This window comes from Gilliamella sp. B2828 (assembly GCF_026537125.1).
GTDB lineage: Bacteria > Pseudomonadota > Gammaproteobacteria > Enterobacterales > Orbaceae > Gilliamella.
The window spans coordinates 1-57,671 of record NZ_JAFNMU010000005.1; the positions used below are offsets into that span (position 1 = coordinate 1).

General features: G+C 34.6%; 54 protein-coding genes and 1 riboswitch (1 of these 55 running past the window's edge). Of the genes, 36 read left to right on the top strand and 18 right to left on the bottom strand.

What is annotated here, in order from left to right; translation table 11 throughout:
- The 4 genes from J3U19_RS05610 to J3U19_RS05625 all read left to right on the top strand — a co-directional run.
- Nucleotides 1–311 (top strand): hypothetical protein (locus J3U19_RS05610; protein WP_267345667.1); only part of this gene is annotated, 311 nt, incomplete at its 5' end.
- Between the two features lie 7 nt (nt 312–318).
- Nucleotides 319–1,302 carry a hypothetical protein gene (locus J3U19_RS05615; RefSeq protein WP_267340675.1) on the top strand — a complete coding sequence of 328 codons (984 nt, stop codon included), beginning with the start codon at nt 319–321 and terminating at the stop codon, nt 1,300–1,302.
- The gene (locus tag J3U19_RS05620) at nt 1,302–2,459 is read left to right on the top strand and encodes a hypothetical protein (protein WP_267345668.1); all 1,158 of its coding nucleotides are present in this window, start codon (nt 1,302–1,304) and stop codon (nt 2,457–2,459) included. The genes J3U19_RS05615 and J3U19_RS05620 overlap by 1 nt, the downstream gene beginning before the upstream one ends.
- Before the next feature lie 593 nt (nt 2,460–3,052).
- Nucleotides 3,053–3,259, top strand: coding sequence for a hypothetical protein (locus J3U19_RS05625; RefSeq protein WP_267340677.1), 207 nt, complete (start codon nt 3,053–3,055; stop codon nt 3,257–3,259).
- A 388-nt stretch (nt 3,260–3,647) separates the two neighbouring features.
- On the opposite strand, the gene J3U19_RS05630 is transcribed toward J3U19_RS05625, so the two are convergent.
- The gene (locus J3U19_RS05630) at nt 3,648–3,800 is read right to left on the bottom strand and encodes a hypothetical protein (protein WP_267345669.1); all 153 of its coding nucleotides are present in this window, start codon (nt 3,798–3,800) and stop codon (nt 3,648–3,650) included.
- A 304-nt stretch (nt 3,801–4,104) separates the two neighbouring features.
- A riboswitch (TPP riboswitch) is annotated at nt 4,105–4,210 on the top strand.
- 40 nt (nt 4,211–4,250) lie between these two features.
- Here J3U19_RS05630 and thiB point away from each other — a divergent pair.
- The 5 genes from thiB to dinB all read left to right on the top strand — a co-directional run bounded on the left by thiB (nt 4,251) and on the right by dinB (nt 10,545).
- Nucleotides 4,251–5,258, top strand: coding sequence for a thiamine ABC transporter substrate binding subunit (thiB, locus tag J3U19_RS05635; RefSeq protein WP_267340679.1), 1,008 nt, complete (start codon nt 4,251–4,253; stop codon nt 5,256–5,258).
- Nucleotides 5,258–6,862, top strand: coding sequence for a thiamine/thiamine pyrophosphate ABC transporter permease (gene thiP / locus J3U19_RS05640; protein WP_267340680.1), 1,605 nt, complete (start codon nt 5,258–5,260; stop codon nt 6,860–6,862). Before thiB ends, thiP begins: the two co-directional genes overlap by 1 nt.
- Nucleotides 6,849–7,559, top strand: a complete 711-nt coding sequence (thiQ, locus tag J3U19_RS05645; RefSeq protein ID WP_267340682.1) for a thiamine ABC transporter ATP-binding protein ThiQ — start codon at nt 6,849–6,851, stop codon at nt 7,557–7,559. The genes thiP and thiQ overlap by 14 nt, the downstream gene beginning before the upstream one ends.
- Nucleotides 7,560–7,691: 132 nt before the next feature.
- The gene (gene cptA / locus J3U19_RS05650) at nt 7,692–9,404 is read left to right on the top strand and encodes a phosphoethanolamine transferase CptA (RefSeq protein ID WP_416380272.1); all 1,713 of its coding nucleotides are present in this window, start codon (nt 7,692–7,694) and stop codon (nt 9,402–9,404) included.
- 85 nt (nt 9,405–9,489) lie between these two features.
- Entirely contained in the window at nt 9,490–10,545 is a 1,056-nt protein-coding gene (gene dinB, locus J3U19_RS05655) for a DNA polymerase IV (RefSeq protein ID WP_267345671.1), read from the top strand.
- Nucleotides 10,546–10,620: 75 nt separating this feature from the next.
- Here dinB and J3U19_RS05660 read toward each other — a convergent pair whose 3' ends face one another.
- Both J3U19_RS05660 and J3U19_RS05665 read right to left on the bottom strand, forming a co-directional pair.
- A complete protein-coding gene (locus tag J3U19_RS05660) occupies nt 10,621–12,057 on the bottom strand; it encodes a 6-phospho-beta-glucosidase (protein WP_267345672.1) in 1,437 nt (478 codons plus the stop codon).
- Between the two features lie 14 nt (nt 12,058–12,071).
- Nucleotides 12,072–13,964, bottom strand: coding sequence for a glucose PTS transporter subunit IIA (locus J3U19_RS05665; RefSeq protein ID WP_267345673.1), 1,893 nt, complete (start codon nt 13,962–13,964; stop codon nt 12,072–12,074).
- A gap of 175 nt (nt 13,965–14,139) precedes the next feature.
- Here J3U19_RS05665 and J3U19_RS05670 point away from each other — a divergent pair, with 175 nt between their 5' ends.
- Nucleotides 14,140–14,844 (top strand): GntR family transcriptional regulator, encoded by a 705-nt coding sequence (locus J3U19_RS05670; RefSeq protein ID WP_267340687.1) that lies wholly within the window; start codon nt 14,140–14,142, stop codon nt 14,842–14,844.
- Nucleotides 14,845–15,019: 175 nt separating this feature from the next.
- Here the strand turns inward: J3U19_RS05670 and J3U19_RS05675 are convergent, their stop codons facing one another.
- From J3U19_RS05675 to rph, 3 genes are all read right to left on the bottom strand, one after another.
- Nucleotides 15,020–16,132 (bottom strand): SIMPL domain-containing protein, encoded by a 1,113-nt coding sequence (locus J3U19_RS05675; protein ID WP_267345674.1) that lies wholly within the window; start codon nt 16,130–16,132, stop codon nt 15,020–15,022.
- A gap of 156 nt (nt 16,133–16,288) precedes the next feature.
- The gene (gene pyrE, locus J3U19_RS05680) at nt 16,289–16,933 is read right to left on the bottom strand and encodes an orotate phosphoribosyltransferase (protein WP_267340690.1); all 645 of its coding nucleotides are present in this window, start codon (nt 16,931–16,933) and stop codon (nt 16,289–16,291) included.
- Between the two features lie 13 nt (nt 16,934–16,946).
- Nucleotides 16,947–17,663, bottom strand: a complete 717-nt coding sequence (gene rph, locus J3U19_RS05685; RefSeq protein ID WP_267340691.1) for a ribonuclease PH — start codon at nt 17,661–17,663, stop codon at nt 16,947–16,949.
- 156 nt (nt 17,664–17,819) lie between these two features.
- On the opposite strand from rph, the gene J3U19_RS05690 reads away from it, so the two are divergent.
- Complete coding sequence (locus tag J3U19_RS05690) at nt 17,820–18,686, top strand: YicC/YloC family endoribonuclease (protein ID WP_267345675.1); 867 nt, start codon at nt 17,820–17,822, stop codon at nt 18,684–18,686.
- 411 nt (nt 18,687–19,097) lie between these two features.
- On the opposite strand, the gene J3U19_RS05695 is transcribed toward J3U19_RS05690, so the two are convergent.
- Complete coding sequence (locus J3U19_RS05695) at nt 19,098–20,477, bottom strand: MATE family efflux transporter (protein WP_267340693.1); 1,380 nt, start codon at nt 20,475–20,477, stop codon at nt 19,098–19,100.
- Between the two features lie 362 nt (nt 20,478–20,839).
- Between J3U19_RS05695 and yejK the strand changes: the two genes are divergently transcribed.
- Together yejK and nfo are read left to right on the top strand one after the other, a co-directional pair.
- Nucleotides 20,840–21,844, top strand: coding sequence for a nucleoid-associated protein YejK (gene yejK, locus J3U19_RS05700; RefSeq protein ID WP_267345676.1), 1,005 nt, complete (start codon nt 20,840–20,842; stop codon nt 21,842–21,844).
- Nucleotides 21,845–21,877: 33 nt separating this feature from the next.
- Nucleotides 21,878–22,720: a deoxyribonuclease IV gene (nfo, locus tag J3U19_RS05705; protein WP_267345677.1), complete on the top strand. Its 843-nt coding sequence runs from the start codon at nt 21,878–21,880 to the stop codon at nt 22,718–22,720.
- 214 nt (nt 22,721–22,934) lie between these two features.
- Here the strand turns inward: nfo and yccS are convergent, their stop codons facing one another.
- Nucleotides 22,935–25,076 (bottom strand): YccS family putative transporter, encoded by a 2,142-nt coding sequence (yccS, locus tag J3U19_RS05710; RefSeq protein ID WP_267345678.1) that lies wholly within the window; start codon nt 25,074–25,076, stop codon nt 22,935–22,937.
- 513 nt (nt 25,077–25,589) lie between these two features.
- Between yccS and J3U19_RS05715 the strand changes: the two genes are divergently transcribed.
- On the top strand, nt 25,590–25,928 hold the full coding sequence (locus tag J3U19_RS05715; protein WP_267340852.1) for a Grx4 family monothiol glutaredoxin: 339 nt from the start codon (nt 25,590–25,592) through the stop codon (nt 25,926–25,928).
- A gap of 52 nt (nt 25,929–25,980) precedes the next feature.
- Here the strand turns inward: J3U19_RS05715 and rnt are convergent, their stop codons facing one another.
- Both rnt and J3U19_RS05725 read right to left on the bottom strand, forming a co-directional pair.
- Nucleotides 25,981–26,673 carry a ribonuclease T gene (gene rnt, locus J3U19_RS05720; protein WP_267340698.1) on the bottom strand — a complete coding sequence of 231 codons (693 nt, stop codon included), beginning with the start codon at nt 26,671–26,673 and terminating at the stop codon, nt 25,981–25,983.
- 119 nt (nt 26,674–26,792) lie between these two features.
- A complete protein-coding gene (locus J3U19_RS05725) occupies nt 26,793–27,563 on the bottom strand; it encodes a tetratricopeptide repeat protein (protein ID WP_267340700.1) in 771 nt (256 codons plus the stop codon).
- Between the two features lie 229 nt (nt 27,564–27,792).
- Here J3U19_RS05725 and J3U19_RS05730 point away from each other — a divergent pair, with 229 nt between their 5' ends.
- The 7 genes from J3U19_RS05730 (at nt 27,793) to cysZ (ending at nt 34,721) form a co-directional block, all read left to right on the top strand.
- The gene (locus J3U19_RS05730; RefSeq protein WP_267345680.1) at nt 27,793–28,551 is read left to right on the top strand and encodes a Nif3-like dinuclear metal center hexameric protein; all 759 of its coding nucleotides are present in this window, start codon (nt 27,793–27,795) and stop codon (nt 28,549–28,551) included.
- A gap of 97 nt (nt 28,552–28,648) precedes the next feature.
- Nucleotides 28,649–29,527 (top strand): 4-hydroxy-tetrahydrodipicolinate synthase, encoded by an 879-nt coding sequence (dapA, locus tag J3U19_RS05735; RefSeq protein ID WP_267340703.1) that lies wholly within the window; start codon nt 28,649–28,651, stop codon nt 29,525–29,527.
- 39 nt (nt 29,528–29,566) lie between these two features.
- Nucleotides 29,567–30,259 (top strand): outer membrane protein assembly factor BamC, encoded by a 693-nt coding sequence (gene bamC, locus J3U19_RS05740; RefSeq protein WP_267345682.1) that lies wholly within the window; start codon nt 29,567–29,569, stop codon nt 30,257–30,259.
- Nucleotides 30,260–30,564: 305 nt separating this feature from the next.
- Nucleotides 30,565–31,275, top strand: coding sequence for a phosphoribosylaminoimidazolesuccinocarboxamide synthase (purC, locus tag J3U19_RS05745; protein ID WP_267340706.1), 711 nt, complete (start codon nt 30,565–30,567; stop codon nt 31,273–31,275).
- On the top strand, nt 31,275–31,730 hold the full coding sequence (locus J3U19_RS05750; protein WP_267345684.1) for a DUF441 domain-containing protein: 456 nt from the start codon (nt 31,275–31,277) through the stop codon (nt 31,728–31,730). Before purC ends, J3U19_RS05750 begins: the two co-directional genes overlap by 1 nt.
- A gap of 3 nt (nt 31,731–31,733) precedes the next feature.
- Nucleotides 31,734–33,752, top strand: coding sequence for a GNAT family N-acetyltransferase (locus J3U19_RS05755; protein ID WP_267340708.1), 2,019 nt, complete (start codon nt 31,734–31,736; stop codon nt 33,750–33,752).
- A 138-nt stretch (nt 33,753–33,890) separates the two neighbouring features.
- Complete coding sequence (gene cysZ, locus J3U19_RS05760) at nt 33,891–34,721, top strand: sulfate transporter CysZ (RefSeq protein ID WP_267345686.1); 831 nt, start codon at nt 33,891–33,893, stop codon at nt 34,719–34,721.
- Between the two features lie 3 nt (nt 34,722–34,724).
- Here the strand turns inward: cysZ and J3U19_RS05765 are convergent, their stop codons facing one another.
- The 3 genes from J3U19_RS05765 to J3U19_RS05775 are packed head-to-tail and all read right to left on the bottom strand — an operon-like array spanning nt 34,725 to nt 36,455.
- Nucleotides 34,725–34,910 carry a hypothetical protein gene (locus J3U19_RS05765; RefSeq protein WP_267340710.1) on the bottom strand — a complete coding sequence of 62 codons (186 nt, stop codon included), beginning with the start codon at nt 34,908–34,910 and terminating at the stop codon, nt 34,725–34,727.
- 35 nt (nt 34,911–34,945) lie between these two features.
- Nucleotides 34,946–36,085 carry a succinyl-diaminopimelate desuccinylase gene (gene dapE, locus J3U19_RS05770; RefSeq protein ID WP_416380273.1) on the bottom strand — a complete coding sequence of 380 codons (1,140 nt, stop codon included), beginning with the start codon at nt 36,083–36,085 and terminating at the stop codon, nt 34,946–34,948.
- A 13-nt stretch (nt 36,086–36,098) separates the two neighbouring features.
- Nucleotides 36,099–36,455: an ArsC family reductase gene (locus tag J3U19_RS05775; protein WP_267340714.1), complete on the bottom strand. Its 357-nt coding sequence runs from the start codon at nt 36,453–36,455 to the stop codon at nt 36,099–36,101.
- Between the two features lie 363 nt (nt 36,456–36,818).
- Here J3U19_RS05775 and J3U19_RS05780 point away from each other — a divergent pair, with 363 nt between their 5' ends.
- The 6 genes from J3U19_RS05780 to tkt all read left to right on the top strand — a co-directional run bounded on the left by J3U19_RS05780 (nt 36,819) and on the right by tkt (nt 43,756).
- Complete coding sequence (locus J3U19_RS05780; protein ID WP_267340715.1) at nt 36,819–37,061, top strand: FeoA family protein; 243 nt, start codon at nt 36,819–36,821, stop codon at nt 37,059–37,061.
- Complete coding sequence (gene feoB / locus J3U19_RS05785) at nt 37,058–39,385, top strand: Fe(2+) transporter permease subunit FeoB (protein WP_267345690.1); 2,328 nt, start codon at nt 37,058–37,060, stop codon at nt 39,383–39,385. The genes J3U19_RS05780 and feoB overlap by 4 nt, the downstream gene beginning before the upstream one ends.
- A gap of 90 nt (nt 39,386–39,475) precedes the next feature.
- Complete coding sequence (locus J3U19_RS05790) at nt 39,476–39,721, top strand: FeoC-like transcriptional regulator (protein ID WP_267340718.1); 246 nt, start codon at nt 39,476–39,478, stop codon at nt 39,719–39,721.
- 261 nt (nt 39,722–39,982) lie between these two features.
- The gene (gene rpiB / locus J3U19_RS05795; protein ID WP_267340719.1) at nt 39,983–40,441 is read left to right on the top strand and encodes a ribose 5-phosphate isomerase B; all 459 of its coding nucleotides are present in this window, start codon (nt 39,983–39,985) and stop codon (nt 40,439–40,441) included.
- A 199-nt stretch (nt 40,442–40,640) separates the two neighbouring features.
- Nucleotides 40,641–41,591, top strand: a complete 951-nt coding sequence (tal, locus tag J3U19_RS05800; protein WP_267340720.1) for a transaldolase — start codon at nt 40,641–40,643, stop codon at nt 41,589–41,591.
- A 158-nt stretch (nt 41,592–41,749) separates the two neighbouring features.
- Nucleotides 41,750–43,756 carry a transketolase gene (gene tkt, locus J3U19_RS05805; RefSeq protein ID WP_267340721.1) on the top strand — a complete coding sequence of 669 codons (2,007 nt, stop codon included), beginning with the start codon at nt 41,750–41,752 and terminating at the stop codon, nt 43,754–43,756.
- Nucleotides 43,757–43,848: 92 nt separating this feature from the next.
- Here tkt and J3U19_RS05810 read toward each other — a convergent pair whose 3' ends face one another.
- The 5 genes from J3U19_RS05810 to J3U19_RS05830 form a co-directional block, all read right to left on the bottom strand.
- Nucleotides 43,849–45,237, bottom strand: a complete 1,389-nt coding sequence (locus J3U19_RS05810; protein ID WP_267340722.1) for an MATE family efflux transporter — start codon at nt 45,235–45,237, stop codon at nt 43,849–43,851.
- A 7-nt stretch (nt 45,238–45,244) separates the two neighbouring features.
- Nucleotides 45,245–46,567, bottom strand: a complete 1,323-nt coding sequence (rimO, locus tag J3U19_RS05815; RefSeq protein WP_267340724.1) for a 30S ribosomal protein S12 methylthiotransferase RimO — start codon at nt 46,565–46,567, stop codon at nt 45,245–45,247.
- Between the two features lie 194 nt (nt 46,568–46,761).
- On the bottom strand, nt 46,762–47,349 hold the full coding sequence (locus tag J3U19_RS05820) for a hypothetical protein (RefSeq protein ID WP_267340726.1): 588 nt from the start codon (nt 47,347–47,349) through the stop codon (nt 46,762–46,764).
- Nucleotides 47,350–47,931: a hypothetical protein gene (locus J3U19_RS05825; protein WP_267340728.1), complete on the bottom strand. Its 582-nt coding sequence runs from the start codon at nt 47,929–47,931 to the stop codon at nt 47,350–47,352.
- A 478-nt stretch (nt 47,932–48,409) separates the two neighbouring features.
- A complete protein-coding gene (locus J3U19_RS05830) occupies nt 48,410–49,330 on the bottom strand; it encodes a siderophore ABC transporter substrate-binding protein (RefSeq protein WP_267340729.1) in 921 nt (306 codons plus the stop codon).
- 168 nt (nt 49,331–49,498) lie between these two features.
- Here J3U19_RS05830 and J3U19_RS05835 point away from each other — a divergent pair, with 168 nt between their 5' ends.
- From J3U19_RS05835 to J3U19_RS05875, 9 genes are all read left to right on the top strand, one after another.
- A complete protein-coding gene (locus J3U19_RS05835; protein ID WP_267345691.1) occupies nt 49,499–51,472 on the top strand; it encodes a TonB-dependent receptor domain-containing protein in 1,974 nt (657 codons plus the stop codon).
- A 1,594-nt stretch (nt 51,473–53,066) separates the two neighbouring features.
- A complete protein-coding gene (locus tag J3U19_RS05840) occupies nt 53,067–53,834 on the top strand; it encodes a hypothetical protein (RefSeq protein ID WP_267345692.1) in 768 nt (255 codons plus the stop codon).
- Nucleotides 53,827–54,987 carry a hypothetical protein gene (locus J3U19_RS05845; protein ID WP_267345693.1) on the top strand — a complete coding sequence of 387 codons (1,161 nt, stop codon included), beginning with the start codon at nt 53,827–53,829 and terminating at the stop codon, nt 54,985–54,987. Before J3U19_RS05840 ends, J3U19_RS05845 begins: the two co-directional genes overlap by 8 nt.
- Before the next feature lie 11 nt (nt 54,988–54,998).
- Nucleotides 54,999–55,415 carry a hypothetical protein gene (locus J3U19_RS05850; RefSeq protein WP_267345695.1) on the top strand — a complete coding sequence of 139 codons (417 nt, stop codon included), beginning with the start codon at nt 54,999–55,001 and terminating at the stop codon, nt 55,413–55,415.
- A 13-nt stretch (nt 55,416–55,428) separates the two neighbouring features.
- Nucleotides 55,429–56,499, top strand: a complete 1,071-nt coding sequence (locus J3U19_RS05855; protein WP_267345696.1) for a major capsid protein — start codon at nt 55,429–55,431, stop codon at nt 56,497–56,499.
- Between the two features lie 9 nt (nt 56,500–56,508).
- Nucleotides 56,509–56,835, top strand: coding sequence for a hypothetical protein (locus J3U19_RS05860; protein ID WP_267340736.1), 327 nt, complete (start codon nt 56,509–56,511; stop codon nt 56,833–56,835).
- 4 nt (nt 56,836–56,839) lie between these two features.
- Nucleotides 56,840–57,217: a DUF7370 family protein gene (locus J3U19_RS05865; protein ID WP_267345698.1), complete on the top strand. Its 378-nt coding sequence runs from the start codon at nt 56,840–56,842 to the stop codon at nt 57,215–57,217.
- A complete protein-coding gene (locus J3U19_RS05870) occupies nt 57,210–57,554 on the top strand; it encodes a hypothetical protein (protein WP_267345700.1) in 345 nt (114 codons plus the stop codon). Before J3U19_RS05865 ends, J3U19_RS05870 begins: the two co-directional genes overlap by 8 nt.
- Before the next feature lies 1 nt (nt 57,555).
- On the top strand, nt 57,556–57,671 hold the start of the coding sequence (locus J3U19_RS05875; protein WP_267345702.1) for an HK97 gp10 family phage protein. Its footprint extends 253 nt past the window's final position; 116 of the gene's 369 nt are visible here — the first part of the coding sequence; it begins with the start codon at nt 57,556–57,558; its stop codon lies off the right edge, out of view.

Here is a 57,671-nt window from a genome sequence, read left to right on the forward strand (position 1 = left end):
TCAAAATCAGCCGTGAGGGCATTGAGCTGGGCACAGCGGATAATGTGTATATAAAAAGCAATGCTCTGCAAAAAATGGGACCGGCAACGATAAATAGTGACTCGTTAACGTTGCCTGATATGATAGGTGATTATGCGGTGAAATTTATTTGCAATGATGAAACCGGAAAAATCTATGCCAACGAGCCTTATATTGCCACACTACCTGATGGAAAAAAAGTGCAGGGTAAAACGGATGAAAATGGACATACAAAAGCCTTTCATACTGTCAATGAAAACGAAACAATAACCATAGAAATGATAAGCAGGTAAGTTAATTATGCCCAATAACAATGGAAATCAAAAAAATCGCCCTGTATTTACGGCCCAAACAAAAAAAATTGAACGTGGAAACATAGTCTTTCATAACATCAAACTAAAAAATGTGCAAATTCCTTTATTTGTGTTATTTGCTTATGGTGGTACGGGAGCATCAGACTTTAAAAGAGCAGCAGAACATAAACGATCGAGAATATTGAAAAAATATCCAAATGCAGAAGTAAGAATTATTAAAGGTTTTGAACATCCACCACAATTTAAAGCAGAATGGACAAAGTTGTATAATGAACTTACCAACGCTAAAACGGCAGCAAAATACGCATTGTGGCAAGTTCATTATTTCGGTCATGGTAGCCATGAATCTTTAATTTTTAGAAATAATAAAAAAATTTGTTTTGACAAAGAAGATAACATAAAGCGTTTACCTTGGCACCCAAATGAGGGCATTTTTGTTTTACACTCTTGTCGGGGTAGTGCGTATGAAGATACGCTAGATATAACAAAAATAAAGAATCAAATTTGTTTAGCGAAAACCATATCAGAATTACAAGAAACTCGTTGTTTAGGACAAGTGACTTATGCAAATTTTGCGGGCAATGTTGACGAGTTTAGTAATCTTGCAGTTAGTATCATGGGTTATGGACAGATTACAGCATCCAATTCCACATTAGATAATGCTTCTTATAAATATCGACCAAAAAGAGAGATCAATAAAATGATCATGCCATTTACTTCTTGTGCCCTATGGGGATATGCTTTATCCACTGGAGAAACATACAAAAAAACATTGATAAATATGAATGTTTATAAGGAAGAAATGATTAAAAGAGGTGTACTAAATCCCATTTATCCCATATATGAAGAAATAAAAAAACTTGCACCCAAAAATCAAATTTTACCTTGCCGGGTTTTTAACAAAGGCAAATTAGAAGGTCGCATTGTCAAAGTGGATGTCTTTAATCAGAATGATTTGGAATATCTTTAATGAATTATCCTACAAGAACAATTCAATCTTTACTAAAAAAGTTAATCATATGTGTAATTGGTTTTTGTGTTGTGATTAGTCTGATTTATTTAAATACTGATCATTCAAAAAAACGAAACCACAAGCTTAATCAACTGGAAAATCTACCTATGGACTTTACCATTTACCCTTCAACCATTCCTGAAAATCAATTATTACGTATTGACGAAGCTAAAAAGCTGTATGAATCAGCCTTTGACGATCAAGTATTTCATGCGGTAGTTAGTCCGGACAACTTAGTCAAATTTTTAAAACATGCCTGGCAATGGGATAAAAATGCCATGCCGTATTATTATTCTCTCCTTACTTGGCAGAAACATTTTAATGAAGATTACAAAGAAGAAGGGATGATCTCATTTACAGAATTTATGGATAAGTATCGGGATCAGTTAGTGGATAGTGCAGGTAAACCGTTAGTAGAACCAGAGGTGTTTAAAAGTACTAAAATGAGAAGTTATTTGTGGGATAAGTTTGCCGATTTAAAATATCCCTATTTTGCGTATGAAAAGGGCTTGGGAATGGGTTTTTGTTGGTATGATGAACAAGGAATGGCGCGCTCTTGTCCAGATGAGCAATTAGAAAAAAGTATTGAGTATTTAAATTTTGCAATTGAAGGTGGCTATCACTGCTACGAAGATTTAACAGCCCGAATATTATTTCAACAAGGAGACCATTACAAGGATAAAGAATACGAGAAACTGAATAAATTAATCGAATACCGAAAAATATTAAAATTAGACGATTTAAAACAGGCCATAGATTATGCGCAGCTAATGGCGGAACATAGCTCAATTATAGGAATATTACGCGTGACTGAAGCGTATTTATATGGTTTAGGACGGGATCAAGATCCGATGAAAGCCTATGCCTGGTCCCTGTTAAGTGATTATGCAAAACAAAAAATCATCAAGATAGGCAATAATTTAGCATGGCATGCTTATCAACTACCGCCTGTTTGGGAATATAATAAGCAAATTCAACATCGATTAGAACAGCAACTTAGCCCAACCGAAAAACAAGCGGCACTAGACTACTTGGAAGAGCTGAAAACCAAAATAGTAACTTGGGATTATAATGAATGGAGAGATGAAATAGATGATTTTCATCCTCAACCTTAGACGAAATCCTGTATTAATTGCAAATAGGGTTTGCTTATGTGATATAAATGGATCATCAAAAGTCATAGAAGTGTTAGACAAATGGTGGATTGAACCGCAAATGATCCAAACCAATTTATGTATGCGAACCTATCTATTTAGCAACAATGCATTCATTGCCGATAAAAAAATTTTTTAAGAGTCACGGATCAAAAAAAATCAATGGTTAATCGATATATGAGTCTTTAGTCCTAGAAAATTAATCTTGGATAAGTAGGAAAATATGTGGAATAGAAAACAACAGCAGTCGTTCTAATATAATACTGTTCCAACCACAGACAATAAGCTACATACTATGTTAAATAAAAAAGAAAGAATTATTGTGCCAAATATTTTATTCCGGGAATGATGGGCAGTAATTTAAAAGTTAAACATAAAGATAGCAGAGATATAAATTCAGAAAAAGTTTGGCGTTTAGAAAATAGCATGTCAGCTGTTGGGTTGTTGAAGGTTAACAACATCAATGAAAAAAACTGCAACAGATCATATTGGTGCTAAAAATCGTCTTGATCTTTCTGAGTTAAAGGAGATACGAACTCTTATCTCGAGTGCGTATGGCTGATTTATCAAAAAAACAACAAGTGACGCAAAGCTTAGAAAATTCCTCAATCCGTTGCTTAGGCACTTATCTAATTAATTTACCAGTTCAATTTGAAGCAAGTCACGGAGGATGTTGTTATTATCAGAGTGATAATAACAACATTGCTACTCAACGACAATATTTGCTCTCTTTTAAACAAATGATAACCCTGCGTGAGTAAGAGTTGAGAGAAACTAAGCCTGATCATTTGATTGATGGAAGTTATTTGAAAGCAATTATATCCTTTATCCCTTAAAAGATCCTGATAGAGCACCAAGGTGTCATTTTTGAACGTATGGAGGATACGAGTACATCCGATATTTCAATCTTTTAGAAGGGTACCGATGGCAGAGGGTATGTATTTATGTTAGGAATTCATATGACAGATCCAACTTTTAAATCCCCCCTATAGGGTATCAGAATGTATTACAAAATTCCTTTTAATGAAACACAGGCACATACTGAAGAGCAATTGATGTTCATTTGGCGTCAAATCAACAGCTGTATTCGAAAGCGCGATAGCACTTTTGAATCTGGTTAGGTGTGTTTTTTGAAGAGAGCTCCATAATTTATTGAAAGATATCGGATAAAACGATATTGTTTGGTTTAATAATGATATGCAACTGATTGCCCATTTCAAATGGTAAGGCTTTCAAAAATGGATCTTTTGCATCATACCAAAAAGTTACTTCTGGTAATTGATGAATGCAAGGCATATTCATCAATTACCATAGGATCCTTTCCAGAAAAAATTTTCAAATGAATAGAAGAATAAATGATAAATATACAATAATAATATAAAAATAGAAAAACGAGACGGTATAGACTCCTAAATATTTTTTATAAATATCGCTATTTTTCATTTAGCATATCCATTTTTTATACTTAGATGAGGATCTTAGGTTGATAATTATTGATATAATTGAAATTTATTTGAAATCAATGGATTTTCTTACTTAAAAATGATTACAAAAAAACAAACGACTTTCTTTATTTACAATCATTCAACTAACTACTAAACTAACATCGTTCTCAACGGGGTGTCCTAAGGACTGAGAGTATTATTTGCTAATGCAACTCGTCGAACCTGAACTGGGTCATGCCAGCGGAGGGATTTGAGTTATTGTTTCTGCTCAAACCTTTTGTCTTTTATTCGCTTTTTTGGAGGCAAAATGTTTTGTAATAAATTTTTACAGTCATTTTTATTTTCTGTGTTTTTCGTGGCAACTTCAGCCAATGCTAATCTTTATGATAAACCTACTTTGACCATTTATAGTTACAACTCTTTCATTTCTAAGTGGGGACCTGGCGAAGTTATTAAACAGGGTTTTGAAGCTCAATGTGATTGCCAACTTAATATTGTTACTCTGGGGGATGGTGTGTCAATTTTAAATCGCCTTCGCCTAGAGGGTAATAAAACGAGCGCCGATGTTATTTTAGGGTTAGACAACAATCTTTTAGGGCAAGCCAAACAGGCTGATATAGTTACTCCCCACCAAATAACTAAACCTAATAATCTTAACACTGATTGGTGGGATGAGGATTTTATTCCGTATGATTTCGGTTATTTTGCTTTTATTTATAATAAAGAAAAAATAAAAAGTCCTCCTCACTCATTGCATGAATTAGTTGAAAATAAAGCGAATTGGAAGATTATTTATCAAGATCCAAGAACCAGTACGCCTGGATTAGGTTTACTTTTTTGGGTGAAAAGCATTTACGGTAATGATGCGGTATTTGCCTGGCAAAAGATTGCTAAAAATACCGTAACGGTTACCAAAGGTTGGAGTGAGGCATACGGTATGTTTTTAAAAGGTGAAGCTGATTTTGTGCTTAGTTACAGTACTTCTCCTGTTGCACATATCATTAACGATCAAGATTTTCGTTATAATTCTGCTGTTTTTGATGAGGGGCATTATCGTCAAGTTGAAATAGCGGGCATGACTAAATACAGTCAGCAACCGCAATTAGCACGTCGCTTTTTACAATATTTATTAACGCCTGAGGTGCAACAGCAATTTGCTGAAAAAAATGTTATGTATCCTATTATAAGCACTTCTTTACCACCTGCATTTGACCAGATTAATAAAATCAATAAAGCTCTTGAATTTGATGCACAGAAAGTGGCTGATAATCAAAAAGCTTGGGTACGTGAATGGCAATCAGCCATTAGTCAGTAATGAAAAGTAAACGATTAATCTGTTTATATAGTGCAATGTTGAATTTTAGAACGTTACTGCCAGGTATTAGCGCTGCCAGCTTAATAATATTGGTTTTAGGTACAGCTCTATTTGCACTTTGCTATACAGCTATGAAATACGATAATCTAACAGTCTATTTTGATAACTATTTGTTGCATATTATTTGGATTACTTTCATACAAGCTATATTATCGACATCATTGTCGATATTTGCGGCCGTTGTTATGGCTAAATCGTTAACAATGATTAATTTTTGGGGAAAAAGCTTTTTAATACGGATTATGCCCGTTGCCTTTATTCTACCAACATTAGTTGTAGTAACAGGTCTATTATCCGTTTATGGTCAACATGGTTTATTCGCTTCTTGCTTTGCTTATTTAGGATTATCTTTTTCAACTTCAATTTATGGATTATCGGGCATTTTATTAGCACATGTTTTTTTGAATTTTCCTTATGCAAGTGGTCTATTTTATCAAACATTAAGTAGTGTTCCTGTTGAGCAAAAGCAACTGGCTGCACAGCTGAATTTTTCTCATTTTACTTATTTTAAATTAGTCGAATGGCCATTATTGCGCCGGCAGCTTTTACCTATGTCCGGACTGGTTTTTTTGCTTTGTTTTACCAGTTTTGCCATTGTATTGGCATTAGGAGGAGGACCTAAATATACTACGATTGAAGTGGCGATCTATCAATCGATTCGGGACTTTGATTTGATACAAGCCATCATATTGGCGTTGATTCAACTTATTTGCTGTATTAGTTTTGTTTGGCTTATGAGAAAAATAAATCATTATCGCGATTTGAGTGTGCAGTATATCCGTCCTCATTATTGTTTGCCAATTACTGTGACGATGGGCATCGTTAGTGCTGTTATTGTTGTTTTTGGCGGAATGTATATTTTGTTGCCAATGATTATGTTATTAATTGAAGGTATAAGTTATTTCCAATGGTCGCTGTTAAGTTCAGATTTTCAACAATCGGTTATGTATTCGTTAATAATTGCCTTTGGTTCAGCCATGATTGCTGTATTACTTGCCTTATTATTGCTTTGGACCAATAGCCGCCTACTGATTAATAAACAGCAACAATGGAGCAATCGTTTAATGTTAGTTGGGTCATTAATTTTAGCCATTCCAAGCATGGTGCTTGCATCTGGATTGTTTATTGTGTCATTTCAATGGGCAGATAATGCAGTGTTCGTTTGTGGATTAATGATGCTTTGTAATGGTTTAATGGCATTACCCTTTGTCTTAAAAAATCTTGAGACACCCATGTATGATGTCACATCACGTTATTGGCAATTAAGTCAGACATTAAACATTGTAGGCATTAATCATTTTTATTTAATCGAATATAAATCATTAAAAAAACTCATTACTTTGACTGTGGCTTTTTCGGCATTATTGTCGATGGGTGATTTTGGGATTATTGCATTATTTGGCGGACAGGCAGTCTCCACATTGCCTTTTTATTTATATCAACAAATAGCGCATTATCATTATCAAGAAAGCGCAGTGACGGCTGCATTTTTGTTAATCTTATCTTTTAGTTTATTATTTGTGATGGATTATGATCGAACTTAATCAAATTAATTATCAATATGATGATTTTAAGATGCATTTTAATGTGCAAATTGATGCCCAAGAAAAAGTGGTCATTGTTGGTCCCAGTGGTGCAGGTAAAAGTACCTTTTTAAGTTTGATTGCAGGATTTATTTTTCCAAGTTCAGGGAAAATCATCCTTAACCATCAAAACATGACTCATACTTTACCCGGTAAGCGCCCAGTTTCAATGATGTTTCAAAATAATAACTTATTTGATCATTTAACCGTCGAGCAAAATATTGCTTTAGGTATCAAACCGTCATTAAAGATAACAAATTTTGAGAAGCAAAATGTCGCTGATATGCTGGCTAAAGTTGGTTTAGCCGGTTTTAATGCGCGCTACCCCAATCAACTTTCAGGAGGACAGCGCCAACGGGTTGCTTTGGCACGCTGTTTAATTCAACATCGTCCTATTTTATTGTTGGATGAACCATTCTCGGCATTAGACCAAGCATTGCGGTTTGAAATGCTAGAGTTGGTTAATCATATTTGTGAAGAATTGGCATTAACGTTACTCATGGTATCCCATTATCTGGATGATTCTTTGAACAACTTTTCACGCTGTATAGTCGTTGATAGTGGGAAGATCATTTTTAATAATTCTCCTTGGCAACTTAACAAATTCGAAAATGCGGAAATTGCTAAATTATTAGGTTTGTCATTAAATAAAAAATAGACGGTTTTTTCAAAGATTTACTTAACGAGATGATCTATTAATTTTTTCTAAATATCAGCCTGGTATTACTTAAGGTTTTTTTAATCTAGTATGTGTATTTTATGCGCATCTATAACTATTGATGTCGAATAAATTTTCATGACAAATATACAAGAAAACCAAAAGTTTAATTGGTCAGCACTTATCGTTGTTGTTTTATTTTTTACCTATTTTTCCAGTAGTTTACAACTTTATATTTTTGCTTCTGGGCATGCTAATGTTATTGGCTTACGTGATTCAATCATCTATAGTTTAATTTGGTTGATTCCAGTATTACTATTTCCAAATCAGACTCGAAAAATTGCCACTGTCTATGGTTTGATTGTAGGATTTTTATCATTGATTTCAATAAGTTATTTTATAATTTATCGTCAGGAATTTTCTCAAAGTGTGTTTTTTGTCATGGCCGAATCAAATCTAACTGAGTCGAATGAATTTATTCAGCAGTATTTTAGTTTCAAACTTATCGCTATCGTGATTATATATTGTTTAATTGGAATCTATCTTTGGAGCATAGTAAGACCTGTTTATGTCAAAAATCCAACCAAATGGATTGTGTCATTATTAATTGTTATTTATGCCATTATGCCACTCGTTATTAGTGTCACAATAAAAAAAACATCTTTGCAAAAAGCGGCAACACATTTGTTAACTCGAATGGAAACCACTGTACCTTGGCAACTAATTAATAGTTATATTGCTTATCGATCTCAACTTTCGAATATGGAAGATATAATGCATCATTTGAGTACTTTACCTCCTGTTAAGGATTTACATGATGCTAATGGAAATACGCCAAGAACACTGGTTTTAGTCATCGGTGAATCAACCACACGCAATCGCATGAATATTTATGGATATCCCCGTAACACGACGCCACAAATTGAGCAATTTAAAAAAGATAATCCAGAATTTTTAGTGTTTAATGATGTTGTGTCTTCAAGGCCATATACCATAGAGGTTTTACAACAAGCCTTAACTTTTGCGGATGAACAACATCCTGACCTTTACCTCAGCCAACCCTCATTAATTGACTTAATGAAACAAGCGGGGTATAAAACCTATTGGATAACCAATCAACAAACTATCACTAAACGCAATACGATGTTGACGATGTTTTCTAAACAAACAGATGAACAATTTTATATGAATAACGATCGAAATCAAAGTTCAAGACAATATGATGAGTCGGTCTTTGAACCATTTAAGAAAGTGCTTGCTGAACCTGAAGAAAAGAAATTTATTATTATTCATCTTCTTGGCACACATATGAAATATGAATTCCGCTATCCAAAAGATGGGGTATATGATCGATTTAAAGATAAAGCGAGTATTCCATTTAAGATTCATGATGAGGATGTGGATGTATACAATTCTTATGATAATGCTATAAATTATAATGATTTTGTGACAACTACTTTATTTAATCTATTCAAAAATAGTCATGATAATGGCTTTATGTTGTATTTCTCTGATCATGGTGAAGATGTTTACCAAACTCCGCCACATGATATTTTAGGCCGTAACGAAAAGGCACCAACACGTACCATGTATACGATACCATTTATGTTATGGCAATCACCTAGTTGGATCGCTTCTCATCCTAACAACTATCATGCTTATGTGAATCGTAAATTTAGTACTCAGAATTTGATCCATACATGGTCTGATTTAGCTGGACTGAGCTATAATTTATATCTACCAGAAAAAAGTTTAGTAAATCCTAATTATTATGAGGGAAAACGCTGGATTGGTGATCCTTATGATAAAAATGGATTAATTGATTTTGAAAAATTGACAAAGTAAGTCTATAGAGTGTTTACACCAGCATTTAAGGTATGCTATTGTATATTTATACAGTTATATTTTAAATGCAGTGAAACAGTAATCTATGCGAAAAATTATTCATGTTGATATGGATTGTTTTTATGCCGCAGTTGAAATGAGAGATAATCCCCGTTATCGTAATTTGCCGATAGCTGTAGGGGGGGATCCACGTAAACGCGGCGTTGTTGCTACTGCAAATTATTTAGCTCGTCAATATGGGATACATAGTGCAATGTCTATGTCACAAGCACTGAAATTATGTCCTAATCTTAAAGTTATCCCAAGTCGACATGCTGTTTATAAAGAAATCTCCAAGCAAATCCATCAAATATTTCAACGTTATACTAAATCGATTGAAACTTTGTCATTAGATGAAGCGTATTTAGATGTGACCGATTGTAAACTTTGTCATGGCTCAGCTACTTTAATTGCTCAAGATATCCGCCAGACGATATACAAAGAGCTAGAATTGACTGCTTCGGCTGGTGTTGCCCCACTAAAATTTTTAGCTAAAATCGCTTCAGATATGAACAAACCTAATGGACAATATGTAATTACGCCAGATAATGTTGCAAACTTTATTGCTCAATTACCCCTTAAAAAAATTCCTGGCGTGGGTAAAGTGACTGAAAAAAAATTAACGGAATTAGGGTTAGTCACCTGTAATGATGTGATTAATTATGATGTGAGTAAATTGCTTAATCAATTTGGTAAATTTGGGCGAGTGCTATATGAAAGATGTCAAGGTATCGATGAGCGGGAGGTCTGTAATGATAGGCAACGTAAATCCGTTGGGGTTGAGCGTACGTTAGTTAACGACATTCATACTTGGGATGAATGTTTATTACAGTTTGAACCGTTATTTGAAGAAATCAAAAATCGGCTAAGTAAAGTTCGTTCTGATTTGTCGATAGCTCGCCAAGGTGTCAAGTTTAAATTTGATGATTTTCAACTTACTACGCAAGAACATGTTTGGTCTAAACTTGATAAACAAGATTTAATCGAACAAGCCTATAAAGTTTGGCATGAACGTCGAAATGATCGTGGAGTACGTTTAATTGGTTTCCATGTTACTTTAATTGATCCGCAGCTTGATAAGCAATTGCTCTTTAATTTTTAATGATTTTGACAGATAAAAAAAGAGGATGTATGTAAGAACACAACATCCCCAAAAATTACAACTTGCTTATTAGTATTATTTTAAATTAGCGCCATTACTGCTAATGACTTGTTTATACCAATCAAATGAATCTTTTTTATAGCGTTTCATAGTACCGTTTCCTTCATTATCACGGTCTACATAAATCACACCATAACGTTTTTTCATTTCGCCAGTTGTAAATGATACGACATCAATAATACCCCATGCGGTATAACCCATGACATCAACTCCATCATAATCTATGGCTTTTTGCATTGCTTTAATGTGGGCGCCAAGATATTCGATGCGTGGTTTATCATGAATTTTATTGCTGTTTTCTAATTCGTCGATAGCACCAAAACCATTTTCAACAATAAATAGTGGTAATTGATAGCGATCGTATAAACGATTAAGAGTATAACGTAGACCTTCAGGATCAATTGGCCAACCCCAATCGCTGCTTTTAATGTAAGGATTTTCAACCGCGTTAGGTAAAGCGCCATTGACAATATTGTCACGATGATCATTTTTAGCATCAGCTTTAACCACAGTTGACATGTAATAACTAAAGCCGATGTAATCAACGGTACCTTGTTTTAAAATCGTTAAATCTTCATCGGTGATATCAAGTTTATAACCTTCTCGTTCAAACTCTTTTAAGGCATAAGATGGATAATAACCACGAACATGCACATCAGGGAAGAAGAAGCGTTGGTGCATCGCAATTTCAGATGCCATCATATCTTGTGGATTACAAGAATATGGATAAATTGGTACATGAGAAATCATACAGCCAATTTCAAAATTAGGATTAATTTTTTTACCGGCGATAACTGCTTTGGCGCTTGCTAACAATTCATAATGAGCAACTTGATAAAGTACTTCTTGCGGATTTTCATCGGGTTGAACCTTCACACCTGAATTAGTCCAGAAAAATATCGGATTACTGGTATCCATTTGGTTGTTAATTTCGTTAAACGTCATCCAATATTTCACTTTGTTTTTATAACGTTCAAAACAAGCTGTTGCAAAACGTTCAAAAAATTCAACTGTTTTACGATTTCTAAAGCCACCGTATTGACGAGCAATATGTAAAGGCATTTCAAAATGAGATAAAGTTATAACAGGTTCAATACCATTAGCAATTAACTCATCAAATACATTATCATAAAAACGTAAACCTTCTTCGTTTGGCTCTAATTCATCACCCTTTGGAAAGATACGAGTCCAAGCAATAGAAGTACGCAAGCATTTCAAACCTAATTCAGAAAACAGTTTAATATCTTCTTTATAATGATTATAAAAATCGATGGCAGTATGATTTGGATAAAATTTATCTGCTTCAATTTCTTGTGTGATTTGTCTTGGAACGTTATGTGCTCCCGCAGTCATGACATCAACCACGCTTGGTCCTTTACCACCTTCATTCCAACCACCTTCGAATTGATGAGCGGCTAATGCTCCGCCCCATAAAAATGGATTTTTAGTCATTTTTTGGTTCCTTATTATTGCTTTATTTCAAAAAGGTTATCATCTAGATTTACTTCCGCTTTTTCAGTTAATGTGATTACTTGGTATTGATCAGTATTAACAATAATAATTGGAGTAATTAATGGGTAACCGGCTTGTTTAATTGCTTGAGGATCAAAGCTGATCAATCGATCACCTTTTTTCACTTTTTGATTCAATTTCACATGGTATTCAAACTCATTATTGGTTAAATTGACCGTGTCAATACCTACGTGAATTAATAATTCAACACCATTATCTAAAACCAAACCAATAGCATGTTTTGATGCTTCAAACACAGCCGTTACTTCACCATCATAAGGTGCATAAACATGATTATCGGTTGGTTCAATAGCAATACCCTCGCCCATAAGTTTTTGCGAAAAAACAGGGTCAGGTACTTCACTGAGTGGTAATGCTTTACCAATCATAGGGCTGCTCACATTTATTTCACCAATTATAATTTTAGGTGTTTCGTTCTCAATTTTGGATGTTTTATTTTCTCTTGTTGCATTACCTAGTTGAGTTTCATTTGTGCCAAAAATTTGAATAAGAATAACTGGTCCAAATAATGCGATTGCCGAACCAATTAAAACACCAATGAAAGAACCTGGATGGTCTGAATTAATGGCATTGACAATAGTCAAAGGCCCTGGCAAGGCAGCATACGTATAGTAATAAGGTGTAAATAATCCTGCCGCAATGCCTCCAAGTGCACCACAAATAAAGCCATAAACAAATGGTCTTTTAAAACGTAAGTTCACGCCATAGATAGCGGGTTCAGTAATACCAAATATCCCTGTCACAAAAGCTGATAATGATACGCCTTTCATTTCTTTGCTTCGAGTTTTTATATAGAAACCTAACGCAGCGCCAACTTGACCAATAACCGCGATGGTTTGATAAGCTTGGAAAGAATCTTGCCCATATTGATTGATATTCTCAATAATAACTGGTGTAATACCCCAATGTACGCCAAATATAACAAATACCTGCCAAACAGCACCAATCAAACCACCTGCTACTGATGGTGCAAGGTTAACAATCCAATTATATCCATTAGCAATGTAATGTGCAGCACCAGCAGTAATTGGTCCAATAGCAACTAAAGTAAGTGGTACCATAATTACTAAGCAGATCAATGGCATTAATAATGGTTTTATGATGCTATGTAAACGAGGCTCTAAAAAATGCTCCAAATATGATAGCAACCAAACTAGAAAAAGAGGTGGTAATACTGTTGATGCATAGGTAGTTTCAGATAATGCTAATCCAAATAGATTAATTTCTTGTCCTGTTTTTATCATCGCAGCAAGTTCTGCCCACGTTGGTGAAAGTAATGCTGCACAACAAGCCACTGCAATATAAATGTTGCATCTAAAATGTTGTGAGGCAGTAATAGCAATAAAAATAGGTAAAAAAGCAAACGGTGCCCAAGAAATAAAGTTAAAAACTTGGTAAGTACCTGTAGCTCCAAATTCAGGATAGGCTAACTTAATTAAAATCAAGATCCCTTGTAAAATCCCCGATGCTGCTAATACATAAACAAATGGCGCAAAAACGGCTGACATAGTTGCAATGACTCGATTTAGAATGCCACTTTGTGAATTTTTGGCAATTTTATTATCGGTATTAATAAGTTGTATAAAAGCATTATAAACTTTTTCAACATTCGTACCGATAACAATCTGTATTTGACCGCCTTTTTCAACGACAGTAATTACTCCTGGTAATTTTGCAATGGCTTGCTTGGCATGGTCGGGTGTTTTTTGCGTAACAATACGCAAACGGGTAGTACAACGAGCAACAGAGACGATATTATCTTCCCCGCCTAGCTCATTTAAAATATCAACTGCCAATTTATTATAATCTCTAATTTTAGATGACATTCATAAAACTCCTTTCATCAAGTAGGAGAAACTATCTTATCCCTAAATAAAAAATTGTTAATGACCAATTTTATTGTTTGTGATCTAGATCGCGTTTTAAAACGATTTTCATTTATTAACTTATTTGAAGGTATACAATAAGATGCATATATTACAATAACAATAAAGAACACGAATGCTAAAATACCGAGATGTGGCGAAGAAAATTCAGCAAGCAATTTATCAACAAAATTTGCCTAAAGATACCCAACTGCCTAATATCGAAGGTTTAATTAATCAATATCAAGTTAGTCGTACGACCATTATTAAAGCACTAAACTGCTTAGAAAGGCATGGTGTCATATATCAAATTCAAGGCAGCGGTATTTTTGTTAGGCAACCGCAGAAACGTGGTTATCTTAATTTTTTGGAAAGTCATGGTTTTAGTGTTGATTTAAATGATTCACCGAATTCCTCGCAAGTATTTAATGTAGATATTGTTCAACCAAGTTCTAAAGTGAAACAAAACCTCCAATGTGATGATGGTGAAGAAGTTTATTTTATAAAACGTTTACGTAAGTTTGATGACAAAGTTTATGCGCTTGAACAATCATACTATCGAAAAAAAATGATTGGTTATTTAAATAAAGAGATTGCCGAACACTCCATATTCAGTTACATAAAAGATATCTTCAAAATCAATATCGGTTTTTCTGACAAATATTTCAAAGCGATTAAATTAGACAAGCAGACCGCAGTTTATTTAGGATTAAACGCAGGGGATCCCGCCCTATGTGTTGAAGAAATTTTTTATACCAGTGCTGGTGAACCATTTGACTTTTCAACCATCATATATCATTACGACAATGCTAAGTTTTACGTACAAAGTAACTCTAAATGATACCTTGTTAAATTACAAAGTCGAATTGGGGGAGCAAATTAGTCATTAGGTAACTTTTAAAACTTGATGATTAATAAATTTGCTGATCTGAGTTCTCCTTAATTAATCATATGGTTAAGTATATTTGTTAACTAAGGAGGGACGTTCTCTATTACCAAATCATTTTTTTAATGAGTTATTGTTCAATCTTTTTTAGTATTTCAAATTTGCCAGTTAAAGTGAGTTGTATTTCAAAATCGGAGGGGGCGTAGATATTTATTTTATTGGCTGTGTCCTCATCAGGTACAGATGCCATGGCCATGCCCAATGTTCCATAAAGTCTTGCTTGTCTTTTTGGTGATTGCTGTTGGTAATCAGCTTTTTTCATTTCGAGATACTTTGGATCACCCACCAAATATTGTTTAGTGAGCAAGCGTTCAACTTTATTACTTAACTGATTTAATAACGTTTTTTCATGATCATTCATTGATTGCTCAATAAAATCAGGTGAAACACTATAAAAAATATCATCGTTAACTTTCATTTTTAGTTCTTGTACTTTAGCAATGATTTTATTAATGACATCAAGGTTGTTAATTTTGATTAATACTGTATTAGATACGTAATAATGCTTTTCATTTATTTTTTCAGGTGAAATTCGTTCTATGTCTGACGCAGTAATAGTGAAATTATCGAGTTGCCGTTTTTTTAATTCATTAGTTATGGTTGTATATTTCTGATATACCTTATTTTTTGCCATGCTTGCACTATTAGCAGATTCTAAAATAGTAAAAGTAAATTTTTTATCCATTTCGGAATCTTTAAATTTCCGAACGTCATTAATATTGTATTTATCAAGTAATTTATTTAACTCTAAAAATTTCTCGTTATCTTCAATGTTTATAACAAGATTGAGTTTGGCACTATATTGTGCATTTTCCTCATTGACTTGTTTATAATCATTTTGTTCATAGTTTTTGTAATCAATGGTTTCTAAATTATTATCTTTGATATTAAGTGTAACTAAATATTCTTTTAGTTCTTTCATATATTTAGCATTGAGTTTTGATGCTTCGCTCGGCGTTGAGCCATTAGTATTTAAAGTCACCGAGAACTCAACAGTATTGGGTTTTAATTTTATTGATTCAGTGATGCTTGCTTCAATTTCTCCAACGGGAATTAAATTTTTACCATAGATCAATTGTTCAACTTGAGATTCATTATTATTGATATTCCTAAGATTTGCTGAATAGCAGGTAAAAGTTATACCAATATTGAGTAAGATAATAAGCATTAATGTTTTTTTCATTTTATATCCCATTATTTAATTAATTTCGAATTGGTGGTTTTAAGTGATTTAAGAAACTCGTTACGGGCGAAAAATTATAAATAGTTCAATTTAAGATAAGTAAGAAAAACACATCAAATTGTAAAATGATGTAAAAAAAGCGCCGTAAGACGCCTTTTATATTCCATAATGATTTCGATAGTCCTCAACCTGTTTAACTTGATTTTGACGTGAGGGATCTTGGTAAAGATAGTGAATCAAATCATCTAATGTGATGATTGAAATAACATCGCAATGATAAGTTTGCTTTATTTCTTGGATGGCAGATAACTCACCACGACCTTTTTCTTGACGGTCAAGGCAAATTAATACACCAGCAAGTTTAGATTGATTATCTTCTAAAATTCGCATTGATTCACGAATTGCAGTACCGGCAGTAATTACATCATCAACTAACATAACGCGTTGTTGATAAATAGTGCTACCAACCAGATTACCACCCTCACCGTGGTCTTTAGCTTCTTTGCGATTAAAACAATAAGGAACATCAACATTATGGTGTTCAGATAAGGCCACCACAGTTGATGAAACAATCGGAATCCCTTTATAGGCAGGACCGAAGATGACATCATAGTTTAAATTTGCATCCATCAACGCAGCAGCATAAAAGCGACCTAATAAAGCCAAATCTTTACCTGTATTAAATAATCCTGCGTTAAAAAAGTAAGGGCTTTTTCGTCCTGATTTTAAGGTGAATTCACCAAACTTTAGTGCTTGCCTATCTAAAGCAAATTCAATAAACTCACTTTTATATGATTTCATCGATCCTCTCCAATTAATCTTTTAAGGCTTGTCTTTGTGCATCAATAATTGTGGCAATGCCATTTTTTGCTAGTTCTAGCAATTCTAATAATTCATCATGACTAAATGGTTCACCTTCAGCAGTACCTTGTACTTCGATGATGCGTCCATCATCCGTCATAATGACATTCATATCTGTATCAGCATTAGAATCTTCAATGTATTCTAAATCACATACTGCTTGACCATCGACAATACCAACAGATACAGCTGCAACCAACGATTTAATAGGATTCTGTTTTAATTTACCCTCCGCAATCATTTTATTGATTGCATCGTTAAGGGCAACACATGCACCAGTAATTGATGCTGTTCGTGTTCCACCATCGGCTTGTATGACATCGCAGTCTAGGGTAATGGTGTATTCGCCAAGTAATTTAAGATCAATCATCGCTCTTAATGAACGAGCAATGAGTCGTTGAATTTCCATTGTACGGCCTGTTTGTTTACCTTTTGCCGCTTCACGCTGAGTTCTTGAGTTGGTTGCCCGTGGCAACATACCATACTCTGCGGTAACCCAACCTTGATTTTGGCCTTTTAAAAAGCGTGGTACACTTTCCTCAACAGTTGCGTTACACAGTACTTTAGTTTCACCAAACTCAACTAATACAGAACCTTCTGCATGCTTAGTATAATGACGGATTATTTTGATTGGGCGGACTTGTTCCGCAGCTCGACCAGACGGGCGCATGCAATTCTCCAGCTGTTATATTAAAAAAATTGTTTGAATTTATCATTTAGGAGGACATCAATTAGAAAGGATTGATGTTTAGCCTAAGCTAAGAGCGCATTATACAGAATTTATGATACAATGCCCAGCAAGTTTTTATAAATTTAGGAAGCAATTATGATTTCAAGTATGACCGCCTACGCCAGAAAAGAGATGAATCAATCATGGGGGACTGCCTCTTGGGAGTTGCGTTCGGTTAATCAACGCTACTTAGAAACCTATATTCGTATGCCTGAGCAGTTCCGATCACTTGAGCCAATTATTCGAGAACGACTTAGAAGTCGATTAACGCGTGGTAAAATAGAATGTAATTTACGTTTCGAACTTGATCCTGCTTCGCAACATCAAGAATTATCTTTAAATCAAGATTTAGCTAAACAGGTTCTCAATGCTGTTCATTGGATTCAAACTGAATATAAATCAGGTGATGTCAATCCTATTGATGTATTACGTTGGCCAGGAGTACTATCAGCTAAAGAACAAAATCTCGATGCCATATCACAAGAAATTGTAGCATTATTGGATACAGCTATTGATGAATTAATTGCAGTACGTGAACGAGAAGGGGAAGTCTTACGCGATCTTATTATTCAACGTTTAGAAAGCATTACTGTAGAAGTTGAAAAAATTCGACAATGGATGCCCCAAATACTTGAATGGCAAAAAGAGCGCTTGCACAATAAATTGGCTGAAGCGAATCTTGAGCTCGATAAATCAAGATTAGAGCAAGAAATTGTATTGATGGCTCAACGTATTGACGTAGCTGAAGAACTTGACCGCCTAATGACACATGTTAAAGAAACATATGCTATCTTAAAGAAAAACGAAGCTATTGGGCGTCGACTTGATTTTATGATGCAAGAATTTAACCGCGAATCAAATACCATTGCATCAAAATCAATTAATGCTGATGTGACCGCTAGTGCTATTGAACTTAAAGTTTTAATTGAGCAAATTCGAGAACAAGTACAAAATATTGAATAAATATTTAAGTATATTATCCGTTATTTTGGTGTCAATATTATGGGGCATCATAGGCACAGTAGCTGCTCTTGCCCCAGTTTTATTTCCTTTATTTATCAGCTATTTTCTATAGATATTGGTGTAAATCTGCTGTAAATCTTGATATTGCTTTCAAAAGCCACCGACTAAGGTCAGGCGTAAGTTGAGTTAAATTTCGATGCCTTATATGAAAATAGTCTTTTAAACTTAAAAAGGAATACATAAAAAATTTGATAAAAAAGATGTGAAGGTGGTCTAGAGCAGCAAATTTGTCTATTTGTTTATTATAGTTCTATTATTTGTGATCACTTAATTTAATAAAAATTAAGAAAACGGTTTTCAATTCAAAGGGGACGCTATCCCCTTTTTAAGATTAAAACGTCACTATTTGACTTATTTTGGATAATGTCGGCTTTTTATCGATCTAAAATACCAATAAAGTGCAGTATAAGCGATACCGGTTGATAAAAGATCAGCGGTTGGTGACGAGGCCCAAACACCATCTAAATCAAAAAATTGTGGTAAAATATATAGTGTTGGCAATAAAATCAAAATTTGCCTTGAAAGACTGAGTAAAATAGAAACTCTAGCCATACCAATACATTGGAAAAAGCTTGTAGTGACCATTTGAAAACCAACAAATACAAATGAAAATGTTGTGTAACGAAGTGCAATCGCGGATATAGCAATTAAATCAGTTTCAGAACTGAATGCTCTAACCAGCACATCAGGCATAAAGTAACCTAAAATAAACCCTGTACTAGTAATCACGGTAGCGATTTTTACCGCGTAAATAAAAGTTTCTTTTACACGTTTATAATTTTTTGAACCATAATTATAGCCAATGATTGGTTGCATGCCTTGATTAACGCCAATGACAATCATAATAATCAGCGTTATTAATCGATTTGCATTGGAATAACCCGCAATCGCATCATCACTTGAAACATGAGAAATCGGTGCATAGTAAGTTAATTGCCAGTTAATGAATATTACAACCACAGACGCGGCAACTTGCATTGCAAATGGCGACATACCAATAGATAAAATAGATTTAATATAGGTAAAATCAAGCTTAAAATTACGACGGTATAGTTTAATATTACTATTTTTACTAATAAAATGCTGCATTACAAATAAAAAGCTAATGAACATAGATAGTGTGGTTGCAAAAGCTGCTCCCCGCATGCCCCAATCTAAAACAATAATAAAAATTGGTGCAAGAATAATATTGGCAATTACACTAATAAACATAGTTACCATAGCTTTGAAAGGGTAACCACTTGCTCGCATCATATTGTTGTAATTGAAAGTCAATGTGATAAAAATACTACCTGGTAAAAACACTTCTAAAAATTCACGAGCATAAATATGGTTGCTTGGGCTTGAACCAATAAAATGTAAAACAGGATCGATAAAATAAAGCAATAACGCTAAAGTAATACCACTTAGTACCGCAGTTAACATAAACGAAGTGCCAGCAACTCTTTCGGCTTTATCGATTTCACCACGACCTAAAAATATCGAAATACGACTAGCCGAACCAATACCTACCAGCATACCAATGCCCGCAGCGAGATTCATAACTGGTAAAATAATGCCCGCGCCACTCAAAGCTTCACGTCCAATCCAATGGCCAATAAAAACCCCATCAATAATGTTATAAAGAGTATTAACGGTTGTTCCAATAATCGAAGGTAGAGCATATTGCCAAAATAATAAGCTAATTTTTTTATTTTTAAAATCATTATAAATATCTTGAGGATTTGCCATATTATTTATTCCAGCTATAACAGGTTGTAAAAAAAGTTTTAGGTTAACGATACGATTCAGTAAAAAATATTATTGTTACTTATATTATTTATCATCATGCTAATGGCAATTACGCAGTTGTCTTATCAACAAAAGAGTTTGGTCGGTTATTTTAACCGTTAAAACTCCAGTTTTTGTTATTGATATTTATTGAATACCATTAGATATTGTAAAGAAGTTTCAGGTTAACTATACGTTTTAGTATAAAATCTAACTATTTATCAATTGTTATCTAATCAGACTAATAAATTGTGGATAGCACTTTTTTAGTGCTTTGATAAAATAGGGTAGTCTTACTTTTGCCACCCAAACAGGAATTCTAAATGAGTGTACAAATAGAAAAAGTTATTTTACATAAATTAATCAGAAAAAATGACACTGAAATTGAACTGCAACTTCGTGATTCAATGCTAAGCAATCAACAAGCTGTTGTCAATTTAATTGAGGATATTAACCGCATATACAATAATAAAAGCAAAGCTTACGGGCTGTTTAATAGTGAAAGCCTGTTTGAACAATCGCTTAAAGAGTTGCGTTTAGGTAATCAAGATTTTTTGCATTTTAGTCAAGAGTCAACCAAACAACTGCGTAATGAACTTGCTAAGTACCCATTTGCTGAAGGGGGTACAGTTGTCTTTTGTCACTATCGATATTTAGCCGTTGAATATTTAATTATTGCAGTATTAAATAGCTGCTCTAGTATGTTAGTTAATGAACAGCTTGATATAACTGAAACGCAATATCTGGATATTGATCATACTGATATTATTGCACGAATCGATATCACTGAATGGGAAACCGCACCAGATTCAAAACGCTATTTAACCTTTTTAAAAGGCCGAGTTGGGCGTAAAGTATCTGACTTTTTTATGGACTATTTAGGTGCCAGTGAAGGATTAGATGCTAAAGCGCAAAATAAAACTTTAGTGAAAGCGGTTGATGATTATTGTCAAGAGATGCAGTTTGACAAGCAAGACAAAACCAGCGCCCGAGAAAATGTCTATAATTATTGCCAAGCTCAATTACAAGCAGGAGAAGAGATCGAACTCAGAAATCTAGCTAATGAATTGCCGTCAAATGGTGAAAATAATTTTACTGAATTTGTAAAAAATAGCGATTACGATTTAGAAGAGACCTTTCCTGTTGATCGCAGTGCACTGCGTCAACTCAAAAAATTCTCAGGTAGTGGTGGTGGATTAAGCTTGAGTTTTGATTCTGACCTATTAGGCGAACGAATTAAATGGGATCCACAGACTGATACAATTGTGATCAAAGGTGTTCCACCTAATTTACGCGACCAATTACAACGTAATAGCGGTTCAAACTGATTATCACATCCAATTATTAGGAACATAAACAAGATGAAATACATTGGTGCACACGTTAGCGCAGCAGGAGGAGTTGATAATGCTCCTATCAATGCTTATCAAATTGGCGCAACTGCCTTCGCTTTATTTACTAAAAATCAAAGGCAATGGCATGCTAGGCCACTTGAATCAGCCATTATAGATAGTTTTAAAAAACGCTGTGAACGGTATGGTTTTACCAGCAAACAAATTTTACCCCATGATAGTTATCTCATTAATTTAGGTAGTCCTGACAGTGAGCAACTCGATAAATCACGAACCGCTTTTTTAGACGAAATGCAACGTTGCGAACAATTAGGACTAACCTTGCTAAACTTTCATCCAGGTAGTCACCTACAAAAAATATCGGTTGATGAATGTCTAGCGCGTATTGCTGAATCTATAAATTTCACTCTAGATAAAACGAAAAATGTTGTTGCAGTGATTGAGAATACGGCTGGACAAGGATCTAATTTAGGTTATAAATTTGAACATTTAGCTCAAATTATTGACAAAATTGAAGATAAAAATCGCGTGGGCGTTTGCATTGATACCTGCCATGCTTTTGCTGCTGGTTATGATTTACGGACTGAAAAAGCATGCAAAGAAACGTTTGATGAATTTGAAAAGATTGTAGGATTCAGATATTTACGAGCCATGCATTTGAATGATGCCAAAAGTGAGTTTGCAAGCCATGTTGATCGCCATGATAGTTTAGGTAGAGGTAACATTGGCGAAACAGCATTTAAGTTCATCATGCAAGATTCACGAATTGATGAAATTCCACTCATTCTTGAGACCATCAATCCAGATATTTGGGCGCAGGAAATTGCTTGGTTAAAAGAGCAAACAAAGTAGTAAGAAAAACAGTTAATTATCTCGTTTTGTTTATCGCTGTTATTAAGTTGTGGCGTTGAGGTTAACAAACGCCACAAAGCACTTAATCATGCTCCAAACAAAACGCCAAACCCTGAAAGCGGTGATATTGGTCGCGCTTGAGAAAACGGGCAAGGAAATATCTTAAATATCAATTTTTTTGTTAAGTTTTTATCAACACTATATTTTTTAGAATTTACATTGATTTATCCAATTCACTGACAAGCGTCACGATTTCGGGCAGAATATCTAATATTAAGGCTAGTTGTTGCACTACCAGTAGATCGTTATTGCTTTGATCGTCATTGATGGAGAGTGATTCAATATAATCAGTCACCGTTTCTTTAATTACTTGATATTTATTATCTAATTTTTTATCACTGAGAAGATTAATGATATAAACAGTCAAATCATCAAATAGATTAAGAGTATTTGAGGAGATACTTTTATCTCGATGTGCTCCTAATGTTGATAAATAGCTGATAAATGTATGATTCAAGGTGAGCAAACGGAAGCCTTTGTCAATGATCACTTGGTTCATGTGGGGTTCTTTAGTCATTAAACTAATTAATGATGATAAATCGGCACTGCTATCGTGTGCGGCACGGCGTGCCACGCGATATTGTGGATCATTGGTTTTACCTGATAAATATTGATGTCCAATGGAAGCTAAATAGTGACTGTCGTCATGACAAACACGATCAACTAATTTAGGTAAGTTTCTAAATTTCCAGTCTGGCCAAATGAAACTCACCGCAAACCATGCAATAAAACAACCAATTAATGTTGCTATAATTCTTGAAATAGCCACTGAAATGCTACTTTCACCAAGCAAACTGAAACTAAAAAATACTAATAACGTAATAAAAGCGGTGGCATAAGCATATTGGGAATTTTTGAATAAGAAAAATAACCAGCCAGTTATAATAATCAGTACCAACTGATCAGGTACGCTAGGAAAAAGAAAAGTTAAAGGAATACCGACAACAATCCCTAAAATAGTCCCAATAACACGCAATTTTAATCGATGTTTTGTGGTTGAATAGTTAGGTTGACATACAAATAAACTGGTTAAGATGATCCAATATCCATGTGATAAACCTGAACAGAGGATTGCCATATATCCTACAAAAAACACTAAACTCATTCGCACAGCATGTCGAAATAGTGGGGATTTAACTGTCAAATTATGTTTAATTTTAGCAAACAGGTCGTGAAAGCTAGTTAGCTCTTCATCGATCAACTGGTTATCTTCCTGTTCTTTTGAAAGGTGCTGTTCAGTATCAATATTCGTCAGCAGCAGATCGATAGAGAGTAAATTCTGATGTAAATTTTTTAAGGCTTTAATCAAAAGCATGTCAGCTTTATTGCTTAATTGATATTGTTCGATGGCTTCCTCAAGATACATAAAATAGTGAGCAAACAATGGGTCATGTTGATAGGCTTGGTTTAACTTAATTGATACTGCTAACTGCGTGCATGCCTTCGCTTGTAAATTTAAAATTCGCGCAAAACGAAATAGAATATCGCTATGTTTAAACTGCTCACTCAACGCCTGATATTGTCCATGTGCTGAACTTGCGCGCTCGTGAATATCTTGCGCTACAAAATAGTAGCTTAATAGTTTACGAATATAAGATTGTCCACGATAACTTTTTAAGCGATTAAAGAGCGATCGTTTTGTATTGTTAAAGGCACTAATTAACTGATTATTACTTTCAGTTAATTGCAAAGTTTGCTTTTTAAATCCGTCAGTTTCATCAGGATCGAACATTGAGGCTTTAGCATCTAAATACTGTGCTAATTTCATAAAGCAGAGAGAAAGTGACTGTTGCGTAGTGCGAATAGGTTGTATGATTGATTCAATGAGCGATACCACATTGTACCAAAGCGCACCAAGCAACAAAAAACATGGCAAAGTGAGTTTATCGTCAAATAAATTATGCCCAAGCATAGTATAAGCAGCAATTAATAACGAGCCAAATGCAATCACACCATAACGCTGTCCGAGTGATCCCAGCATAATAAAAATAAAGGTAGAAGATACTAGCCCAATCATAAACAGAGTAGGGTAATCAAATAATAACTCAACTGAAAACGAGCCCAGTGTAAAACAGAACAATGTTAATATTAAATTGATGCAACGACTAAATAGACGAGTATCAATCTCGGTTAGCCCAGCAGCGACCACACCTAGAGTAAGCGGAATAACCAGTGATGTATGGCCAAAATACCAAGGCACCAACGTTGAGCCAGTTAAACTTATAAGCATACGGATGCTAAATAGAAGGTTACTGCTGTAAAAGACTTTACGCAAGGTCAATATTAAAGGATGCACAAATGTTGGTTTTCGTTGAGTTAATAGGATGGGCTAGAATACTATATTGTTGCGAGTTATTAAAGAGGGCTGAATTTTTTGGTTAGAAATTATAATAAGTAACAATCAAAACAACTTATTATTTATTATTGTACCTTCTGTGTTTCAAATGTTTTCTCCAATGATTAAATAATTTATTTATTCAAAATTTAGATTAATTTTCTTAGGATTATTCCCAAATCATAATGGAAAATTAAATATTGAATTGATTAAAAAAATTCGAATGGTATAGACTTCTGAATTATTTTTATCAAAACTGTTTTTTTATTAATCATTCTTGAAATTTTTTAAACTTTGATTGCAAAAAATAGCCGTATAATCATTGGCGATAACTGATAATTATTTATATTTATTAGGAATTTTGTTATAAATCAAAAAAAATGCATCTTAACGGTATCAAGCGCGGATAATCTAAGTTAAAATATTAGGCAAGCAATTAATTACCAAGGAATAACTTGTATGACAACTGAAGAAATGACGACACTTGATAAAATTAAAAAACAGATTGCTCAAAATCCCATTCTTTTATATATGAAAGGTTCGCCAAAATTGCCAAGTTGTGGTTTTTCGGCTCAAGCAGTCCAGGTTTTATCTCAATGTGGTGTGCCTTTTGCTTATGTGGACATTTTACAAAATCCTGATATTCGTGCCGAATTGCCGAAATTTGCTAACTGGCCTACCTTTCCACAATTATGGGTTGAAGGTGAATTAGTAGGAGGATGCGATATTATGATTGAAATGTTCCAAACTGGCGAACTGCAAACTCTAATTAAAGAAACAGCGGAAAAACATCCATATAATGATAATCACTGAGCAGGTTTTATGTTCAAAGTTCATTTAAGAGCGCATAATTGCGCTCTTTTTATTACTCTGTTTGTTGATCTGACTCTATATTCGATTGTTGACCATCTGACTCATTCTCCATTTGTGTTGGTAAATCAGCAAGTGGCCATCCTCCTAACCGTTTATAACGATTGACAATTTCACAAAATAAAATCGCTGTTTTTTGGGTATCATAGAGCGCTGAATGGGCTAGTTTATGGTCAAATGGAATTTTTGCCACTTCACAAGCTTTAGCCAGAACCGTTTGTCCAAAAATTAAACCACAAAGGGATGCAGTATCAAAAGTTGCAAATGGATGAAATGGATTACGTTTAATACCAGCACGCTCTGCAGCAGTCATTAAAAAACTATGATCAAAGTGAGCATTGTGGGCAATAATTACGGCTCGGTTACAATCATTTGCTTTAATACCCGATCTTACCACTTTGAAAATGGCTTCAATTGCAATTTTTTCATCCACTGCTCCACGTAAAGGATTATTAGGATCAATCCCATTAAATGCCAGTGCTGTTGGCTCTAAAATTGCATCTGCAAATGGATTGACATTGAATTGTAAAGTTTGATCAGGCTCAAGCCAGCCATCTTGGTTCATTTTTAACGTAATGGCGGCAATTTCTAAAATTGCATTTAGCTTTGGATCGAAGCCTGATGTTTCGATATCAATCACAACAGGATAAAAACCCCGAAAACGTTCACATAATTTTGCGTTTGGCACAATAGTTATCTTATTTGTTTAAAAATGGAAATTATTATGCCAGTTTTTAATGTATTCGCCTAGTTTTACCTTTATTGTACCTCTTTACAAAGTCAAACAAATGGTTGGCATTATATAAATCAATTCACTTCTTTGCCTAATTGACTTAATTTTTGTTTTGATTGTTGAATCTCTTCAATCCATTTGGCATTTAAACGTTTGGAATGTTTGGATAGTTGATTAAAACGTTGCTCTATGATGTGTAACACTTGGATTGCATGATCAATTTGGTTCCAACCAATTAAGGTTTTTAAATAAAATGAAATTGCTTCTAAATTAGGGAAATAAGTAATTAACGCTTCAAATTCTTCTTTAGCGTGTTCCCTTTCATTAAGGGAAACTAAAATTTTAGTGTAGAGTAAATGGCCTTCATCAGATTGATGATCAGGATTTTTTTCACGTAAAAAATTTAACGTCTCTTTCGCTTTAGTATACTGATGATCTCTAAAAAGCGCATAAGCATATTGTAGTAAAATATCTGGAGAAGTTGCGTAAATGTCAGTTAATGCTTGTTGATAGTAGATCAAAGCTTCATCAGCTCGATTATTGAGAACCAAAGCTTTACCTAAAGCGATTCGTGTACTGGTTGTTTGTGATAATTCATATTGTTTTTGTGCTTCGCGCAGTTCACGCTCAGGATCCAGTGTTTTACGTAGTTTTGATTTAATTTTGAAACCAACAGGCGTTGCCCGCAACTTAGGTAACAAAATGACAGCAAAATAAATTAAACTGCCTAAAATAGGGACTATGAATAATATATAAATCCAATATCTATCTTGTTGAGTACGAATTGCATGAAGTGCAAAAAATAATGCAATGGCACTACTTAATCCAATTCCTAAAATCGGCACAATAATATCCTTTTAGTGAACATATATATAAAACAGCATAATTAAACACGATATTAAGTCTAAATAAACTTTTACAATTTATCAATATTAACAATAAACAAATGGTTAGTATTTTTGTAAATAACCCTAGATCCGATAGTCTACTGACACAGAATAAAATATGTAGGTGAGATAATTGGTAAAAGTGATTATAATTATCAACCACAACCCTTTAAATAAAATATACAAAATGCATCGAGCTGAACTTGAACAAATAATAAATATTGAATTGCAAATAAATCGATACCGAGACTATGCACCTAATGGATTGCAGGTACAAGGTCGAAGTGAAGTCAAAAAAATTGTTACAGGCGTTACAGCTTGTCAGTTATTGTTAGATAAAGCAGTGGAATTACAAGCTGATGCAGTGCTAGTGCATCATGGTTTTTTTTGGAAAAGTGAACCACAAACCATTACCGGTATAAAATATCGACGTATAAAAACGCTTTTATCGCATGATATTAATTTGTACAGTTATCATTTGCCATTAGATGGGCATCTTGAATTGGGTAATAATATTGCACTGGCGAATTTGCTAGATATTAAGGTTGATAAACACGATGATATTACCGATTTAATGTTTACAGGTTCATTAAACAATCCGCTTACAGCCTTACAGTTTAAGCAACAGCTTGAAAAAGCATTACATAATAGCAAGTCGCAAGTGTTGTTTTGTGGTGATAACGCGCCAAAAATCATTAATCGTATTGGCTGGTGCAGTGGAGGTGGACAAGATTTTATTGAACAAGCTGTTCAACTTGGCTGCGATGCTTTTTTTACTGGTGAAGTTTCCGAACGTACTATTCATATCGCTCGAGAATATGGTATTAATTTTTATGCAGCAGGCCATCATGCCACCGAACGTTATGGAATAAAAAAGTTAGGAGAGTGGTTGGCAAGTTACTACGGGTTGCAAAGTATTTTTGTTGATATTGATAATCCGGCATAACAAAAGTTGAATTTAACTTAGAAATAACGCATACTTATTCGCAGTTTTTATAATCTTTAAAGCTGTTTTATAAACAGATAATATGAGAGGTCATTTTATGTTTACAGGAAGTCTGGTCGCCCTTATTACACCGATGGATATAAAAGGAAATGTAGACCACGTAAGCTTAAAAAAATTGGTCGAATATCATATTGCTAATGGCACATCAGGTATTGTTTCAGTTGGAACAACTGGTGAATCAGCAACGCTTGATCATAGTGAGCATATTGATGTCATTAAGCGAACCATTGATTATGCTGATGGCCGCATTAATATCATTGCAGGGACAGGTGCAAATGCAACTAAAGAAGCGATTGAATTAACTAATAAAGTTGAAAATATCGGTGTAATTGGTTGTTTAACTGTGGCTCCTTATTATAATAAACCCACTCAAGAAGGTATGTATCAACATTTTAAATCCATCGCTGAAAATACTGCATTACCTCAAATTTTATATAATGTACCTGGTCGTACTTGTAGTGACATAAAACCAGAGACTGTTGGACGTTTATCAAAAATTAAAAATATTGTTGCTTTAAAAGATGCTACAGGTGATCTCTCTCGTGTTTATAAAACGCGAAGATTAGTCGGAGATGAGTTCAAACTTTTAAGTGGTGATGATGCAACTTTCTTAGATTTTATGATTTTAGGAGGAGATGGTGTCATTTCGGTTACTGCTAATGTTGCAGCAAAACAGGTTGCTACGGTTTGTAAATTAGCGGCAAACAATCAAATTCAAGAAGCACGTGTGGTAAATGACAGTCTATTAGCATTACACAACAATTTGTTTATTGAGCCAAATCCAACACCCGCAAAATGGGCGTGTACTCGATTAGGTTTAATAGCCAATGGTACAATCCGTTTACCAATGATATCGCTGTCCGAATCATCTATTCCAGCGTTAGAGCGAGCATTGAAAGATGCTAATTTACTGTAATTTACTTTCTTACAACTACTAATTTAAAAGCAGATATCTATGTTTAATAAAACCATATTGCATAATTATGTCTTAATAAAAACCGTTATTTTGACGGCTATTGTCTCTCTACTCCTTGTAGGGTGTGGTAGCGATCAGAATTATAAGCGTGAAATTGATGGTAATGAAGATTATTTAAACTCACCTGCTTTAAAGCCTTTAATTATTCCAAAAGGTATGACAATTCCGGCAGAAATAGCTGATTTTTTTATTTATAAACTTGATTCCAAAGGTAACTTGGGTAAACAAGTTGATATTCGACCGCCTGTTGTACCAATTCCAACTGTTTCTGATGCTTTTGTTATTTATAATAATGGTGTTGTTACATTTAATTCACCGCTCAACGCTGATGTATGGAATAAAATTCCTAATACTTTAAACAATAAAAATATTCCAATTAGTAATAGTGATAATTTTACAATTAAAACAGGTAAAGCTTTTATTATTCGAGCAGATGAAACTCAAACAGCAGAAGCATCCTTTATTTTCAAGCGTCAAATAGTAGGTGATACCGAAACTATTACAGTTAGCTTGGATTCGTTAACTCGTGGTACAGAAGATATTTCTTCACAACCGATTGAAGTTCAGCGTTATGTTGTCGGTTTATTTAATTCGTTAATGGATGATGTTGCTCCGCAGTCTTTTAGAGAATTACCAGTAAAAGATTCGAACGAAAATGAAGCTAAAAAATAAGCTGATAAAGATGCTCAATCTCTCAAAAGACACAAAGAAGATCTTAAATATCAGCTTAACCGCAAAAATGATAACGATTTTTATATTGTGGAGATGATGATTAATAATCTATTAATTAATAATAATTTTTAATTAATAGTGGGCATGAAATTTGTCGGTGCTTTGAGTTGAACTCAGCTATAAACTGATATCCAGTTGCTATCTATGCTTAAAAGATTCATAGTAAAAATAGCAGCAGTGAGTTTGAATTTAAGGAGCATTAGCTCCTTAATTATTTGTTGGTAAATTGAAATAAGGTTATAAGCATGAAAAAGTTGGATGAGCTTTATCGCGGTAAAGCAAAAACTGTTTACGCAACAGACAACCCTGAGCTATTAATATTGGAATTTCGTAATGATACTTCTGCTTTTGATGGTTTACGCATTGAGCAGCTCGATCGTAAAGGAATGGTCAATAATAAATTTAATTATTTTATTATGACTAAACTACGTGACGCAGGGGTGCCAACTCAAGTTGCTGCCTTGTTATCAGACAATGAAGTCTTAGTAAAAAAACTTGATATGATACCTGTTGAATGTGTCGTTCGTAATCGTGCGGCAGGTTCTTTAGTTAAACGCTTGGGTGTCGAAGAAGGTAAAGTACTTAATCCTCCAACGTTTGAATTATTTCTCAAAAACGATGCTCTGCATGATCCAATGGTCAACGAATCTCACTGTAGGGCTTTTGGCTGGGCAACAGATGAGCAATTAGCTACGATGAAAGATCTTAGTTTTAAAGTTAATTCGGTTTTGATAGAACTGTTTGATAAAGCAGGTTTAATTTTAGTTGATTACAAACTTGAATTTGGACTCTTCAAAAATGAAATTACGTTAGGTGACGAATTTTCACCTGACGGTTGCCGTCTATGGGAAAAAGAGACATTGAAAAAAATGGATAAAGATCGTTTCCGACAAGGATTAGGTGGCGTTATTGAAGCATATGAAGAAGTGGCAGCACGAATAGGTGTTTCGTTATAATGTTTGCACAGTTTGATATTTCTTTTTTTCTTCTTTTAGGTCTCGCAGCACTGTGTTATTTAACACACAATAACACGTTGACTTTTGCCATACTATTACTGCTAATGTTTAAACTCACACCGTTAGCAGTTTATTTTCCATTTTTGAATAAATATGGTTTAACTATTGGTGTTGTCATTTTAACTGCTGCTATGATGGTACCGTTAGCCGATGGATCATTAAAAGTTGCTGATATTGTGAAATCATTCACGACTTGGCAATCAATCGTTGCTATCGCTGTGGGAATTCTAGTTTCATGGTTAGGTACTCGCGGCATATCGTTAATTGGTGCACACCCTACCATTGTTAATGGATTAATTATTGGCACTCTTATTGGTGTGGCGTTCTTTAAAGGCATTCCTGTTGGACCACTCATCGCTGCTGGCATATTGTCATTGTTGATTGGAAAAAATTAAGCAATGTCATGCCTCAAAAGCACAAGAACATTGTGGGTGTTACAGGGTGAAGCGACACAATTATTTCAGCAACTGAATCATACTGTAACCACAAATATTGGCGATTGGATAACCATTACTGATCAGCCAAATGCCCCTGACTTTTTGCCAAATATCCTGTTACCTCATAAAACCAAAAAGCTTTTAGGACAACAGTATCTGCATGCTATATTTGATGCAACATTAGGATTTAATTTGGATGCGTTTGCCATGTTAACTGGTACACTGGTTAAAGGAAGTTTACTGATTTTATTATTACCGGATCAACTTGAAACTTGGCAAGATCAAGATAGTTTACGCTGGAATGAAGCAGAAATGCCCATTATTGTGCCAAATTTTGTAAATCACTTGTTAAATACACTTGCTGAATTTGATATAACTATTGAGAAAACTGGCTTATCAGTATATGAACATTCTCCATTACCAAAATTGTTAGATGATGACAATCAACCTGATGATTTAAGTCAGCAGCAAACGACGTTACAAAAAATTTTAAACAGTAAGCAAGATATTAATGTACTTATCGGTAAACGAGGTCGTGGTAAATCGGCTTTGGCAGGATTATTTAGTCAGCATAATAGCTGTATTGTGACAGCACCGAATAAAGCGGCACTGAATAGCTTTTTTGCTTTTGCTAACCCACACACCCCTTTTTTTGCACCAGATGAATTACTAGCTTGGCAACAAAACAATTTTGCGGATCATTTAATTATTGATGAAGCCGCCATGATACCGCTTCCAATGCTTGAACAATTACTGAAATTAGCCAAGACTAAAAATAGTCAAGTATTACTTATTACCACTACAGAAGGATATGAAGGTACAGGGCAAGGATTTTTATTAAAATTGTTGAAAAAAAAATCGTGCCAATTTCATTCTCTTGACACCCCCATTCGATGGCAAACGGGTGATAAGCTAGAGCTATTTTGCGATCGTTTATTGTTAAATGGGATATCAGAAGAAAAAGAAAACCCAAGAACGAGTAATTCATACATAAGATACAGTAAACTTGATCGGCATAATCTTAAAACGTTGATATCCATCTTTTATCTTTTAAAAAGCGCCCACTATCAAACCACATTAGTTGATTTACGACGCCTCTTTGATGCACAAAATTTATCGGTTTGGCAAGCAACAGTCAATCATATCTTATCCAAAACGCATCCAATAACAACTAAAGAGATCGCTGCGGCAATTACGCTAAAAGAAGGAAATTTGCCTGATTCACTTATTGAGCAAGTATGGCTAGGTATGCGCCGCCCTAAAGGCAATTTGGTAGCACAATCACTGGTCGCCCATGCAGGTGAAAAACTGGCAGCTCAATTATGTTCGGTACGGATCAATCGTATTGCGGTAACTGAGCTTTATCGACGACAACATATTGCTAAGAAACTTGTACAAGCCATTAGCGATGAAGCGAATCACCAACATATCGATTATTTATCGGTGAGCTTTGCATACAGTCAGCCTAATTATCAATTTTGGATGGCATGTGGTTTTAATTTAGTGCACGTTAGTAGCCATAAAGAAACCCGAAGTGGTAGCTATTCAGTTATGGCAATTAAACCCTTAACTCATTCAGGACAGCGATTGGTTGATCAATTACGCCAAAAACTTGCCCGCAATGCTTACTGGCTTAAAGATATCATTAAAGTACCTTTTGAAGATATGATTGCCTTTGACAAGGTTCAACAATTATCCACACAAGATTGTTGTGAATTATCCGGTTTTTGTGATTATTATCGTCCTTTTGAAGCGAGCTATCCTGCACTTTGTCGATTAAATCTTTATACACTAAAACATCAGCAATGTTTAACATTGCCGATATTATCTGCATTAATTAATAGCAAGAATAATCAAATTGAAATTATTAATCGTTATCACTTGACGGGAAAAAATGCATTAATGCAAGCCATTAAACAAGAAGTTAAAACTTGGTTGGTGAATAATCAACTTAATGCAAAACTAAAAAAATGCCAGTAAAGATAATTAAACGTTATTGAGGTTAGTAAAAGGTATATTTAAAATATTGCACAGTTTATCTAACATATCTATTACTGTATTACATATTTATACCTAGCTAAGGTATTGGCTGACAAGTTAATTAAAAAGGAACCCAATGTGACGTCTAATCAAATCGATCATAATGCCCTACATCAACATTCCCACACACAATCACATCTAAAAAATCATCAAGCTCGAAGTGGTTTAGAATATTTCATTAAAGGTTGGTCATTAGCTTTCAGTCCTGGGATTAAGCGATTTGTTTTTCTACCTCTACTTGCTAATACTGTATTAATGTCGGCACTTTTTTATTGGTTCTTTACTGTTCTTGATGGTATGGTTGATTGGGGACTATCTTATGTGCCAAGCTGGTTACATTGGTTAGGATACCTCATTGTGGTTATTCTAATTTTAACGCTTGTAATTTTGTTTTGTTATTTTTTCAGTACGGTTACTAACTTTATCGCTGCACCATTTAATGGAATATTAGCTGAACAAGTTGAAGCTCAATTAACTGGTATGCCTGCGCCAGAAACATCGTGGATCATTTTGCTTAAAGATCTACCGCGAATTTTAAATCGTGAGCTACAAAAATTAGGTCATTATTTATTATGGGCTGTTCTGATTCTACTGACTTATTTTGTCCCCGTCATTGGACAAACGGTTACACCAGTGGTGTGGTTTTTATTTACCGCTTGGCAAATTAATATTCAGTATGCGGACTATCCATTTGATAACCACAAAATAAAATTTCACCGTATGCGGAGACTATTAATGCAAAACAAGGCTGACAATCTGGTATTTGGTATTTTAGTTAGCTTTTTTACTATGGTTCCAGTCCTAAATCTAATTGTGATGCCAATTGCCGTATGCGGTGCAACAGCAATGTGGGTAGACCGTTATCGTCATCAAGCTGTATTCGAAAGTACCCAACAAGATTTTCGTTAATATTTATTTGTTCGAATGTTTTGATGACGGCCAATCATCGTCGTCGTCACTATAGGGTATAGGTTTAATTCCTTTCTTTTTTTCTAAATAATTTTTATAATTTAGCCGATTTAGTGCTTTAATGGTATTAATAAAAATTCCAATTAAGATGATTAAAATAATCCACCAATAATCTTTAAGCCATGCCATGTTATCCCCTTATTGATAATGTAAATTGGGCTCAATTATGTCAGTAATAAAATCTCTAAAATACGTCTATAGATTGTGCTTAAGTTGATGATGTCTTGGCAATTGGCATTTTCGTTGACCTTATGGATAGTTTTATTGAGTACGCCGAGCTCAATGACTTGGCAACCCATTTTAGCGATAAAACGACCGTCTGATGTGCCACCACTGGTAGAAAGGGTAGTAGTTATTCCTGTAATTTCTTTAATGGCATTTGCGGCAGCATTAGTTAGCTCACCTTGCGGGGTTAAAAAAGGATGACCTGAAAGACGCCAATTTAGGGTATATTTTAGATCATATTTTTTTAAAATTTGTTCAACACGTTCTTTAATTTGTTTGTCGGTTAGTTCGCTGCTATAGCGAAAGTTAAATTGGATGCTAAGATCGCCAGGTATGACATTTTCTGCACCCGTTCCCCCATTAATATTAGCAATTTGCATAGTGGTTTTTGGAAAATATTGATTACCTTCATCCCAACTTGTGTTTACCAGTTCATTTAATGCGGGAGCAAAGCGATGCACAGGGTTATCTGCAAGATGTGGATAAGCAACATGTCCTTGCACGCCGTGCACAACTAAATGAGCTGTTAGTGAACCACGGCGTCCATTTTTGATTTGATCGCCAAGTAGGGTGTCGCTTGAAGGCTCACCAACAATACAATAATCAATACGCTCATGACGATTCATTAAGAAATCCACTACTTTAGCTGTACCGTCGATTGCATCTGCTTCTTCATCAGACGTTAATAAAAAAGCCACACAGCCACCATGTTGGGGAGTGTTTTTAATAAATTCCTCTGCCGCACATACCATGGCCGCCACACCACTCTTCATGTCAGCTGCTCCACGACCATACAGCACACCTTGTTCATCGATGGTCGGTGTAAAAGGCGGATAAAGCCATTTATTCTCATCACCTGCGGGCACTACATCCGTATGACCTGCAAACATCAGGGTTTTACTATTACGATCACCATGAAAAGCCCACAAATTTTTGGTTTGCCCGATATTAATTTTTTCAATGGTAAATCCAAGTTTTTTTAAACGTTCGATAATTATCTTTTGACAGTTTTTATCATCAGGACTTATTGATTTTTCAGCAATAAGCTCTGAAGTTAGCGCAATAACAGGTTCAGTTATCATAGTCTCTATCTTATTTTGGTTGCGAAATGAATTGTAAATAACTATCGTCAGAAAATCCCAACAATGCACGTTTACCATTGATCAGCAAAGGACGCTTTAAAATTGATGGATTGTCTAACATAATTTTTTTTGCGGCTTGTTCATTATCGATTTGGGTACGAACCTGTTCATCTAATTTACGCCATGTAGTGCCACGTGTATTCAGTAAACTTTGCCAATCAACTAATTGCAAAAAAGTGTCGAGCAGTTCTGCCGACAAACCATCGGTTTTATAGTTATGAAACTGATATTGGACATGGTGATCATCAAGCCAACTAAACGCTTTTTTCATTGTGTTGCAGTTTTTAATACCATAGATGATATACATAATTGGAGGTTCCATTATTTGATATATACAAAAGATTATATCAGTTATAAGTTATTATCAGCAATTAAGATGATTAATGAAAATATCTATTCTGATTTTGTTTTATTATACTCGACAATATTAACCGGTGATGATCTTATGGGTCTTTTAAAAAAGTTAAAAATTCTTTTTTCTGAGGTTGGACTGCACATTTATTCAAAAACAATTGAAAATTTTTTACTTGCCCCCATTATTTGACCAATCTTTCCATTTTTTTCATGAAAATTTGTTTTTTTCTAAAGCAATGTGTATTAATATTGCGAATTGTTCGCATTTTAATTTGCATGATTAAATCAAATAATCTAACTTTACGTAGGAAGTATGATGTCAACTTTAACCCTTAACCACTTGCCAATAGGGCGCGAGGCGGTTATTTCTAGATTTTTACCTAAATCGTTACCTTATCGTCGTAAATTATTGGCTATGGGCATTACACCTGGTTGTAAAGTCGAAGTAGTACGTACTGCGCCACTGGGTGATCCCATTGAGATTAATATGCGTGGTTTTTTATTATGTTTACGTCGCCAAGAAGCTTCTTTTATAGAAGTGTTAGAGGTCAGAGCATGAAGATCGCGCTAATTGGTAATCCAAATTGTGGTAAAACAACATTATTTAATTTATTGACTGGAGCTAAACAACGAGTGGGTAATTGGCCAGGAGTTACTGTTGAGCGTAAAACAGGTCTTTTCTCCTATAATCATAAACAGTACGATATTGTCGATTTGCCAGGAACCTATTCAATTGAATCCGATCCTTTATGTGTATCGCAAGATGAATTGATTGCAAGGCAGTTTGTCTTGAGTGAGGATGATAGTGTGATTGTAAATATCATTGATGCAACAAATTTGCAACGTAGTTTATATCTGACTTGTCAATTAGTTGATCTGCAATTGCCTATGATTGTCGTGCTCAATATGATGGATGCCGTTAAAGCAATGGGAGAACAGATTAATGTAGAAAAGTTGAGCGAATTGTTTGGTTGTCCGGTGGTGGCTGTATCATCAAGTAAAAAAATAGGATTGCAGGCACTGTATCAGCAAATAGAAATGATGGCATCATCTTCCAAAATAGCAAATTCTTCAATAAATTTGTTAGGAGATGAGCAACAAGCTATTATTGATAGATATGTTAATGAATTACCAAAAGACAGTGTAGTGCGCCGATTTAATCCTTGGCAATTGCAAGATGCGTTATTGGATGATTCACATTACACTTTGACCCAACTTGAGAGTGAAAAGCTAAAAGCCTGTCGTCTGTTGCTTTCAGCATGGTGCGATAACGAAATTGATGTGGCGTTAGCTTCAGCTCGTTATGATATGATTGATACAATTTGTAAAACCGTCATTGACAAACCTCGTGAGTTAAATGTTCGCTTTTCAGATATGCTTGATAAAATATCCTTAGGACGTATTACAGGGATTCCATTGTTTTTGTTAACAATGTATGTCATGTTTATGTTGTCGATTAATTTTGGTTCGGTTTTTGTTGATTTTTTTGATGAATTATGTAGCACACTGTTTGTGGATGGTACAGCACATTTATTGCAAATCCTGAACGCACCCGGTTGGCTTATTGCCATTATATCTAATGGTATAGGGCGTGGTATCCAAACTGTTTCAACCTTTATTCCTGTCATTGGTGCTATGTTTTTCTGTATGTCTTTTTTGGAAGACTCTGGTTACTTGGCAAGGGCAGCAATGGTTGTCGATCGTGGTATGCGTTGTATTGGTTTACCTGGCAAAGCATTTGTGCCCATGTTAGTCGGTTTTGGTTGTAGTGTACCAGCCATTATGGGAACTCGTACATTAGAAAGCACGCGTGACCGCATCATGTCAATTTGTATGATTCCATTTATGTCTTGCGGAGCAAGATTGCCAGTGTATGCATTATTTGCAGTCATCTTTTCACCTAAACATGCTTCATTTATCGTTTTTAGTTTATATATGTTGGGTGTAGCGGTGGCAATTATCACAGGGTTTGTGCTTAAGTACACTTTGTTAAAGGGCTCGATTACGCCATTTATTATGGAAATGCCAGTGTATCGAATTCCTACTTTAAGCAGTTTGATCAGTTTAACTTGGCAACGTCTGAAAAATTTCATTTTTAAGGCTGGAAAGTCCATTGTGATAATGGTGACTATATTGAGTGTGCTTAATTCCTGGGGTCGTGATGGAACATTTGGACATGAAGATTCACAAGATTCTATGCTATCAATTGTTAGCCAGAAGATCACACCAGCATTTGCTCCAATGGGGATTAATCAACAAAATTGGCCTGCTACTGTAGGGATCTTTACCGGTATTTTTGCAAAAGAATCGGTTATTGCTACTTTAAATTCGCTTTATTCTATGGATGAAACGGATACAACACAAGAGGCTGAATCATTTAATCTGTCGCAAGGGATTTTAGATGCGATCAAAACTATTCCTAAAAATCTCGTTAATTTGTCTGATGCTGTTTTAGATCCTTTGGGTCTATCTACAGTAAATGATGATATTGATTCGTTGCAATCCGATTTGGCAGTGGATTCGACAGCAGTATCACAAATAAAAAATTCCTTTATGACGCCATCAGTCGCCATAGCTTATTTAATTTTTATTTTACTTTATACTCCTTGTGCTGCGGCTTTAGGAGCAGTATATCGTGAGGCTGGTTTAAGATGGATGATATTTGTTGGAGTTTGGACTTTTATAATTGGTTGGTTATCCTCAACAATTTACTATCAAACGACTTTGCTAGGTCATTCACAATCGGCAGTTTGGTGGCTTTTGGGGTGTGGGGCATTTATTCTAATTATTGTTATCACTATGCGTATATTAGGTCGATATTCCATTTTTAATCAATCAACAGTAAGCTCATCTAACCCTAAAAAATCATCTTGCTGTTATTAAATATTAGTCTATTAAAAAGGCATATTTCTTAATCATTCATCAATAAATTTAGGAGAAGATGCAGAGCATAACTCTGCATCTGTAATTATTATGCTAATTACTTCAATTCGAGATTATGTGCAATTAAAAGGTCGTATAGAGCTACAAGACATTGCACGACATTTTCGTATTCCTGGCAGCGCCACAGCTCAAATACTGGATTTTTGGATTAAAAAAGGAAGTATTAAAAAGATCAGCATGGCAGATAATCAAACCCTATGCACACCTAATCATTGCAAAACGTGTGCGGGTTGTAATATCAGTCAGCAAATAGTTTATATCTGGTTAAATCAATAATTCATATCGTTTTAAAATTATTCTGTTCAAATGTATTCATATTTAACTTTTGATTAAATTATCTAAAAGAATTTATTAGAGGTACGGTGTTTATGGAGTCCTATTTGTAATTGATCGCATAAATTATTGCTATATTTTCTTATAAAATATTTTATTTTCGCGACTTTCATCACATAATTGAATTAATTTTTGCTTCAAAATATCAAATGATATTAATATGAACTTATGTTCATTTTTTAAATTAAATTGAGGTAAAATAATATGAAACCAATAGCCATTGGCGCTGATGATGCCGCATTTGAATTTAGAAATAGCTTAGTTGATTATTTGACAGAACAAGGGATTGAAATTATTGATTATAGCAGTGACAAACAGATAAAAAACTCTTTGTATCCTGATGTTGCCAACGCAGTGGCTTGTTCAATAAAATCAGGTATACACGAACGAGGGATCTTGATCTGTGGTACCGGTATAGGTGTGGCAATAACAGCTAACAAGGTACCTGGTATACGTGCCGCACAATGCCATGATGTGTTTTCAGCTGAGCGTGCCAGAAAGAGTAATAACGCACAAATTATGACAATGGGGGCTAGAGTGATTGGTGTGGAGCTAGCTAAAAAACTTGTACAAACATGGTTAAATTCTGAATTCGAGGGTGGAAGGTCGATGGCTAAAGTTGATCGTATCAACCATTATGATCAGCTGTACAGTAAAAAATAATGATTTATCAGAATATTTTTGGTTAATTGGATTAAATTTGTGAACAAAGAGAACTTTTTAACATTTAATTTCACTTTTTTATTTGATTGTTTTTTTAATCTATTATGTGTACAAAATTGTAATATGGCACTGTCGTTTTATTTTTGAATAAATGCTATTATATTTTTATTAAACTAAATGCTGTAGAGGATATAGAAGTATGAGTCAATTAGATGAATTTAAAAAATTAACTGTAGTTGTTGCCGATACGGGAGATATCGATTCAATAAAACAATTTTCACCTGAAGATGCCACAACTAATCCATCCCTGATATTGAAAGCAGCTCAACTGCCTCAATATCGTTATCTGATTGATTCTGCTATAAAATCCTCTAAAAAATTGGGCATGAGTAAAGAACAACAATTAGTTAATGCCTGTGATCAAGTTGCTGTTAATATTGGTGCTGAAATTTTAAAATCCGTTCCTGGACGTATTTCGACTGAAGTAGATGCACGTTTATCATTTGATACACAAGGTTGTATTGATAAAGCACGTCGTATTATTGAACTTTACCAATCAAAAGGTATTGATAAATCACGTATCTTAATTAAAATCGCCTCTACGTGGGAAGGAATTAAAGCTGCAGAAGTATTAGAAAAAGAAGGTATTAACTGTAATTTGACATTACTTTTCTCGTTTGCCCAAGCAAGAGCATGCGCTGAAGTCAATGCCTTTTTAATTTCCCCATTTGTTGGGCGTATCTATGATTGGTATCAAGCAAAAAAACCCATCGATCCTTATGTTCCAGACGAAGATCCAGGTGTCGTTTCGGTTCGTAATATCTTTAACTATTATAAACAGCATGGTTATAAAACGATTGTGATGGGTGCTAGCTTCCGTAAAGTCGATCAAATATTAGCCCTTGCAGGTTGTGACCGTTTAACCATTTCACCTAATTTGCTTGCTGAAATGCAACAATCAACCGCCTCTGTTACACAAAAACTTAATCCAAATCAAACTATAGTCTCTCGACCGGCACCTATGACTGAGGCCGAATTTAGATGGCAACACAATAGCGATGCCATGGCAGTTGAAAAACTTGCTGAAGGTATCCGTGCTTTTGCTGTTGACCAAGGCAAATTAGAAAATATGATCAGTGCATTACTTTAATCATATTGAATACAAAAGGGGGAGTAAGCTCCCCCCCATTTTTACACTATTTTATTCGTTTTTTAATAACGAATTTGGCAGGTAACAGCACTTATAGCTGATATAGTAACTTGCTTGATTAGGAATTTTTAATTAAAAATTTTTTTGGAGATTACAACATGAATGCAACGACTTTATCTCACCGCGAACTAGCGAATGCGATAAGAGCATTAAGTATGGATGGTGTGCAAAAAGCTAAATCTGGTCACCCAGGTGCACCTATGGGTATGGCCGATATGGCAGAAGTGCTTTGGCGTGGATTTTTGAAACATAATCCTACTAATCCTAATTGGGCCGATCGCGATCGTTTTGTTTTATCAAATGGTCATGCATCTATGTTGATATATAGCTTACTGCATTTAACAGGCTATAATGTAACAATCGAGGACCTTAGAAACTTTCGTCAATTGCATTCAAAAACAGCAGGTCACCCCGAATATGGCTATGTACCTGGTGTTGAAACAACGACAGGTCCATTAGGACAAGGTATTGCTAATGCTGTAGGTATGGCTATTGCTGAAAAAACATTAGCCGCACAATTTAATAAATCTGGTCATACCATTGTTGACCATCATACTTATGTATTTATGGGTGATGGTTGCATGATGGAAGGCATTTCACACGAAGTATGTTCATTAGCGGGGACCCTTAAACTAGGAAAACTCATTGCGTTTTATGATGAAAATGGCATTTCTATCGATGGTGAAATTGATGGTTGGTTTACTGATGATACCGCAAAACGTTTTGAAGCTTATGGTTGGCATGTAATTCGCGCAATTGATGGTCATGATGCTCATGCTTTGAAAGAAGCCATTGAACAAGCGCAAGCAGTAACGGATAAACCGTCTTTGTTAATGTGCAAAACTGTTATTGGTTTTGGATCGCCAAATAAAGCGGGTAGTCACGAAAGTCATGGCGCACCTTTAGGTGATGCTGAAATCGAAGCAACGCGTAAAGAACTTGGTTGGAACTATCCTGCCTTTGAAATTCCGAAAGATTATTACGATGCTTGGGATGCAAAAGCAAAAGGTAAACAAATTGAAGATGGGTGGAATACACGTTTTGACGCTTATGCTAAAGCTTTTCCTGACTTAGCTAAAGAATTTAAACGTCGTATGAATGGCGATCTACCTGTGAATTGGCAACAAGTTACAAAAGATTTTATTAATAAACTACAAGAAAATCCTGCAACTATTGCGACTCGTAAAGCATCACAAAATGCTATTGAAGCATTTGCTCCTTCCTTACCTGAATTTTTAGGGGGATCGGCTGATTTAGCACCAAGTAACTTAACTATGTGGTCAGGCTCAAAAGAAATTTTAGCCAATCCAAATGGTAATTATATCCATTATGGAGTGCGTGAATTTGGTATGTCAGCGATTATGAATGGTATTACGCTGCATGGCGGATTTATTCCTTATGGTGCTACTTTCCTAATGTTTATGGAATACGCACGTAATGCTGTCCGTATGGCAGCTTTAATGAAGATTCGTTCATTATTCGTTTACACTCACGATTCTATTGGTCTAGGTGAAGACGGACCAACGCATCAACCAGTTGAACAAATGGCAAGTTTACGTGTTACACCAAATGTCAGCACTTGGCGTCCATGTGACCAAGTTGAATCAGCTATTGCTTGGCAGTATGCGATAGAGCGCAAAGATGGTCCAACAGCACTAATTTTCTCAAGACAAAATCTTAAACAACAAGATCGTAGTACTGAGCAACTAGCTAATGTTTACCGTGGTGGTTATATTCTTAATGATTGTACTGGCACACCAGAATTAATTATCATTGCCACTGGTTCAGAAGTCGAACTTGCTGTGGAAGCTTATCTCCAATTAACTCAAATTGGAAAAAAAGTACGTGTTGTTTCAATGCCATCAACGGATGCTTTTGATAAGCAAGATAGTGCTTACAAAGAGTCTGTTTTACCATCATCAGTTACTGCTCGTCTAGCTATTGAAGCAGGTATTAGCGATTATTGGTATAAATATGTTGGTCTTAATGGTGAAGTTATAGGTATGACAACATTCGGTGAATCAGGTCCAGCCGATCAACTATTTAAAGAATTTGGATTCACTATTGAAAACGTGCTTGAAAAAGCCAATAGTTTATTAAAATAATCAATTTATAAATTCAATAACAAACGCCATTAGCTAAGATTGTTAATGGCGTTTTTATTATGTGAAAATTAATTTTATTTTTTCGATCCAATTTATCTGGATGCTTGTTCTAGAATAATATTTGTGGGTTGCTTTTGAATGTAAATCATTCTGGCAATAAGTAAGAAAGCAGCAACTGCTAGTCCCAATATAATCCCTATCCAAAAACCGGCAGCACCAATTGGCTGCACGATTAAATCGGTTAATCCTAAAATGTATCCAACAGGGAGTCCAACGCCCCAATAAGAGATAAGGGTGATGAAAAAAATACTTTTCGTATCTTTATAACCACGTAATACGTTACTTGCTACAACTTGTAGATAGTCAGAAGCTTGATAAATAGCAAGTAAAATTATAAGTTGCAAGCAAATAGTAATAACATCCACTTCTTCAGTGAATATGTGAATAATTGGTGTTCTAAAAACAACCAAAACTAATGCTACTACGACTGCAATTATTAGCGATATGGCTAAACTAATATATGCAGTTTGCTTAGCTAATGATGGTTTTATATTACCTAGCAAATAACCAACACGGATACTTGATGCCACACCTAAAGATAACGGTATTGCAAACGTTAAACTACTAATTGTAAAGATAATCTGGTGTGCAGCAACCGTAATTTGACCTAGTGGGGCAATAAGCAAAGCTACTACAGCAAATAAGCTCATTTCGAAAAAATAGGCTAGAGCAAGCGGCATACCCAGCATCACAATATTTTTAATTACTTTAAAATCAACCAGTTTCGTCAATTCTGTTTTGCGAATATCACGTTGACTTGAAGTAGTTAATGTATATAAGCGAATTAAGCCAAACATGAGCCAAAAAATTATAGCAGCTGTAATTCCACAACCAACCCCGCCAAACGCAGGTAATCCTAACTTGCCATATATTAGAACATAATTAATAGGAATATTAGCAAGTAATGCTATAAATATGATCACCATCGCTGGTTTAGTATTGGATAACCCTTCACACTGATTGCGGTACACTAAAAATAATAAAAATGCTGGTACTCCCCACATAATTGCTCGTAAAAATTTAACGGCTACGTCCATCATTTCGGGATCAATAGGATGATCAACTGAACTTCGTAGACCAATTATTTGGTCTGAATGATATAAAATCAACATTATTAACACAGATAAAAATAGGGCGATCACAACACCTTGGCGTGTGTGATTTGCAACTTGGTTTCGTTTAGCTGCACCATTTAAATTTGCAATGATTGGGGTTAAAACAGTTAACAGACCTTGCCCAAACAAGACTGTTGGTAACCATATTGATACTGCTATGGCTACACCTGACAAGGCTGTTTTACTATAATGTCCTGCCATAATGGTATCAACGAATGTGATGGCTGTTTGTGATACTTGTGCAATAAGTACTGGTACAGCTAATTTACCAAGATTTTTTATTTCATGTTTATAATGTTGTTTCATGATGTTATTACCGTTTAACCGTTCCCCACAAATCATATTCATCAGAGTGCTCAATGATGACTTGAACAATATCACCTACTTTGACATCTTTTTCCTCATTTAAATAAACAACACCATCAATTTCAGGTGCATCCGCCATACTTCGACCTATTGCGCCTTCTTCATCGACTTCATCAATAATCACTGCTAAGGTTTTACCTATTTTAGCCTGTAATTTTTGCGTAGATATTTTTTGCTGTAACTGCATAAATCGATCAAATCGTTGTTGCTTGATTTCGTCTGGAATTTGATTAGCTAATTCATTTGCTACTGCACCTTCAACGGGGCTGTAAGGAAAACAACCAACTCGATCTAATTGCGCTTTTTCTAAAAAGTCGAGCAACAATTCAAAATCTTGTTCAGTCTCACCAGGATAACCAACAATAAAGGTTGAACGAAGAGTAATTTCTGGACAAATTTCACGCCAGTGATGAATTCGTTCAAGTGTTCTTTCAATTGTTCCAGGTCGTTTCATTGATTTTAAAATCGTTGGACTGGCATGCTGTAAAGGGACATCTAAATAAGGTAAGATTTTTCCTTCTGCCATTAAAGGAATCAAATCATCTACACTTGGATATGGATACATATAATGTAATCTTACCCATATACCAAGGCTTGATAATTGTTCACAGAGTGTTTGAATATTGGTTTTTAAAGGCGTACCATTCCAAAAGCTGGTACGATTTTTGATATCAATTCCATAAGCCGAGGTATCTTGTGCGATAACTAAAAGTTCTTTTACTCCGCTATCAACTAATCGTTTTGCTTCATCAAGTACATTTCCGATAGGGCGACTGACCATCTCTCCTCGTAAAGAAGGGATAATGCAAAATGTACAGCTATGGTTACAACCTTCTGAAATTTTTAAATAAGCATAATGTTTAGGTGTTAATTTAACGCCTTGCTCAGGAACTAAGCTGGTGAATGGGTTATATTCGGGTTTTGGGGCATATTTATTGACATGGTCAAGCACTGTTTCGTAGCTATGGGGACCAGAAATTTCAAGTACTTTTGGGTGTACGCTTCGGATCTGATCTTCTTTAGCTCCAAGGCAACCGGTAACAATCACTTTACCGTTTTCATCCAGCGCCTCACCAATAGCTTCAAGCGATTCTTGAACTGCGCTGTCAATAAATCCGCAGGTGTTAACAATCACCAGATCAGCATTTTCATAAGTAGGAACCACTTGATAACCTTGGGTACGTAATTCTGTTAATATTCGCTCTGAGTCAACCAAATTTTTAGGACAACCGAGGCTCACAAATCCAATTGTTGGTGATGATATATTCATAGTATTTGTAATAATTTTAAAATTTATAGAGGTTTTAGAGAATTTAAAAGTCTGTCAATTTAGATTTTGACAATAGGTAATCATTTTAACATATTTAAACTGATGCTAATAAAAATTTTTAGATTGTTATGATTTATATGATAAAAGATGATTAAAGACATGAGTCTAACATGTCATTAATCATATAAAGTAAATTATAATTTATCTTCAATAGGGACTGAAGGATCGCTCTCCTTGATTTTCGTTTTGGATTGATACTCTACAGTGGGTAATGTTGATAAACCATATTTAACGGTATAATATTGTAATTGTAAAGCAGTATAAGCTTGTTCTTTTTGAACTACATTTAATAAATGAGTAATCTTAATAAGACCATCTTCATATTGATCAGCCTCATCTTGATGAAATTTAATCTCTTTTTTTAACTCATTCATATCATTGAAAATATCTTGGGCTAATTCTGCGTTGGGTTGAGTTATGATTGTCTCGACTTTAATCGGTGAATCTGATTCAATGGCTGATATTCTTTGTGTAATCAAAGCTTGATTTATTTTTAACGTTTCAACTTTAACTTCAATTAGTGTTTTAATTAAACCACCGGAATAGTTTTCAAGCTCTTTTTGTGAATTATCGATTTCGTCTGAAATTTTGGATAATTCTTCATTCAATTCAATAAGTTTTTGTTTTTCATTTTCACTTAACTCTTTTTTACAACTGAATAAAAATAAAGAAAAAATTGCAATTATAACAATACCTATTTTAGTTTTATTAAACATGTTCATTTAAAGTCCTTTTTCTATTTTCATTTGATTTTGCTTTGTTTCTATTTCTCTATATTTAGAGTGGAGATCCGATTCATAAATAATTTGTAATTCACCTTGTCCGCGACTAGATCCTTCGATTTCTAATCCAATTTGGAATTGGGCAAAATAGGAAGAATAACTACCACAACCTGTATATTTTAAACACTGATAAAACTCATCAATTTCTTTATATAATTTTAATCCTATTTTTTCAATAGATTCCGGTTTGCCATATTTTTTTGTTAAAACTTTTTTATATTTAAAATATTCTTCTTTACCCTTAGTGCCATAAGGATCGTCTTTTATTTTTTCTCTTAATACTACTTTCATAAGACCTAAATCTTTATGGACAAGTACCATATAAGAATCAAAATTTGGTAGAGTCATTGGTGGTTCAGTTAATTCATAAAATATTATATCATCTGAGACATATACTTTTTTTGCTTTATACTTTGAGACAACATCAGCGTCTGATTCACCCCATGTTAAACCTATCGGTGCATCAATCTTTGCATAAGCTATAAAAGAAAAGAATATTGAAATTAGAAACAGTTTTTTCATTAAATTTTATCCCATAAACATCCTATCTGTTTTAATTGTATACATTAAATTAAAATTATCAATAAGTTAATAAACTAAAATATAAAATTATTCTATTAAAATCCTATTTTAAGATTATAAAATAAACTATTGGATGATTAATGTGTTTATATGAGTAAAAAAAATTAGTTGGAAATAGAAAATTAATTTATGATAAAAATAGGTTACTATAATGGATTGATTATTAGGTTGGTCAAACGAACTAAAGTTATATCAAACCGTCATTTTTGTACCAAATATTTTATTATTAATGAATATTTTTTGATATTGTTTTTAATTAACAAAATAAAAAGCAGTTATGATAATATTGCGTATGATACCAAAATTTTAGAATGAATGTGAAGAACAATCACAGAATTAATCAAGATAGTCACATAATAAAAAAGCCCTTAATAACTGCATAAGGGCAATATGAAGTTAAACAACTAACTTAACAATTTTAATTTAGACCGTTAATTACTTCATCAATTTGGCGATTTAAACTTTCCGCACCGCCACCAGATAAATACCAAAGATCTGGTGTAAGATAAACCACTTCAGTTTTGCTTGTAGCTAATACTTTTGCATCAAAGAAATCATCTTTCATCGCTGTCTGACCAATTGCTTTGCTACGGTCAACGACATAAATAATATCGGGTTTAATAGTACTAACGTAATTATTATCAATAAAAATTGGTTTTGGTTTATCACCAGCATTCATTGATTGAATAAAAAATGGAACAGCGCGTTTTACTTTTAAAACATCATGAATTAATGCTGCACTTGAACTTGCATTAATCAAAATCATTTTACCATCGTTATGGATTGCAACAATTGCTTTTTTGGGATTTGATTGAGCAACAGATTGAGCGTTGGTTATTTTTATATTAAGAGCTTGAATTAGATTACTGGCGTTTTGTTTGGTGTCGGTAATCTCAGCTAATACATTAATGTGATTTTTGGTTGATTCAAGGTAGTTTTTTGCATCTACACTTAAATTAATTACAGGGGCAATTTTTGATAATTCTTTAGTTCGACTAGCTTGACGACCATCTATAATAATCAGTTGTGGTTTAGCTTGTTTAATTGCATCTATACTTGGTTCTTTCATATTACCTGTGTCAGCAATGTTTGCATTTTTATACTGCTCAAGATAAGAAGGTAAAACAGAGAGAGGGGCTCCTACAACAATTGAACCTTGACCTAAAGCATCTAAAGTGTCTAGCGCACCATAGTTCATTACGACAACTTTACTGGGCGACTTAGGTACTACAACAGTTTGATTATTATCAGTAGTTACCGTCATTGAAGATTGGCAACCCGTTAATCCTAAGACAAGTGCAGCTAATGTGCTCAATAATAATTTTTTCTTGGTATTCATGTTGGTTCCTTTGATTATGATGCAAATGATAACTATTATTATTTAAAGCGTATAATTTGTCTAGCAATAAATAATTTTTTGAAAAGATATTGATAACTATTCTCATATGGTATATTGTACATTTGGATTGAGGTTGAAAATATCAATATAAATAATAGGGTTATATAAATGAATACTAAATTCAAATTGGCAATACATGTCATTAACACCGGTCTTTTATTGTCATTGTCAGACATAGCTATGGCAGTAAGCAATAAAGACACTGATACCATGGTGGTGACAGCATCAGGATTTTCACAACAAATCAAAGAAGCACCAGCAACAATCTCAGTAATCACGCCAGAAGAAATTAGCAAAAAACCTTATCGTGATGTGACTGATGCACTTAAAGATATTCCTGGTGTTACAATTACTGGTGGCGGTGATTCGACCGATATTAGTATTCGAGGTATGGATGCCAAGTACACTTTATTATTAATTGATGGTAAGAAAGTTAGCACTCGTGAAACAAGACCCAATAGTGATAATTCAGGTTTTGAACAAGGTTGGTTACCTCCTTTAACCGCTATAGAGCGTATTGAAGTTGTAAGGGGACCAATGTCATCATTATATGGTTCGGATGCTATGGGTGGAGTAATTAACATTATTACAAAGAAAGTCTCAAAAGAATGGCATAATGGTTTACGAATTGAATCAATAATTCCTTACCGTGCAGATGAAAAAAATACCTATACTGGAAGTTTTTCCACCATGGGACCTATTATAGATGATATTTTGGGTATACAATTATATGGTCAATATAGCAAACGTCATGAAGATGAATTTTTAAATGGTCATTCAGAACAAAAACTACGAAGTATAAATGGAAAATTATCGCTTAATGCTTCTGACTCACAAAAATTTGATTTAGATTTTGGTCGTACCCTACAAAATAGTAATGCATCAGCAGGAAAAACAAGACCTATTAGTCGTGGTAATTTCGATCGAGATAATCGTCGAAACTCTTTTGCTTTAACTCATAATGGTCTATTTGGTGATGTATCTACGACATCTTTTATTGCTCATGAAGGGAATAATAACCCAGAAAGAAAAATGAAAATTCGTAATACTGATGTTGACTCACGTATGACAATCCCATTTTCAATCAATATGTTAACCATTGGCGGTACATATACTTATCAAGAGCTTCATGATAATGGCAATCAGTTAAAGAAAACTTTAACAAAAATCGATCGTTGGAATTATGCCTTGTTTGCTGAGGATGAGTTACGTATTTTAGACAATTGGAATTTAACATTGGGCCTTCGCTATAATAAAGATGAAAACTATGGTCATAACTGGAATCCAAGGGTTTATAGTGTCTGGAATATTGATGATAACTTTACTATAAAAGGTGGCTATTCAACAGGATTTGCACCACCTCAACTGCGTCAAGTTGTCTCAGACTGGGGACAAGTTACCGGAGGTTCAGGAACAGGTAATAAAGGGATGATAATGGGTAATCCAGATCTGAAACCTGAAAAAACGAATGAATTCGAAATGGGTATTGGTTATACCAATGAATACGGTATTGATGCCTCTGCAACAGCCTTCTATACCAAATATAAAGATAAAATCCAATCCTATTATATTTGCCGTGGTACAGCTGGTTCAAAAAATTGTCAAATTCCTGGATATAAAGAAAAATTCGATTTTGTACAAGGACGAGAAAATGTCGATAAGGCCGATCTTAAAGGTCTTGAATTTTCATTTAAAACACCATTGTTTACTAATTTCTTATTAAGTTCCAATTACTCTTGGATCAAAACTGAACAAAAAACCGGTAAAAATAAGGGTAAACCTTTGAACCGTACACCTAAACAAAAATTTAATACTCAGATTGATTGGAACATAACACAACATTGGGATTTATGGACTAAGGTTGCATATTATGGAGCAGAAAATACAACGGATCGAAGTGGCAAGAAAATTGAATATCCAGGTTATACTTTCTGGGATGTAGGTGCATCTTTTCAAATAAATAAGAATACTAAGGTTTATGGTGGTGTTTATAACTTATTTGACAAAGATGTTTCTAACGATGACTTTGGTAAATCTCTAGAAGGTCGACGTTACTTCGTGGGTACCGAGATTAATTTCTAAGTGAATTGAATTCATAATTATTTACTATAATACAAAGATGACTATTCAAAAAGTCATCTTTATTACTTGTGCTAAATTCCATTCTATTTATTCTTTTAATAAAGAATAGAATTTATGTTCAATAATTTATAATATGGTATAGCAAAGTTTTAAAGGGTAATTTAAAACTAATTCTAACATATTAATTTAAATCAGTATTATAAATTTTATAATTTGTTTTTGAACGGTAAAAACTTAAGTTATTTATTAAAATCGTCATAGCTATAATGTTTAACTCAGCTATTTTTAATTACTTAAATAGCTAATAAGTGCTATAAATATCTTGATTCTAAAAATTAATTAGAAAAATGGTGGAAATTTTATAGTTAATATTTAAATATAAAACAAAATGTTATAACTTGAATGTTCCCTGTGTAAGCAGGGATAAACCGTGTTCGGGGAAATCTGTTATTCAAATTTTATTAGTGCTTTTTTATACACAGGGATAAACCGTTTTTGGCTGAGTATTCTGTTGACGATAACAAGTGTTCCCTGTACTAAAATGGATAAATCGATGAGGGGTCCTCTGCATATGCCATTCTTCCTCTTAATGTTTCCAGTTTACATGAATAAGTTAAAAAAAGTACTGATGTCAGTGAGATTAACTAAATCAAGCAGATAGAAACAATGGTTGAATAAATGTAGAAGGGTGTAATAAGACCTCTTTTATGAAAGCTCTAATTAAAAAATTGATTAGTAGATAACAGGGTATACAATAATATTGTTTTCATTGATGTAAATATGAGTTCATAATTACAACAGTATTAAATGGTTAAGTGCTGAATTTATGGTAAAAACACAAAAGAGTTCGAAATCCATTTTTAAATAAAACTAGTAATTTTATTAATTAGCGCAGTTTTATTCGTTTACAAATAAATTTTTTGTGTTAACTCGTGATGAGAATAACTTGAAAATATTGATTAAAACTTCGTTAAAAATGGATTTTATTACTATAAATTAAATCCTAAGGTCAATTTTTTCCATTCTTGTAATCTTCCCAATACTTACAGGTCTATTCTCTATTTAATCAAAAAATTAAATAAGATAGCCAAAACTAGTCTACTCTCGATTTTATTTTACGTCAGTTTCAACCTAGCAAGGTAACAGTGGAATAATAGCTCACACAGATAGCTGTATCTATGATAAATATAGAGGTATAGCTCAAATCCATAACCGCTTAAGATATAAAGTATCACTTCCATTAAATTGGAATTCAGAGGAATCGATAGCAGGATCGTAGTTGTTAAATGTATAACTATTATCGGATATTTTTTAAAGTCAATTAGAAGTATAGATTTATAATAATATTCATATATGATAAAGGATGCTATTCATATGTATTAGGTGATTAAGTTTTGAAAAATAGGATTTAACAATAATTGATTTGAATAAAGGCAAATTATTATTTATTTCACCTCAGTTTTTCCCCTTTATTAAAATTGTGATGAAGATTAATTCTTTTGAAGCCTTTTCGCATAAGGCTTTAGGATGGTACGCCCGGGTGGACTCGAACCACTGACCCCCACCGAATCAAGGTTACATCTTCCGTGAAGGTGTGATTTATCAAGCCAATTCAAACTATATCTATGACATTTCGCCAAACGACTTAGAAGCGTTATTGGCAATGGTTCAGGACATATTAGACGAATACTTGCTTGAGGGTGGGCGCGATGAATTTTGGATGTTATCGACAATTGAGAACGAATACCAGCGGGGCACTCACTCCGCCTATACTAATTTAGCGCAGCAATCCGCTTATTATGCAGAGCAAACAGCCTTTGTAACTTTATTGTCAAGACCTGCATACCTAAATCAAATTAAACAAGCCTTTTTATTAACTTTCAGCGACTGGAAGAGATTAACCGAAGCTGCAAAAGCAGATTTATGCCATGTTTTAGCTAGCGCTATAGCAAGAGGTATCAATCCAAGAGAAACCGCTCAAATTATCAGTAAACGACTTGATGTTTCAATGTCTAAAGCTAAAGCTTTAGCTCAAACCGAACAATTAGGAGGGTATCGTCAATCCATTTGGAATGAAACTGAATGGACTACTGAAAGATTAGGTTTGAGGGTCGGCTTGTTGCATATGTCTGCAAAACTTATAACCAGCCGATTAACTCATGTTTATTGGGACGGAAGAATAAGAACGGTTGGAGAGGTGAGGAATTGGTATGAGGAGGGCGGCAACGCCTTTAATTGCCATTGCTCGCAAATACCGATATTGCTCAATGAAAAAGGTGAGCCTTTTAATAAATTTGTAATAGAGAAACTTAGTAAGGAGCGTGAAGAATGGCTCAAAGAGAGGGCAAAAACTGATGAATAAAGTTACGGTTAATGTGCTTTCGGTTATTAATAAATCATCAAAAATCACAAAAGAATCAATCAACAATAAAGAGCATTTTATCATTCGCGATGTCGTCCCAGTTGTTGATGATGTTGTGATGAATAATGGTTTATATCCGAAAGATGAAATAGACAAAAGTTATATGTCAATAAACGGCAACTTGATGCCAATTGGACACCCTAAAGTCAATGGTCAATTTGTGTCGGCAAGCAATGCTAAAGCTATTAACAAATATTACGGTGGTGCATGGGCTGAAAATGTCCACAAAGATAATGACAAAGTGTTACTTGATTGTTATGTGGATATTGAATTTGCAAAAAATCACGAGAAAGGCAAGCAACTTCTAAATAGGTTAGAAAGCATGATGAATGGTGAGGATGCTAATCCTATTCATGTATCTACTGGATTAATTCTAAACAAGGTATATCAGTCTGGAAAATCAAAGGGCAAAGCTTATGATTGGGTGGCTACTAATATGCATTTTGACCATGTGGCTATCCTTCTGAACGAACAAGGCGCGGCTACTCCAAGCGAGGGAGTGGGCATGTTCGTGAACTCAGATGGTGAATATCAGATTGAGAATGCCAATCTAGATGATTTAGAAGCAACACCCTCCAACTTATTATTAACAATTCAGAATACATTATCTGAAGCACTAAAAAAATTCAAATTTAACAAAAAAGAGGAAATAGACCCAATGAAAGAGAAGATCTTACAGGTGTTAAGCGCCAAAGGGATTAAAACCGACGGCTTAGATGATGAGCAGTTATTAACTGCACTTAACGAGCAAGTCGCTAAAGAGGCTATCGATAAAAAGAAAACTGATGAAGATGAAGAAAAAAAGAAAAAGAAGGATGAAGAACAAAATAGCGAACAGACGCCGAAATGGGCTAAGACGCTAATTGATAAAGTTAATATCCTAGAGCAGATAGTAAGTGTAAATGCAGCAGCTGAAGAAAAAACCATGCGTGAAGCCGTAAAAGCTGCGTTTGGTATACCAGAAACAGCCGTCAATGAGATTAAAGGCGATGCTCTGAGTGCGTTATATGCGAAATGTCAGAAATCGGTACCAGTTAATAGCGCCTACAGTGCATCTAACAGCAATCAATCAATCTGCGAAATGCCAGAATAAGGAGAATTTTAATGACTAAAAGAGTTATTCATGCGGGTGGTGTATTCCCTAACCCAACGTTAAACCGCGAAGGTAAAGCTGCTGTTAGTTTTATGCCTGGTACGATATGTATCTTTGAGAACGGTAAAGTTAAACCAGCTTTAGATGATACAGAAGAAGGCATTAAGTATGTTGCTAACTATGATTATCTACGTGGTAAAGACGTAAAAAGCGCAATTAAATTAGGAGATTGGGTTGTTTGTATGCATCCAACTCAAGGCACGTTTTACAATGTTACCGCTAATGCTGGTGTTTATAAAAAAGGTGACCCATTACAAATTATCGAAGGACAAGTAACGATGGGCGGCGATGCGTCATCTCAATTTTTTGCAGAAGAAACAATCACTATCACAACAGCAGGTGATTTACTGCGTGTTGTAGTGAAGTAAGGAGAATTAATCAATGTTTTATTTTTCTAAAAAAGAAGCTGAAAAACGGGGTTTTGTAGATGCTCAAAATGCTCAATTTGCAGCATTAGCCGAAGCAAGGCGGGCGGGGATGCAATCGGTTGCCGACTTTATCAATCAAAGCCGAGGTAATAATAACGCTAATGATTACCTGAATGTAACTAATGCAATTGATGATATTAGACGCCTATATAAAGCTCAAGACGCTGTTGTGTTAAAGGAGTTTGAGCCAAACACTGAATTTACCGTGTTGAATGATTTAATGGGCTTCTCTCGTTCTGTTCGTATTGATGAATCTGTCTATGAATATGCTAAAACAGGCGGTGGCGGTAGTGCGCATACTTCTATGTCAGGTCAAGTCGGTGCGTTATTAAATGCAACTATCTATGCTTTCGATGGAACTATTGTTCCAATTCATGATACAGGTTTCAAATTCCCATGGCGTGACCCTATTTTTGGTAAAGGCTCAGCATTGCAATCCTTAGCGGATGCGCAAGAAAACTCAGTAAAAATTGTTCGTCGTAAATATGTTGATTATATCTTTGACGGTTTTAAAGATGAAGATGGTAATTTTATCGTGTTTGATAAAAAAACTTGGAAAGGTTTTAAATACGATGAACGAGTTCAACAAGTTACCTTAGCTTTTGATTTCGCCAATAGCAAAGACCCAGCCAAAATTCGTGCTGAAGCCATCAAACTTCGCGATGCTTTAAAGGTTTCTAATAAGCAATACGCTAAACAAACTTGGTACGTTTCTGCGGAGATCATGTCGAATTGGGAGCAATACTTTGACAGCAACCAAATTCGCACCGTTTTAGAAGAAATTAAAAAACTTTCAGGCATCGAAGATATCAAAGAAGATAGCAAGTTAACAGGTAATCAAATTCTTATTTTTCCTTTAGGAGCTGGCATTATTGCTCCAATTGTTGGGCAAGCGTTTGGTACTGTTGCCGATCCTCGACTTTATTATAACTCTGACTATGTTTGGCGCACATGGGGTTCTGCTGGAATAATGGTTAAAACCGATATTAACGGCAATCATTCTGTTATTTTCGCATCAAGTTAAGGAGTAATAATGAAAGTTAAAGTACTAACAGCCAATATTATGGTTGACTATAAGAAAGTTGAAAAGGGGCGGGTTATTGACCTGTCAAAAGACATCGCAGAACGATTTATTAAAGCAGAACTAGTTGAATCTATTGTTGAGACCACAAAGGAAAAAGTTGAACCACTTATTGTGATTGTCGATGGAAAAGAGTTCAATTTAGCTAATAAAACAGGAAAAAACCTCGCCGAATTTGCAACGCAGTATAAATTAGAGGGTCAACGCAAAGAAGAGACAGTGCAAGAGTTTGCTGAGCGTCTTAAGGCTGAATACGAAGCCAGTCTAACAAAGGAGTAAATAAATGGCTCAACTTATAGATAAATCAGAAGCAAAAGCCTTTATCTCTGAGTTGGGCTTTTCTATTCCTGATTCAGTATTAGAACTATTAATTGAACAAGTTGGCAAACATGATGCTTGCTTATCTCAATACGGTAATGTCACGGCAAAGCTATTGTCGTTATATGCTGTTGCTAGATTGGCTTCATTGTCTGGTGCAAGGAAAATATCATCGCAGGGTTCGCCAAGTGGCGCTAGTCGTTCATTTACATACGATAACAATGGCACGGACTATTTACTAACTCAGATTCGGGCATGGGATAAAAATAATTGCCTGTCGGATTTACCGTTAGATAGTGGACGCGTGGGCTTCTTTGCAGTTGTTAGAGGTTGTAATGAGTAGCGCAGCTAATTGGGCATATACAGCTATAGCTACGATTTGGCGCGCTTCTGGCGTAAATGAGTATGGCGCTAAGGTCTTTCATCCTCCAGAGCTAATTTATTGCGATTATGGTCTTGATTCTGCAACTAGGTTAGGCGATATCGGAACAGGGTTTGTTATTAAAAACACATTCTGGACTGAATACGCTTTAGCCAATGAGGGTGATTTTATCTTGATTGGTAAATTCACGGAACTTGATCCAATCAGAGCTGGCGCAGATGAAATTAAGCACATTGCTCGATATGCAGACACATTCGAGCGACTAGCGGATGATTATACATTGATAACAGGAGTTTGATATGGGCATTAAGGTTAGTGGTGTTAGAGATTGTATAAATCGATTAAATACCATAGTTGGTGATGTTCAAGCTAGAAAATCAGTAAGAGCCATACAGTCTGCCTTATTGATCGGTGG

What these genes read in the sequence shown, in the direction of transcription:
- J3U19_RS05615 (WP_267340675.1), top strand. Translation starts at nt 319, where the DNA reads ATGCCCAATAACAATGGAAATCAAAAAAATCGCCCTGTATTTACGGCC.
- J3U19_RS05620 (WP_267345668.1), top strand. Translation starts at nt 1,302, where the DNA reads ATGAATTATCCTACAAGAACAATTCAATCTTTACTAAAAAAGTTAATC.
- J3U19_RS05625 (WP_267340677.1), top strand. Translation starts at nt 3,053, where the DNA reads ATGGCTGATTTATCAAAAAAACAACAAGTGACGCAAAGCTTAGAAAAT.
- J3U19_RS05630 (WP_267345669.1), bottom strand. Translation starts at nt 3,800, where the DNA reads ATGAATATGCCTTGCATTCATCAATTACCAGAAGTAACTTTTTGGTAT.
- thiB (WP_267340679.1), top strand. Translation starts at nt 4,251, where the DNA reads ATGTTTTGTAATAAATTTTTACAGTCATTTTTATTTTCTGTGTTTTTC.
- thiP (WP_267340680.1), top strand. Translation starts at nt 5,258, where the DNA reads ATGAAAAGTAAACGATTAATCTGTTTATATAGTGCAATGTTGAATTTT.
- thiQ (WP_267340682.1), top strand. Translation starts at nt 6,849, where the DNA reads ATGATCGAACTTAATCAAATTAATTATCAATATGATGATTTTAAGATG.
- dinB (WP_267345671.1), top strand. Translation starts at nt 9,490, where the DNA reads ATGCGAAAAATTATTCATGTTGATATGGATTGTTTTTATGCCGCAGTT.
- J3U19_RS05660 (WP_267345672.1), bottom strand. Translation starts at nt 12,057, where the DNA reads ATGACTAAAAATCCATTTTTATGGGGCGGAGCATTAGCCGCTCATCAA.
- J3U19_RS05665 (WP_267345673.1), bottom strand. Translation starts at nt 13,964, where the DNA reads ATGTCATCTAAAATTAGAGATTATAATAAATTGGCAGTTGATATTTTA.
- J3U19_RS05670 (WP_267340687.1), top strand. Translation starts at nt 14,140, where the DNA reads ATGCTAAAATACCGAGATGTGGCGAAGAAAATTCAGCAAGCAATTTAT.
- J3U19_RS05675 (WP_267345674.1), bottom strand. Translation starts at nt 16,132, where the DNA reads ATGAAAAAAACATTAATGCTTATTATCTTACTCAATATTGGTATAACT.
- pyrE (WP_267340690.1), bottom strand. Translation starts at nt 16,933, where the DNA reads ATGAAATCATATAAAAGTGAGTTTATTGAATTTGCTTTAGATAGGCAA.
- rph (WP_267340691.1), bottom strand. Translation starts at nt 17,663, where the DNA reads ATGCGCCCGTCTGGTCGAGCTGCGGAACAAGTCCGCCCAATCAAAATA.
- J3U19_RS05690 (WP_267345675.1), top strand. Translation starts at nt 17,820, where the DNA reads ATGATTTCAAGTATGACCGCCTACGCCAGAAAAGAGATGAATCAATCA.
- J3U19_RS05695 (WP_267340693.1), bottom strand. Translation starts at nt 20,477, where the DNA reads ATGGCAAATCCTCAAGATATTTATAATGATTTTAAAAATAAAAAAATT.
- yejK (WP_267345676.1), top strand. Translation starts at nt 20,840, where the DNA reads ATGAGTGTACAAATAGAAAAAGTTATTTTACATAAATTAATCAGAAAA.
- nfo (WP_267345677.1), top strand. Translation starts at nt 21,878, where the DNA reads ATGAAATACATTGGTGCACACGTTAGCGCAGCAGGAGGAGTTGATAAT.
- J3U19_RS05715 (WP_267340852.1), top strand. Translation starts at nt 25,590, where the DNA reads ATGACGACACTTGATAAAATTAAAAAACAGATTGCTCAAAATCCCATT.
- J3U19_RS05730 (WP_267345680.1), top strand. Translation starts at nt 27,793, where the DNA reads ATGCATCGAGCTGAACTTGAACAAATAATAAATATTGAATTGCAAATA.
- dapA (WP_267340703.1), top strand. Translation starts at nt 28,649, where the DNA reads ATGTTTACAGGAAGTCTGGTCGCCCTTATTACACCGATGGATATAAAA.
- bamC (WP_267345682.1), top strand. Translation starts at nt 29,567, where the DNA reads ATGTTTAATAAAACCATATTGCATAATTATGTCTTAATAAAAACCGTT.
- purC (WP_267340706.1), top strand. Translation starts at nt 30,565, where the DNA reads ATGAAAAAGTTGGATGAGCTTTATCGCGGTAAAGCAAAAACTGTTTAC.
- J3U19_RS05750 (WP_267345684.1), top strand. Translation starts at nt 31,275, where the DNA reads ATGTTTGCACAGTTTGATATTTCTTTTTTTCTTCTTTTAGGTCTCGCA.
- J3U19_RS05755 (WP_267340708.1), top strand. Translation starts at nt 31,734, where the DNA reads ATGTCATGCCTCAAAAGCACAAGAACATTGTGGGTGTTACAGGGTGAA.
- J3U19_RS05765 (WP_267340710.1), bottom strand. Translation starts at nt 34,910, where the DNA reads ATGGCATGGCTTAAAGATTATTGGTGGATTATTTTAATCATCTTAATT.
- J3U19_RS05775 (WP_267340714.1), bottom strand. Translation starts at nt 36,455, where the DNA reads ATGTATATCATCTATGGTATTAAAAACTGCAACACAATGAAAAAAGCG.
- J3U19_RS05780 (WP_267340715.1), top strand. Translation starts at nt 36,819, where the DNA reads ATGTCAACTTTAACCCTTAACCACTTGCCAATAGGGCGCGAGGCGGTT.
- feoB (WP_267345690.1), top strand. Translation starts at nt 37,058, where the DNA reads ATGAAGATCGCGCTAATTGGTAATCCAAATTGTGGTAAAACAACATTA.
- J3U19_RS05790 (WP_267340718.1), top strand. Translation starts at nt 39,476, where the DNA reads ATGCTAATTACTTCAATTCGAGATTATGTGCAATTAAAAGGTCGTATA.
- rpiB (WP_267340719.1), top strand. Translation starts at nt 39,983, where the DNA reads ATGAAACCAATAGCCATTGGCGCTGATGATGCCGCATTTGAATTTAGA.
- tal (WP_267340720.1), top strand. Translation starts at nt 40,641, where the DNA reads ATGAGTCAATTAGATGAATTTAAAAAATTAACTGTAGTTGTTGCCGAT.
- tkt (WP_267340721.1), top strand. Translation starts at nt 41,750, where the DNA reads ATGAATGCAACGACTTTATCTCACCGCGAACTAGCGAATGCGATAAGA.
- J3U19_RS05810 (WP_267340722.1), bottom strand. Translation starts at nt 45,237, where the DNA reads ATGAAACAACATTATAAACATGAAATAAAAAATCTTGGTAAATTAGCT.
- rimO (WP_267340724.1), bottom strand. Translation starts at nt 46,567, where the DNA reads ATGAATATATCATCACCAACAATTGGATTTGTGAGCCTCGGTTGTCCT.
- J3U19_RS05820 (WP_267340726.1), bottom strand. Translation starts at nt 47,349, where the DNA reads ATGAACATGTTTAATAAAACTAAAATAGGTATTGTTATAATTGCAATT.
- J3U19_RS05825 (WP_267340728.1), bottom strand. Translation starts at nt 47,931, where the DNA reads ATGAAAAAACTGTTTCTAATTTCAATATTCTTTTCTTTTATAGCTTAT.
- J3U19_RS05830 (WP_267340729.1), bottom strand. Translation starts at nt 49,330, where the DNA reads ATGAATACCAAGAAAAAATTATTATTGAGCACATTAGCTGCACTTGTC.
- J3U19_RS05835 (WP_267345691.1), top strand. Translation starts at nt 49,499, where the DNA reads ATGAATACTAAATTCAAATTGGCAATACATGTCATTAACACCGGTCTT.
- J3U19_RS05845 (WP_267345693.1), top strand. Translation starts at nt 53,827, where the DNA reads ATGAATAAAGTTACGGTTAATGTGCTTTCGGTTATTAATAAATCATCA.
- J3U19_RS05850 (WP_267345695.1), top strand. Translation starts at nt 54,999, where the DNA reads ATGACTAAAAGAGTTATTCATGCGGGTGGTGTATTCCCTAACCCAACG.
- J3U19_RS05855 (WP_267345696.1), top strand. Translation starts at nt 55,429, where the DNA reads ATGTTTTATTTTTCTAAAAAAGAAGCTGAAAAACGGGGTTTTGTAGAT.
- J3U19_RS05860 (WP_267340736.1), top strand. Translation starts at nt 56,509, where the DNA reads ATGAAAGTTAAAGTACTAACAGCCAATATTATGGTTGACTATAAGAAA.
- J3U19_RS05865 (WP_267345698.1), top strand. Translation starts at nt 56,840, where the DNA reads ATGGCTCAACTTATAGATAAATCAGAAGCAAAAGCCTTTATCTCTGAG.
- J3U19_RS05870 (WP_267345700.1), top strand. Translation starts at nt 57,210, where the DNA reads ATGAGTAGCGCAGCTAATTGGGCATATACAGCTATAGCTACGATTTGG.